The following is a 57,671-nucleotide window of genomic DNA, read 5'->3' as shown; positions in this document are numbered from 1 at the left end:
ATGGCAAGCAAAAATGACGAAACGAAAATTGAAATAAACTGCACTTTTTGTTGAAAAGAAATCAAACATGCAAAAACGAAAAATTAATTCTTCGAAAATAATACTGCAAGTTGAGGCTCCAAAAAGAAAAAGTGAATTTTTGAAATCATTGAGACTGACATTTTCTTATAATAATATACTTATTATAAGAATAGGAGGAATTGTGAAATGACGCAATTAACAAGTCAAAAAAGAAACTATTATTGCGTTTACACAAAAAATATAGATTCGACAAGACCTTTCATTCTAAAAATATTCGCACGAATCGGTAGGTAGATTCCACGTCTATGGATCTATCCCCCTAAATAAGTAAATTGGCCAGATTCAAAAGTAACAAATTCAGATTCATTATCATAGAAACTCACATGCACAATCACATCTTTTTCTCCTGAATAGTGTTTAAAAAGAGCTGTGATTGCCCTACTCAATTGATAGCTATTCATTAAATATATCATGTTACTAAACGACTTGCAGCTGTAAAACAGTTTTCAATTACTTCGAATGAAATTGCAGAATTAAAAATGGCTTAAGTTTCATCAAACGTTAAACAGATATTGCGCTTGGTCTCTTTATTCGTACAGACAAGATAGATGATATAAAACAGTAAATATTCATCACTTCATATCATCTACTTGATTTGCTGGAAGACATTTTGGTAATTTATTTCCCTCCTATTGTTGGTTCTATCCATTGATTCATTCCACCACGTACATTAATTACTTCATAACCCATTTTCTTTAGTATTTTGCTCGCTTGCTTACTACGCATACCTGACTGGCAAATTAAATACACGGGTTCCTCTTGCTTTCCTTTAAAGCTCATAATCTGTTGTAAAGGAATATTTTTTGCTTGTTTGATATGCCCCTGTTGGTATTCTGCGGGAGTTCTGACATCAATCAACTGAATTGAAGCGTGTAACTTTCCTTTTAATTCTGTTGTTGAAATTGATTTGATCGTTTGAAATAGAACCATTTTTATTTCCACCTTATTTTCAAATTATAAATACCTGTCGGGGTATATTCAACACAAATAAAGGTTAATTGTCAACTATTCAATTTAAAAAATAATTTATCTATTTACAAAATATACCTAGAAAGGGTATCATCTCAATAAAAAGTGAGGGAGGATTTCTTATGGAAATCAATGAAAAAAATATCATCAATCGTTTAAAACGTACAGAAGGACAAATTCGAGGAATTCAAAAAATGATTGAAGAAAATAAGGAATGTATGGCTATTATAACGCAATTAAGTGCCGTTCGTTCCAGCATTGATCGCGTAATGGGTATGATCGTGGCGGAAAATTTAAAAGATTGTTTCGAGCATCCAGAAAACAGTCCTGAAGAACAGGAAAAAAAAATGAAACAAGCGATCAACATGATCATCAAAAAATAACAAACTTAAGACAAACAGTATTCTATGAAGAAAATAGTTAAAATCAAAACAATATCAGTAGATAATTAAAATAGTTCTTAAAATAACACTTGCCATTTACCACAGCAAAAGAATCCCTGCTATCTTAAATACAGATTTTTTTGTACTTCTATATTGTAAGAAATCAAATCCAACCTTTTTGTTTAAAAAAGATTGTTGTACTAGCTAATTCTTATTGAATGCCGACAAAAAGTATCGGCTAAGTTACTCTATAAAAAAACTGACCTTTAAAAATCATCAGATGAAAAATCCAATCATTTGGAAGGTCAGTTCTGTTGTAATTTGATAAATAGACCTGTACTAATGACGAAATACTTTTTAGCTTACACTGCATTCAGATCTAGATAAGATGCACTTCTAATTCTTTTTTCTATCGTGAATCGGCTATTTTAATAATCTGCGATATTCCAAAAAATATAAAATCCATGTTTTTGATAACTGAGGAAATAACAATAAAGAAGCATATCGCTGCAAATAATTGTCGTGGCTACCTTACCACACTATTTTGAACCATCTTAACTTCACATTTTTTCTTCACCCGTTTATTCTTACAAACAGCATAAATCCCTTTTTCACTAAAAATAGTCAATAACCTCCAAATTGATGGAAATGCCATAAAAGTGATAAAATTAATACAAGTTGTTTCAGTTTATCTGTCACAGGATCAAGTATTTTTCCTAACTCAGTCATTTGATTAAATTTGTGCGTAATTAGCCCATGTAAATAATCAGTAACTCCTAAAATTACTATGAACATTACTGCAAGAAAAAAAGATTGTTTAAAAAAAGTAGTAATAAAATGGTAAGCGTACCATACGAAAGAGCAAAAAGAGATTCGGCATTGTTCTTATCTTTTTTTACCAATTCAAATTAACGTTATTTAACTTCCTTACTGTGCTTTTTCTTGTTCAACATTTAGCTTATTTTATTGCTGCAATGACTAGATGAATTAGCATGATTTATCGTCTACTTGTTTTCTCACTTTACGTTCACATGCTTCTTTTAACAATTGTTTGTGAGCTTTTTTTGAACCACGAGCAATATCTTTTTGCCATTTTCTAATATGAAAATCCGTGAATAAACTATCAAGATCGTAATCTTGCGGATATAATTTTTCTGCGCGCGTTTTTAGTACTACGCGCTTACGAGGTACGGTTAAAAATTCTTTTCCTAAATAGATTTTGACTGTTTCATCACCGGTATCTTCATAAATTAGACTTTCTTTTTGATGAATCGTCGAAAATACACGATCTCCTTTTGAAAATAACGACTGTACTGGATTCACACGATTTGTCTTTTCTTTTATTTTTGGAAACTCTTTTTTCTTTATTTGGTAGTCTTTATGATGAATATAATATTGTGCTTGTTGAATTAACATCGAAGACATCTTCATTTTCTTAGCAATCCAAAGTGCTTGACTTTCTCCTGTTGCTCCTACTTGAAGTAAATACTTCGGCTTAAGTGCTTCTCGATCAAATGCCATCGCAGCAGGCATAAAATCTTCATGATCGTTAGCATATTTTTTCACTTCACTATAGTGAGTAGTTGTCACTAAAAGCGCTCCTTGGCTATACATTGCTTCCATAATCGCAACAGCTAAAGCAGCTCCCTCATTGGGTTGTGTTCCACTTCCAATTTCATCAATCAGAACAAGCGTGTGTCTTTTTACTTTCCGCAATATTTCCGCAATATTCTTCATATGCCCGGAAAAAGTACTTAAAGCATTGGCAAGGTTTTGTTGATCGCCCATATCTACATAAACTTCATCAAAAACTGCTAATTCTGTGCCTTTTTCTGCTGGCACTTGCAAACCAAACATCGCCATTAATGTCAACAGTCCCACAGTTTTCAATACGACGGTCTTACCACCAGCATTGGCACCTGTAATCACTAACCCACGGTAATTTTCACCAAGCTCAAAATCTAATGGTACAACATTTTTAACCAATAAAGGATGCCTTCCTTGATTGATTTTAATGTATTCTGATTTGTTAATAGCAGGAGTCACACCTTGAAGATCTCGGCTATATTTTCCTCTAGCAAAAATGATATCCAAGCGTGTAACTGTCTCAACAATCAAATCAATTGCTTGCACCTCTTCTGCTAAAGCTCCTGTAAGAAACGCCAATATTTGGTATTCTTCGGCTATTTCTTCAGCTTTTAACAATTGATAGCTGGCACTTGCTTTTTCAACAGCTGTCGGTTCTATAAAAACGGTCATTCCTCGATTGGATTGTTCAATAATCGTTCCTGACACCCTGTTTTTATAACTTGCTTTAATTGGAATTGTATAATGATCACCTTTTTGAACAATCATTTCTTCTTGAATCATTTCTTTATTGTGCGGATGTCTTAAAAATTTCACTAAACGATCTTGAATTTCTTTTTCAGTTAGTTGCAACTGCTTGCGTATTTTACGCAGATTTCGCGAAGCATCATTACTGATTTTTTGATTTGTAATATGGTGATAAATCAACTCTTCCACTGTCAAAAGTTCAGGCATATTCTTACTATAAGAAAATAACAATGGTGTTTGATACTGATTTTTTTCAAAGAACTTGCGAATCATTCGACTACTTCTTAAAAAATCTGCATACTCAATTAACTCAGCAGGCGTCAACACCATTCCTTTTTTCATCTGTTCCGTCAAAAAATCAATTCGAGTCAATCCCATAAAAGGTACATGTTGATGGCTTTCTAAAATAAAACGTGCTTCTTTCGTTTCTTCCTGACGACTTTTTACTGTTTGCAAATTGGTTGAAAACGTCATTTCTTCGATTCGTCTTTTACTATACTGACCAATTGCACGAGCTTTAACTTCTTTTTTGATTTGATCAAATTGTAAATGATAAATTGTAGGGTTCATATTCTCTCCTTTTAATTGAAGAGATACCTGCCTTGAAATAAATAAGACCTAGTAAAAAATAAAAGAATGGGAGTACCTTAAATAAGACGTCTCCCATCCTTCTTAAAGATAATTTGATTTTGACAGGTATCATCTTATAAGCACGCCAAATAAGCTTCCAGCTTTATTGGCTATTCAACTTACTACATTAGATACCTGCTACACTCATCAAGCTACCTCATTCATCTAGGTCTTATTTATTTCTCACTTAACTATAGCAAGTTTATTTTTTTGTGTCAATACAGTTACTGTCTATAAAATTTGATGATTACTCAAAATTAGCGACCTTTTTTACTTACTAAATTTCTTATCTTAGATTTATGAAAAAATTAGTTGATTGTGTTTTAGAAATTCATTATTTATCTTAATAGAGAAATAGATAAAAACACCCCCTCCTGTTAGAAACATTTCTTTACTTATTCCACTTGTATAAATCAAAGAGCCAAACAAACACATGCTTTGTCGTTTGACTCTTCCCTTTTAAAATAGCTTTAAATAATCCTCTTTTTACGTATGATTTCTTTATCTAAATTATTAATAGCTAATCGTTTTTTTACGACAGAATTAGCTCACCTTTTAAACCATTAACATGTAGACACCCACCGCTATAACTGCTCCTACCATAGGTGCTGCAACGGGAATCCATGAATACCCCCAATCGGAATTTCCTTTTGTTGCAATAGGCAAGAAAGCATGAGCAATACGCGGACCAAGATCACGTGCTGGGTTAATGGCATAACCTGTGGGTCCTCCCAATGAAAGACCAATAGCTAAAATTAAACCGCCTACAGCAAAAATGTTCGTTCCTTGGGCAAATGTAGTTTTTCCAAAAGCTAGTAAACCTAAAATTAAAACAAATGTACCAATCAATTCAGTCATAAAGTTTGCTGGATAATTGCGAATAGCTGGTCCTGTCGCAAACGTTCCTAAAATTGCCGCTTGATCTTTTGTCACCCCCCAATGTGGTAAATAAGTTAACCATACGAGAATCGCCCCGACAATTGCACCGAACATTTGAGCAATTATAAATGGAACCACTAAGTGCCAGCTCATGCCACCTGTCATCGCCATGGCTAATGATACAGCAGGATTTAAATGCGCAGGTCCCATAAATCCAGAGATATATGCAGCCATTGTAACAGCTAGGCCCCAACCAAACGCAATAACGATCCATCCGGATGCTTGCGCTTTACTTTTATTTAAATTAACGGCTGCACATACTCCATCACCTAGTAAAACCAAAATCATGGTTCCAATGAATTCTCCCATAATCTGCGTCATTTCTGCATTCATTTATTTTCCCCCTTTAATTCACGCAAATCTGATTCCGCAATCAATTCTTCTAAATAATCCGCTTGATATTTTTTTTCCTCTGAAGACCACGCAAAGTAAATCGCCATTGCCTCAATAATCGGTTGTTTAATTGCATCCAGCCGGTCTCTTTCAAACAGCAAATGATTGGTTCGACGAATAATATAATCTCCCGGCGTTAATACCATTTCTTCTTCTAAACCATAGCGTAAACGAGCAGATTCAGCCAAACTTAATCCTTCGTAAGGCGTCATTTCTTTTGCTAACGCAAAAATCTTTCTTGCATTCGTTCCATAAAAATCAGCAATATAGCGAGCTTCTTCTTCTTCTAACCCTGCTACCACCCCTAATTTTGCCAATTCTTGAACCGTTTCTTCCAGTTTAGTTGGATCAAAGTCTCCACCAGATACTGGATAATGTTTAGAATCTATTTCCTCTATCGTCATTTGATGCTCTTCTTTTAGCAACTGGCGAATCAACTTTAATGCTCCTGCTGCCATTTTACGGTAATCAGTGATTTTCCCTCCGGATAATGTTAATAAACCATCTTCTTCTCTTTCTAAGGAACTACCGCGAGAAATCACAGATGGAGATTTTTCATCACGACTATTTTCTAAATGATTTAATACATCTTCCACATCTACTCGTGAGACTTTACTTTCCTTGTATTGTGTAACGGTATCAATAACCTTACTGAAACTTTTATCTGAAATTGATCCATTGTCTCCGCCATTATAATCTGAGCCTGAATTACCGATTAATAATGGTCGTAAGCCGACCCAACTCGATTCCACATCAGCCAGTGTAATGTGCGCATCTGGATAGCGATGGTTAATGACTTCTAATAAATAATCAACATCTTCTTGCGTAACTTTTGGATTTGTATAATCTCCTTGATAGTCGGTATCTGTCGTACCAAAATATGTTTTGTTTTCTCGAGGAATCGCAAAGACCATTCGACCATCTTGTTTGCCCGTATCAAAATAAGTAGGTTGCGGTACTGGTAGCTTTTTAGCATCTACTACTAAATGGACTCCTTTAGTTGGACGCATCTTCGGTGATACAGCACGTTTGAAATTTAAGCGACGTATCTTATCCACCCATGGACCACTAGTATTAATTACTAGCTTCGCTTTAATTTCCACTACTTCATTCGTTAGTAAATCTCGAGCTTTAACCCCGATGATTTTCTCTTCTTCGTACAAAAAACCGATCGCTTTCATTTTATTTACGAGATACGCCCCATCTTCTGCTGCTTTTTTGATGTTATCAATCACTAAACGTGAATCGTTGTTACGAAAGTCCAAATAAACACCAGCACCCTTTAATCCTTCTTTTTTCAAAAGTGGTTCTCGTGCGCATACTTCTTCTGGCGTTAACGTATAATTTTCATATTTTGTTCCGATAACGTTCGCTAATTTGTCATAAAGATCCATCGCAATTTTGACTGAAAACATATCAAATGTTGTTGCTCCTTCATCATCATAAATCGGTAACAACATAGGATCCGGTTTGGGAATATGAGGAGCAATCCCTTGCACAACAGCTCGTTCGCTCACCGTATCAGCGACAACTTCAACATCAAACGTCTTAAGGTAACGAATCCCACCATGAACTAACTTTGTCGAACGCGAAGAAGTCCCTTCGGCAAAATCCTGCATCTCAATCAACCCTGTTTTGATTCCTGACGCAGCGGCTTGCAGCGCCACACCAGCACCAGTAATTCCTCCACCAATAATCAACAAATCCAATGTTTCTTGTTCCATTTTTTTTATATTCTCTTGTCTTGTCTTTATTGAAAACATCTCATTTCCTCCCTTTACTCAAATGCTTGGGTAGCCGCTACAGCTTTTTTCCAACCACTGTATAATTTTTCTCTTCGTTCTTCTGACATTTCTGTTTCAAATATTTTACCGGCTTCATAAAATTCTCTAATTTCATCTATATCTTTCCAAAAACCAACCGCTAAACCTGCTAGAAAAGCAGCGCCTAATGCTGTTGTCTCTAAATTTTCTGCTCGTTGAATTGGAATGTTTAAGATATCTGTTTGAAATTGCATCAAATAGCTATTATTTGCTGCACCGCCATCTACTTTTAACACAGGAATACTGATGCCGGTATCGGCTTGCATCGTATCGATAATGTCTCTTACTTGATAAGCAATAGCTTGTAAGGTGGCCTTAATAATATCTTCTTTTGTTGTTCCTCGCGTTAATCCAAACATTGCACCTCTTGCTGCTTGATCCCAATAAGGAGCCCCTAATCCAACAAAAGCTGGTACCACGTAGACTTCGTCCACATTTTCAGAACGTTTTGCTGCTTCTTCTGAGTCACTTGCCTTTTGTAACATCTGCAAACCATCTCGCAGCCATTGAATGGAAGATCCTGCAACGAAGATGCTTCCTTCAAGAGCATAGTAAACCTTTCCATTTATTCCATAACCAATCGTCGTCAATAAATGATTCTTGGATAACTGTGCTTCTTCTCCAGTATTCATCACGATAAAAGAACCTGTGCCATAAGTATTTTTGACCATTCCCGGTTCAAAAGCCATTTGACCAAATAAAGCGGCTTGCTGGTCCCCAGCCATTCCTGAGATGGGTACTTCACTGCCATAAAAATGATAGCCTTGTGTATAACCATAAATTTCTGAGTTTGAAGATGGCTTTGGTAGCATCACTCGTGGAATATTCAATAACTCAAGAATTTCTTGATCCCAATCCAATTCATGAATGTTAAACAGCATCGTGCGGCTTGCATTTGAATAATCGGTTACATGTGCTTGTCCATCAGTTAATTTCCAAACTAACCATGAATCAATCGTACCGAAAAGCAACTCTCCTCTTTCCGCTCGTTCTTGTGCCCCTTTGACATGATCCAAAATCCAACGAATTTTTGTAGCTGAAAAATAAGCATCAATGACTAGACCGGTTTTTTTATGAAAAAAATCTTGATGCCCATCTTGTTTTAATTTGTCCGCAATTGGTGCAGATTGGCGAGATTGCCAGACTACTGCATGATAAATTGGGTGCCCCGTATCTTTTTCCCAAATGACTGTTGTTTCACGTTGGTTGGTGATGCCGATTCCAGCAATTTGATTGGGCTTAATTCCAGATTCAATAAAAGCTCCAGCAATCACGGATTGGACGGAATTCCACAATTCATTTGCATCGTGCTCTACCCAACCTTCTTTAGGAAAATATTGGGTAAATTCCTTTTGTGAACTGCCAATATGTCGCCCTTTTTTATCAAAAATAATTGCACGAGAACTAGTTGTTCCTTGGTCAATTGCCATGATATATTTTGTTTCTGCCATCCTACTCTCCTCCATTTTATGCAAGCGTTTTCTATAATTATATCTTACCTTGTTTTATTTTAAAAAAACTGCCAGAAAAACAGTGATTTTTCATTTTTTTTGACAGTTTTCAATTCTTTCTCTTTTTTTCTTGTTCAATTTTTTGTTTTAGCTTCACAATATCGTAGCTAGAAGCAAACTCTGATAAACAATAATAATTTTGTTCTGACTTTTCTTGGTTAAAAGTAATAACTAAATCATAGCTTTTTCCTTCTTGCTTCTTTTCAATCTCAATACCACTGATTCCCTTTAATTCTTTCAATAAAAATTGATGAAAAGAAATTCGATAAATTAAGATCAATGCCTATCTTCACTGATTTAGCAATATAAAAATCGATCATCAGGAGAATGTTTGCATATTGGAGCATCAAATAACTTAAAGTAGGATCTTGAGACTTTTTTGACGGTAATTGGGTAATGGCAGTTTTTCTTAATCGTTCCAATAATTGACTAAGAGACTGCCCTAACATCTTTTTTTGCTGGTGCAATAAGTGTTCTTGATCATAAATCATCATTGTTCCTTGGAAAAAATAAAATTCATTGTTGATTTGTGCTAGCTGGTAACCCACTGCTTTTTCTTCTTGAATGTTTAAACGTCTCGGACGATAATGCCACACAATTGTTTCACGAATATAAGTATCTAGAACCGCAGTTGGCAATTTCTTGCTTCGTGTTAAATCGTATTGATAAAAAGAAGCTTCATCCAATACCCCAAATGAGACAAAAAAACTATAAAACATCAGGGGTTCGTATTCACTTAACTCTGCTGCTGTACGACTCAAATAAAGAGAAAGGATAGGGGAAATCGCTTGATACAGCTGATCCTTTTGATATAGTAATTTCTTTTCTTTTAATGTATTGAAAGTCGTTTTTTCACTTAATAAACGTTTGTGCATAATGCCCAACCAACAAGTAACTTTCATCGACGAAATTGGCGAAAATGTTGTTTTTAATCCTCGTTCTAGCCCTAAAATAAATGGAGATTTGTCTGCTGTTTGTCTTAAGAAAAGCGGACGATGTGATTCAGGAATAAACTGGAACAATACAAAATAAAAATAGCGAACTTGCAGCTCTTCCCCGTAAAGTTGTCCGTTTTTAATTTGCAGAGAAAACTCTTGTAATAGCTGATTTAATTCTTTGATTTTACGAAAAACTGTGGACTCACTGATATGAAAAACTGTTGCTAAACGAATAATTGATGCTTGATGGTGTTCCAACAAGTGCACGAGTAACTTGAATTTCAAACTTTGCCGAACTAAAAAAAGAAGAATTTTTTCTAAACTGACGTCTTCGGTCAATTCAAGAATTACTTGAAATTCATTTCTTTTAATTACGACTCTTTTTCCCATTCTCACACCAATCATTGAGATTTCTTCCATGTATTGATCAAAGGATGATTTAGAAAGATGAATTTGTTTTCTTAATTGATTCACCGCTGCAACTCCTCCTTGTAAAACCAGTTCTCTAAGAATCATTACTTGTAATTGTTCTTTTTTTTCTAATAATTGTTCAATCTTCATGAATAGTATCAACCGCCTTTAGCATTTGTATCGGCATACGGTATTCTGGTTGAAAGAATAGCTCGTGTTCGAGTAATTTTTCTAACGTCCATTTCTCTTCTACTGCAAGCGTCAATTGATCGAGTAAATAAAACAGTTCTCCTTGACTATGGAGCTGTAACTCCAAGTAATTGTCCTTTTTCATTACAAATCACCTTAATCTTCGCTTCCTGACACTTTGTAGCAGATAATTGAGTGACTAAATACTTTTTAATGACGGGCTGTAGATAAAAAATACTCTCTTCTTCTGTCAATCCCACACTTCCTAGAAAATGACCAAACCAGTAATTTCCGATTGCCCGATAAGTGCCGGAATCTTTTTTAGGGGTTCCACTGATCGTTTGGGAAACCACTTGGGCTGTCCGTATCGCATTACTGACTAAAGAAACATACATCTTTTCTTTGGTCGGTTGAAAGGTAACTTGAATTGCATCGCCAATTGCATAAATATCTTTTACGGAAGTTTGCAAATACTCATCCACCCAAATTGTGCCGTCATCATTTAATTTTAATTGGTCTTGCCACATTCGATAATCTGGACGTGTATGGTTCGCTAAAAGCACTAAATCGTATTTTTCACTTCTTTTATCCGTTTCGACTATTGCTTTTTGTTCCTCAACCATAAGCGATTGAACTTGTTCATTTAACCACACAGGAATGTTCCTTTTTATCAATTCTTTTTTTAGAGGTTCGATCATTTCAGAATCAAAGTAACGAAACAATAACGTTTTGTGGCTTTCATATAAATGGATTTCTTTTTTTTGCTGATACAATCCCTCTGCCAATTCCAATCCTACTTGTCCTGCGCCAACAACAGCAATTTTATTCGCTTTTTTAAGACTTTGTTCCAATGATTCTTTTAAGTGTATTTCCTTAACTGAACAAATGTGAGTATTATTTATAACTTTTTTGAATTGTTGACTTGAGCCTGTAGCAATTACTAAAATGTCAAATGAAAGCTGTCGGCCATCTTTTATAAATAATTTCTTCGTTTTAATTCCTAGAGCAACCACTTCAGTATGCAGTTGAACGTCTATATTATATAGCGCTTCCAATTCTTCTGTTGACATCCAGTAAAGTTGACTTGTTTTAGTTAGTTTTTCCTTTAAAAATAAATTAATTCCACTTGGAATAAACCCAATATTGGCTTGTTTTTCAAGTAGCACGATTTCGCTATCTGGACAACTTTTTCGCAAAGAAATAGCCGCATAAATTCCCGCAAAAGAACCTCCAATTATTATGATTCTCATTCATGTTCCTCTCTTTCAATTGTTTAGTTGAAGCGTATCATGTAACCACAAATGTTTCAAAAAAAGTACTCAAAGCTAGTCACAGAAATTTTTTTCTCTCACCAGAAGAAAGTGATTAATTTTAACAGTAAAAAAAGCAAAAAATAATTTAAAAAACTTTTAAAAGTTTAAAAATTTTAACCCGCATTAAACTAAAAATTAGTTTTCTGCATATTTAAATACGCTGTTCATTTAGAAACTTTTTCATCCTTCAATCGCCTTTAAACAATATGTTTACTCAGTATTTTGTCGTTAAAGCATTATACTATACCTAACAGTTTTCATAAATGTCAAATGAATCTTTTTTAGTATACCTTTACCAGCATTAATTTTAGTTCTCCACTTAATTTGAAGATTTAATTATTAGCAAATTTTTTCTAATTCAGAACCTAAAGATATTTTTAAATCTATAAATAAATGATTCTCCCTTACCACAACTACGAATAGGATTTTACATAAAAAACTTCTGAAATGAACAATTTTGATCAATTCAGAAGTTTTTCATTTTATTTAAAGTTAAGGAGCTATGACAAGATTCCAAGTAACAGTAGCCGAATACGATCCCACTGCTACACTTTGTGAGTCCGGTAAAACTAAAGAAACATTTCCTAAATCAAAATCATATACACCATTCAACACTGTGGATCCATTATTATTGATAATGGTAATTGGTGTAGTAGTAATTTTGGTATTTGCTGTTCCTAATGGACCATTAACAGGTTTTAAGTCAGTATTTTGATTATAAGGGGACGTTCCATTGTTCGTATTCTTAGTAACTCTTATGGGATTACCTATTTGGATATATGCATTACTTGGAACATTTGGAGAACGCCAACTTAATTGTGCATCTACTTTCCAATTTTTAGTTGAATTTGATTGATCTCGCACGCCTATATTTAAAGAGGTATTTTTTCCAAATGGGATAGATTGTAACCCACTGTTATTCAATGTAACATTCGCTATATTGAAACTGGCAGGCAAATAAGAAAAACCTACTGCGCCACTACTATTAATCTTTTTATTATCTGAAGCTGTATTCGGTGTTTCCGCCCAAACAGCATTGTATTTAACTTTTTGTTTCGCTGCATCTAATAATGAGCTTACATTCGCACTAGGAATCCATCGTATAAAATTAGTCCCTGCTTTAGTAGGAATATTATTTTGTAAAAAACTATTCATATTATTAATTGACAGACTATCTGTATAATACGTACAGCGATTAAAATAACTTAATTGAGACGACTTATTAGCAAATATTCCTCCATTAGCATCTAACATAGGATATGGATAAGGAACTCGGTTATCATTTGCCGCTTGATTGTTATAGTTATAAAATGCCTCACCACTTGTTCCGGAAGCACTAGTCCAATTTTGTGCGACCAACAAAAGAGGAGTTTTCGTCGGACAAGCAAACATTCCAGTCGTATCAGCCTTAGGATCGGTTACTACATCCGATACGTCAACAATTTGTAAATTAGGACAATTTGCAAACATGTGGCGAAGATTCACTGCACAAGTTGTAAGAAATCTAATTTGAGTCGTATCAAAGTTGGTTAAAGAAGTACAATCTGAAAACATGTCTTCCATATCTATCACCCACTTAGTAGGTAATGACGGAACAGACGTTAAAGAACTACATCCATAAAACATTCCTGGAGTCCTATTTAAAGCATTTTGAGATGCCTCTACAGAAAGATCATCCATAAAAAATTTATCCATATTAATTAGTCCACTATTGTTAAGGGATGTACACGATTGAAACATATAGCTAGCATTCGTGATATTAGCACCTATTGCAGGAAATTCAACACGAGTTAAATTACGACATCCTTGGAACATATAGGAAGTATCTGTTATTTTATGCAGACTGCTCCCACCCGATGGAGTATTATTAAAAAAGTCTAGTCCTGTTAAAGAAACAGTTTCTAAATTAGTCGCATTTCTAAAAGCCAAGGCACACCCTTGTGTGGATAAACATCCAACTTTAAAGGTTTTATCATTCCATACGCCTGGCACAATGCGAACATTTCGAATCAATGATTTTGTATCAGCAAAAAGATAGTCATTGCTAGTATCAGTCAAACTATTAATTACTACCCTTTTGGTTCCATTATTAGTAGGTATAATACCTGGGATCACCACCGTGGAACTAGAACCTTTGTATCTTCTGAGCAATACACTTGAGTAGCCATTATAAGTACGAGTGTAGTATTCCCATTGACTTAACCATATATTTCCTTGCTGAGGTGTCAACCAACTTCCTTCAATAAGGACATTATTTGATGCCCGAGTAGTATCAGAATCGTCCCCTTGAAAATCACTTTCTTGTGGCAATAAATAAGGCGGCTCTTTCGTATCAGAAGTTGGCATTTTTTCTATCTTACTGATATCTGTAGATGAAGTTGTACTGTTTGAAGGAATCGGATTAACCGAGTTAGTTTCTGAAGTTTGCTCCTCTACATTCGAAATTCCTGAAAAACTACTTTGTGTCAATTGATTCAGCGGATTCATTGATTCAATCATTTCTTTGCTTTTTTGAATTTCTTCTTGTGTCAAACGAGGATCTTCATCTGCCAGAACAAATGAAGAAGATGAACAAACAGTCGCTACCAACAACATCCCTACTAGAAAAACACAAAGAAGTTTACGCTTGTTCATTATATGTGTCCTCTTTTCTATGTTTTAATATTCCCAATAAGCCAAATGTTAAGGCACTAGAACCTAGACTAGTCGCTAGATAATTCACAGCATCACCCGTTTTAGGTAATTCGCTTTGTTCTTTCTTAGGAATAATCGTTATATGTTTCGTATTTTCTTGGGGCATGCATTGATTATTTCCTCCTCCCGGTAAATGCTCTGAAGTAATTCGACGAATAAATGTAACCGTTATGGAAGTCGAAGCCTCTTGTGCAGTATCTGCTGCTGTCGACAATGGAATACAAATTAAACAAAATGCAATACTAGTTATACACAATTTGAAATGCATCCTATCTCTCCTTTCAAAAAATGATTCTATCAATAAAAACCTCCTTCATCCTACGTATTTTTCTATAGTATAAACACTATAAAATTTAAGTGGATTTTATTTTTTATTTCATAAAAAATAATTTTGTAAATGATTTAGCTTTAAATGATGCTCTTTCAAGAGAAGAGCTCCTTATAACTCCCCTCACGAAATATTTTATGTAAAAAATTACTTAAAATTCATGCTACAATAAGTCATTTATGATTTGAAGATAACTACCTTTTTAAGGCAGCAAATTTAAAATTACATAATTCAGCTTCTCTAAAGATATTTTTTAGATGCAAAGTCAAGATTTTTATTATCTGCATATGCTAATCAAATCGGATTTTCTCTACATATCCAGTCAATCCCCTATTACTTTTTTCTTTTAACTACCTTCTATTGATAGGATATTCAAGAAAGAAACTTCATCTTAACAGTTTAAAAACCTTCTTAAATTTCTTGTTGGAAACACAATTGAACGGCTTATCTTGTAGGCAATTTTCAAAACACAAAAAAATATTGATGCCTTTAGAAAAGACACCAATACTAACAATAGCTATAATTGTTTTTACATAAACATTATTTAGAATCAATCACTTTATTTTTATAAATACCCCCGTCTTCATCACTTGTTACTAACTGATTTATTTTGTATTCCTCATACTTGACCACTTATGCTCCTTGCTGTACTGCCAAACTTCTCACCTATACTTACCCTTTTCAGGAATGGTTTTGTATATCCTTTTGTTACCTTATTTTTTGCTGCACAAATCATTTTTATATATGCCTTAGAGAATTACCGACTAACAAACATTGTTAGTCGTTTAATACTTGACCTATAATTAACATAATTGATAAAACTTTCCTTACTATTTTTATAATCTATAATTAATAATAAAAACACAGTAATTTATACTTTCAATTAATCGAAAGAAACAATCTTTTATTCATTAAACTAAAAAACTATCTGCACTTTAACTTTTAGAATGATTAACTCACTTCATTTTAACAGGATATAAAAGAATATTTTCCGATAATAAAAAAATAAACGGACATATTCTACCTTTATCAATCATTGAGGGAAAAGAAATTCTCTTTATCATCCTTATATCTTGCATCACCTATAATTAAGTATTTTTCATAATCAGTCGTATGTTTTAATAGTTCGATATCATCAACTATTAATATATCTGCTTTTTGACCTCTTAAATTATAGTAAGGAACAATGTTGATAGCTTTTTTTATTTCTTCACAATATTGTGCTTCAAAAATCCCCCCTCTTATTGAGTAAACCCCTATATTGAAATTTGTATTTTCTACATAAGATTTTTGAAAAGAAAGAATCACATGAGCTAATAATTCATAAATCCATTCTTTTTTTAAATTACTTTTATCAAACATCGTTTCAAAATCCTGTTCCAAAAATCTTCTTATCTTAGCTAAATAATCAGAACGATGCAATTTAGGTGTAACTAATGATCTAGAAAAATAATAGTAAGGATATAAAAGATTAGAAAAATGAATACTTCCTTCAATTTTTACAGATAATACTTCAAGTGAGTTAGAAGAAATATTATAAGATTCTTTCATGAGTATAGTTAAAATAAAAGACTGGTATTGATAATCTTCAATTAATTCATTTGTAAAAAATGTTTTTTCAACTTCTTCATTTGCAAAATGAAGACTCGTCATATTAAATACCAAGAAAATAAGAACCAACAAACATCCATTTCCATCAAAATATTTTTCATTCAGTGGAGAAAAATATTTTCTAATGCGGTTAAGTAACGGGCTTTTTAAATTTATAAATTTGTCATATTCTAAACTTTTTTCAACAAGACAAATTTTTTCTAAATAATATCTGTCACTTACTGTCAACATCCACAAACATAAACTTTCTACTAAAAAGTGTTCAATTTTAAAATTATATGAATTTAAAAAATAAAGAACAGTATTTTTTAAGCTATTCATATTTAACTTAGAAAAAGATTTGTTAAAGGGAGATGTTTCCGTTTGTAGATATAAATTATAGAGAACCATAATCGATTCCAAACTTCCCTTCAATTTAATATAAGGTCTCTTATGAATAGATATGCCAATATGTCCTAGTTCTTTATCCATAAACTTTAAAATATTAAATAATTTTGAATGACTAATATATAATTCACCAGCTAGTCGTTCAAAGGTAACATTTGAATAAAAGAAACAGTACGTAAGTATATCTTTTACTACGCTTTGAGAAAAATAATACTTTTGTACATCGTACAAAGAGCTCTTTTTTACGTTAAAAATAAGGGTACTATCTGAAACAATTAATCTATCCTCCGGCAATTCACTACTTAATTCGCTTAAATATTTATTAATGGTTGCATTGGATATTCCTAATTCTTCGATAATATTATTTTTAACTGTGCAACCTCCTTTTTCAATAATTATTCTAATTATTTCTATTTTATAAAATGAAGCCTTTTCATAAATCAATGTTAACATTTTAACCTTCTCCTTTATTAATTTTGAAGATAACAAAAAATAGGATAAAATAATAAAATAAAATATGCGCTTACACTATTCATTTCTAAATTTTAAATAAATTTAGAAATGAATTAAATAAAAATAAAAATAAAAAGAAAGAAGGATTTTTATCCATAGAGATAAAAATCCCTCTTTCAATCATTCACGTCTTATTTTAGTTGACTATTAACCATAAAAATAGAACTAATTCCTAGAATGAATAAACCTAAGCTAAGTATAATCAATAGCCAATTATAACCTAAATAGGTAAATTTTCTGTTAGTTGTTAAAATCCATTTATAGTCTTGCATTAAAAAGTAAATATTAATACTTAAAAAGATAAATCCTAAGCCACTCGTAATGATACTCCACATATAATACATGCGTTATGACTTCCTCTCTCTATTTTTTTTATTTCTTCGCTTAGATAATCGAATATAAATATAGATTGTCCCTCCTGCAATAATACCGCTTAAACTAGCACTGCTATATTTAAACCATTGAGGTAAAAAAACTTTAAATACAGACGCTGTATTTATTTTTCTAGCTTCATCATTTTTTATTTCAAATTTCTTTTCAAATTTCCAAGTATTTTCTGCTGTTTTTACTGCACCTTTAAATACATAATTTCCCGACTTTAATTCTTTCTTTTGCCAATTTAATTGAAATGGAAAAGCCGAATAAGGCGCAATTGTTACATCTTTCATGGTATTATCTTTTATTTTTTTAGAACCACTTGCATCGTAAACCGCACCTGCTACTTCTGCCTTAAAAAAAACATAAGGATTGGGATTTAAAATATCTGCCTGTACTACTTTTTTACCATCAGCTAATACAGGGCCTACTTTTTCTAATTCTACTGAAACATTCTTAAACAACTCCACTTTTTCTTCATTAGTGAGGATAATTCCGATAGTATAACTGTAATCACTTGCGACAGTACCTTCTTTTAAAGTTTCATCATTTTTTTTATTAGATACCACGACCCCACCTAAAATATTTCCTGCAAATTTTTCCGCTGGCATTTTTATGGCTAACTTTGTTTGAACAGAACTATTTTTAGGAACTATTACTTCCTTTGCTTTAGGTTTTATAATTGAAGTTAAAGGCAATTTTAACGCTTTATTATTTTTTAAATTACCCGTATAATCTACAATACCGTTACTGTTAGTATTTGCATCAACAACTTTAATCGTTAAAGTCTTGTCTTGATTGGAACTATTATTCAATTTAATAGTAATTTCATCTGTCGTATTAGGATTTTCTTTAAGATAAAAATAACTAGAATTTTTATCAATTTGATTAGAATGGGGGATCCCTTCGATTGAAAAGCCTCCAAAATTTTCTCCCGTAACTTCATCTGCAAAAATAATTCTACTCGATAATAAAAATAGAAACAGCGTTAAAATGATGATTAATACAAGTGAGACATTCATCACATATCTGTTAATTTTATACATATTGAAAATTCTCCTTTTTTAAATGTTACAAGATTTGATTTGAAATGAAAAAACAGGAATATTATTCCTGTTTTTTCTTATATCGATTATGGTTGAGGCGTTTGTGCTAAGTTCCAATTAACAGTACCTGTAGCATTTCCAGCTTGCACTTTTGAAGCATCTGGAATATTTAATGAAACATCACCTAAATTCAGATCATACGTTCCTGAAAATACGTGATTTTTGTTACCAGTCATAATAGGCGTTGATTGTGAAGTGATTTTAACATTTTGCGGAACTGTGATCATCCCATTAGAAGGTAATGCATTTAATTGACCATTTCCATCATTCACCTTTGCAACACTCGTACTAGTTTGTAACTCTGCTCCGTATGTTGTTAATTGACCACTTAAAGATGCCGTTAAAATCCAACCACGCGTAGTGTGCGTTGTATCTTTTACCCCTACGTTAAAAGACTTTCCTTGTGGCAGAACTGCCGTAGTGTGAACAGAAGAGCTACCAGTAAGCGTCGTTGTTCCAAAATCAAATTGAAATGGAATATAAGCAAGTCCAAAAGTACCTGTCGGATTTAATGGTTTGTTACCCGGATTCGGTTGAGTGCCTGGATTACTAGGATCTACGGGTGCTGGAGGATTAGGATTATTATTATCTATATTGGAAACTGTAAAATTAGCCGTTACCGGTGTTGAATCAGCAGTAGTTGATGCAGCCGATACGCCAGTTCCTAACATTACTGGAGATATTAAAGCAGCAGCTAGTAAAATTTGTTTTCTCATTTCGTTCATTCCTTTAAATAATTTTTTAGAAATTAAAAATCGTGATTTAAATACTTTTAATTTCACTTAAAGAATAATATTAATATGCACATGCTGCCCTTTTTTTTTTAATAAATAAAAAAAATATTTCAACAACAGAATTGAAATTCATCAATTTAATTATTTAGAGTTACCAATTATTTCACTCAAAAATAGCTTTCGTTCACAAAATAATTTTTTACTGTCACAAACGCTCAAAAGAAAAATATTTTTTTCTTACATTTTATTTTTTTAACTGATATTTTCAGAATTCTTCATTCTTTCAAACAATTAATAGATTCTTTTGAGTTCTCTCCTAAATTTTTGATAAAATACCTAGTATCTCAACTTTCTCTTTAACAATTTTAAAGTATTTTATACCTTGCTAGAAGCGACCCTAAACTGCCTACCATATAGTTGAAAACAGACAAAAAAGATCGGGACAGAAGTGTTTAACTCCGAGAAACAAGCCGAGATTCACGAAAATTACTTTTCAAATTTTTGTGAATCTCGGCTTATTCCCAAAGAATTTGCTCCCGCTCCCGCCGTTTATCTATGTTTAGAACGTGAAGGAAAAGTATTCTTTACTTTTATCCCACGCTCTCTAAAAATACGCCAAACTATTTTATTGTTCTAATCACTTCCCCTTTATAATAGTCAATTACAGCAAGAGATAAGTCATTATTCAATACAAATGCTTGTCCTAAAATATGACTAAAAACAATAGCTTGTCTAGGACTTTGCAAACCTGTGATGGTTCGAATCACTTCATTACGATTCGTATCAATTACAGAAACTTGATTACTTTCTTTTTCACCAGTTAAAAGAATATTTTCTTCTTTAGATAATTTACATCCGTAAGGTTCTTGGCCAACAGGAATTTTTTTGATTAATTCTCCTGTTTGAGTATCTACTAAATTAATTGAATTTTCACTACTTGAAGCCCCATAAAGCGTATTATTTTTCTCATTAAGAGAAATCGCTCTAACCGAAGGAATATTTTTTAAAGTCTTAATAATTTTTTGTGTTTTTAATTCTAAAACTTTAACATCGTCTGATTTAAAATTAGTCACGTACGCCAACTGATCCACAGAATCAATCAAAATCCCTTGTCTAGGACCATCAAATCCTTCAATGATTGTTTGATTACCTGAACTTAAATCTAAAATAGTAACCGTATTTTCATATTGATTATTTGCCAAAAGTTTCTTCCCATCATTCGTTAGGGTGAAACCAAATACGCCTTTTTTCAACTTATAAATTTTTTTTGTCTTAAATGTTTCTATATCGATTTCTTGAATGTTTCCTAGTGAACTATCAGATACAAAAAATGATTTTCCATCTTTTGAAAATGCAATATTTCTTGGAGTAACAAATTGGTCAAGTTCTTTTATTTTTTTATTCAACTGTAAGTCAAAAACAGAAAGTTTATTACTTTCACTTTTTCCAACTACTGCCATACTTTGAGTTGAATTAATCGCTAAAGCATTATTTTTTATTTCTCCATCAAAGACCTCTTTGGAAATACTCGTGTTATCGGATTTCCCACAAGCCGTCAATCCTATTGTTACTAATACAACACTTAAAATAAGAATAATTTTTTTCATATGAATACCTCTTCGTATTAAAATTCACCTTAAACTTAAATGCTACCCATTCTTCGATCATATATATCTCTCACTAGACTTGTAGCAATTCAAATCGAAGCTTAGATTATTTAAATTTGTTACCTTATAACAATAACTTTTAATAATACATTCAAAAACGTAATATTTGTAAATTCAATTGATTAAGATAATAGCTTGAATTTTCTAAAAAAAAATTGACAATACACTTCGTTTTTGATCTGTGTAAATAATTTATTTCTTATGAGTCATAAAACAAATGCCCCCATTTAAATTAAAAATGCTTAGTCTACGATAGCATTCTCCTTCTTCACTTATTTTATAGTATACCTACATTTCTATATTAAATTATAGAAATTTTTATATACTTATTTTTTTTTATATCTAACAATAAATAAAAAAATGTCATTCTATCATTTTTTTAAAGATCGATTACAACAAATAAATAGCTACTATCTCTATTTACAAATTTCTAGGAATTTTTATAGTGACAGGGGAACAGTAAAAGAAATGTGTATTTTTTATCAAGAGATCCATGCCTAAATTTTCTTTTTATGCAAAGTAGATACCTACCTTCTCCTATTTATAGAAACAATCATACAAACAAAATAATTTTAATAATCTAAAATAGACCCTATGCGGATAATTTAGCCGAACTTTCCTTTCGCTTTACTTATTTATTGGATAGACGAAATAAAAAACGTGATTAAATAATCACTAGCGGTTTAAACATTCCATCTTTACACTTGTCTCTTTTGCGTTATTTGCTTTTTTCTGATCACTCCTTTAACAATTTATCTAAAAAGAAGTACAAAAAATACCCACGAGACCTCTTCGTGGGTATTTGTTACAGCTTCATATTTTTCATTATCGATTGAATATTTATGCAAATAAGCAATTGAAGAAATCTTTTAACTGTTAGGATCGACAAACAACTAATTTACGTTTAATGTCTACATAAATTTAGTAAAGACAAAAAAGAACAGATCGTAATTTATAATTTTTCTTCCTTAATTGATGTAAAGAATGTGCATCATACACCAAGCATGATCAATGCCGGAACTATCTTCGGAAAAAAAGAGGTGCAAAAATGATCTTACCCAATAAAATCCTATAGTAATTGCAGTAGGTTTAGAGCGTCCACTTTTTTATTCTATATTTAGTTAAAATAGATTATTTATTGAATAGTTATTTCTGAGTAATTTTTAGTTAAAGTACCCCTTATGCTCGTTACGTTGAAAATTTGATCAATATTGTTTTTCAATTCCATAATTGCTTGGCCACCACGTATGGCTTGTTCTTGATTGACCGACTCAATGACTAAAACTGCTTGTGTGGTGTTTTCAGTTAGCATCGTTCGCTGTGCTTCCCGCCAATTAAAACTACGACAAATAGCACCTTCATCATCATAATAGATAATCTCCTCTGGTAAAGCAGGTGCATCATCTGCCGCCCCTAAAGGGAAAAAACTTTCCCCGCCTTGCGCTTTTCCTAAATATAAATTTCCTTTGATTTTTTCTATATCTTCCCCACCACAAGGAACACCATACTTTAATGAAATACTATTATAGATGTCCACTAACGGATTAATAGGAAAAAATTCACGTCTTTGATTTACACGTTTTAATAAAGCTTCAATTGAAGAACGTGCTCCTTTTTTGGTTTTAAAGCGTGAAAAGGCTTGCCGCCATTGAACAATGATCTCATTTTGACTAAAGGTTTCTTCTGTTAAATATGTTCTTGCTTTATTGGCTGCATCATTTAGTAATTGTTGAAATTGCTTTTTCTTCTCTTTATTTGCATGATTATCAATTCCTTTAACGACTAAGACTTCAATGACCGCTTCAGGAAAAATTTCCCAAAAACTTTGATTTACAATAATTTTATTCATTTTATGCTCCTTCTTTAGTTAAATTTGTTTGACAAACATATAATCAATTTGCGGATCCTCTCCCACGTAAAAAACATGTTGACCGTAATGGCTAAACTCATGTTTTTTATAAAAGTTTAACGCCGAAAAATTTTGTGCCCAAACGCCTAGCCAAATCTTCTGTTTTTGTTTCTCTCGGGCTTTTTGAACAGCGAATTCGATCAATTTAGAACCAATCCCCATGTTTTGAAAAAAAGAGCGGATATAAATTCGTTCAATCTCTAAAAATTTCTCTCCCATTGCTTCAGTTTGTGCTTGTCCTACATTTAATTTCAAATAACCAACCACTTGATCAGCCAGCAACGCCCAATAAAATTCTGTGTTTTTATTTTGAAGTTCTTGAATTAGCTTGTTGATTTCATAGGCTTCTTTTAAATAAGCAGTCATTATTTCTTCACTATTGTACTGCTCAAAGGTGTCTTTAAAAATTTCGATGCTGATAGCTTGTAGCTTTTTTGCTTCTGAAATAGCAATACGCGTTATTTCAACGTTCTTCATAATTTTAGTCCTTTCAATAAATTCTTTTATGACCTTTTTTTACAAAGTTCCAGTCCTCACTGACATTTTTCCGCACTTTTTTTAACAATTTTTGCAATTGATTGATTTCTTGAACGGATAATCCTTTAACAGCCACTTGGTTAGAATAATGGTGTTCTCGAAGAATAAACGGATAAACCTTTTTTCCTTGTTCTGTCGCATATAGTTTTTTAATTTTTTTATTATGGTTATCTACGGTACTTTTTATTAATCCTTTTTTTTCAAGCTGTTTTACTCCTCGTGCCGTTGTCGTACGGTCAACGTTGATCATCTCTGATAGCTTCTCTTGAATAATCCCCGGATGTTCACAAATCCTCACTAAATAAAGATATTGTCCTCTTGTCAAATATACTTCTTTAAACTCAATATTACTAATCGAATCCAAAGCTCGAGAAATCGCACCAATATCTCTTACAATTTCGTCCATTTCACCCTCCTTTGTATAAGTCTTAGAATTATTTTACACTTTTTTGTTGCATTTGCAACAAAAAAGAGATAAGAAAGTCCTAATAAAAATATCCCACCTGTAAATAAAATACCGACAAGCTTGATCCCGAGAATAATGATTCTAATTTACCAAACCAACGCACAGCAATCGATTAATAAAGCCTAAAATACTAAAAGCAAGTATATTACTAATCATGGAAGAAAAATCTGTTAGTTAAAAATGAATATACAATCCAATAGCCGTTAATTCAATCAATTTTGTACTCATCTAGCATAACCAATACATCTAATTTACCAAAAAAGCCCAGTGCCACCCAAATAGCAATAAACGAAATTACCAATTGATTGAAATAGTTCACCTATTACACGCATTAGTCTACAGATGGCTAAGCTAAGCAGGCCGCTGCCAACTTAATGGCTTTAGCAGAATCTAAGTATAATTAGGTTCCAATTGCCCCACCTAATGCAATTATTTGAATATTATGATTCATTAAACTTTTCTTCACTGGGTTCTTTCATTTTATTCACCTTTACCATTTGTTCAATTATGATTCGCTTTCTTTTTCCTCCAAACCTTTTTTTATTTATCAATCAAGTAAGCACTATCTCCCTAACTATTTGCTCGGTTAAACGATGAAAATCTATTGTAAGAAAAACTTTTCATCGCTGAATTAAATAAAAAAAGGAATGTCCCTTTCCTCTCTTCTTTGGCTAACCTTTTCTCTTTATATTTGTCTTAGATTACTGACTATAAAATAAAAAATGAGATAATTTTTTTTATAACACCTCTAAAAAACGGTTTTTTTTTGAAAAAAATAGTCAAAATCTAATTATTCAGAATATTCATATTTTAACAACGAATATTTCAATCAAATATGAGATAAAAAATAGTTGTTTTTTTGTATTTTTTAAAAATAAAAACGTATATTTTAAAAAATATTATTTTATTTATCCGTATACTCATTTCATTTTCATTTTCATTTTTCTCTTCATTTTTTTAGAATTCCAACTTTTATAACATAAATCCATACTAATATGCGTATTTAGTGCCATTTCAAAAAAAATAAAGATGCTTTTATTCTTAAACCATGGCATAATTAACGCAATATTGTTTAACAATAAATAAAGTGGGGGAGTTCTAATGTTTGAAGACTATTTGGAAAAAAATATTTTACGTCAATTATTTCTTTGTGACCAATTCTACAACAAAAAAGAAATTGACATAGATGTATTATCAAAATTATTACAAGTCTGCAAAACTACTTTGCTAAACGATATTAAAGATCTTAAAAAAGAACTGGAACCTGAAATCATCTATACACAAAGAGAAAAAAATCGCTATTTTTTGTATTTTGCACCTGATATCCCACGTTTTCTTTTGATGCAAAAATTAACACGCTCTTCATTATTTCTTAAAACTTGTCAGTTATACCTTGAAAAAGAGCCTAACTATATTCAATTGACAGAAACCGAATATATTTCTGTTAGCAAAGCTTATTCTTTAAAGAAACAAGTATTCGCTTATTTTGAGGATTGCGGTATCAAAATTCAAAATGGTTCTCCAAAATTTACTGAAATTGAACGACGCTTATTATTATTAAATATTACGTATCGAACGGGTACGCTCGCAACGCCTATTCTTCCCAAAGGCTATTTAGCTGCTATCAATGATTTTATTAACAAGATTACCTATAAAAGTGGTCGCATTTATGACAAAGAAAATCAAGAAATCTTACGCATGGGATTTTTGATCGGTTACTTGTATCAAGCTAAGTTTCCGTTGATGATTAACATTGATTTCATGACAGAACTTAAAAAACGGCCGAGCTATCACTATGTAACAGAAGTGTGGAAACAATCAAAGTTAAAAGATTATTATCAAGAAAACGAAGTTTATTTTATCTTAATTCTATTTAACCTATGTGACTATGGATTTAACTCTTACCAAGCCGTTGAAGAAGATTTTTATCGACTACATCAAGTTTTTATTGACAATAATCACGAAATCAAGGAATTGATTACTCAATTTGAAGTCTATTTCAATCGAACATTTGTCGGAAATAAAGCATTGAGCGAGCGTTATTTCGTTTAATGCGTTCCGCATGGGACAATTATCAGCTTTTCATGCCTGAAAAATTTTCTATTTTAACACCAAAACAGCAGGCCTTATTGAATGAAATACAGCCTTTATTTAAGCATTGGCTTGATCAATTGCCTTATTCGTTACGCATTAATAGCAATTGCATGAACACATTTGTCGTTAAGTTAAGTGCGATTTTACGTATTGACAAAACTCAACTTCATATTTGTATTGTCACAAATTCAGACATAAAATATTTAATTTATCGTGAAGCATTAGAAGCAGTTGCCACCTTAGACATTAAAATAGAGCCTACCATTCATAGTCAACTAAACGATGAATTAAAAGATTTTGCAAAAAAAGAAAACCATCGAATTTTATGTGAAAGAACCCTTTACACACCAGAAGCAGATGAAATTCCAACGATTATTCCTGTGTCAGTAGATAATCTTGAAAAATCAATTATATGGGCACTTAAATAAAGTATCTAGCAAAAAATATTTAACTTATAATAAAATTCATTTACTGTAGGTATTTTGGTAAAAAGAAAACAAGTATTAGACGTCTTTTCAGTAATTCAAATAGTATTCAAAAACTTTCCTTAACATAAAGCTAAAGATAGACCAAAAGGAAAAGCTAAAATTAGTTTTTCTTTTTGGTTTAAAAAATGCTTCCTTTAACTCCCCTTACCTAGATATTACTTATTTTTTTCCTGTTCATCTATCCTTTTTTGATATCCGAACCAATTTCTTTATTTAAGAAGTAAGAAATAATCGTACGAATAACTACTAACGCAGCCAGTTGAAAAACGTCTTGCAATGTCGGTTTAGTGATTGATTCAATGATTCCTGCTGAAACCAGTATTTCAAGGCTTAACAAAATATAACCACCTAACATTTTTTTGATGGCATTATTTTGACTGATTCGTCCTTCTTTCCGTTTACTTTTTGTAAAGGAATACCAAAGAAAATCTTTTACAGCTAACCATGCTCCCCATAAAAGAAGAAAAAGAGCAAATATATCAAGTAATAACACAAGTTTTTCTAAGTATGGTGCTAATCGTTCCATCAAGTTAATTTCCATTAAATCTTCCTACTTTCGCCTGCTGTTTATCTTGCGTCTCTAAATTTAAAAAATAAGAAATAACTGTACGAATAATAATAATTACCGCTAACTTTAGAATATCCGTCCACGTTGGCTTAATTACCGATTCAATAATATCTGCTACTACCAGTACTTCTAAGCTTAACAAAATATAGCTAGCTAATAATTTACGAACTTCTGCATTTCGGAAATTGCGCTCACCATAGTCTTTTTTTAGTCGTGTCCAATCAAAAAAATTTTTTAAAACTAAACTAGCGCCTATCATTAAAATGATGATTGAAGCAATGTTTAAAATAGCAATAAACCATTCTGAATAAAAAACAAGCTTTGAATCAAACATGTAATTTACCTCCTCTTTCATTTTATGGTACTAGCAGTCTATGCAATCGTCCAACGATATGAAAAAAATGGGAATGGAAAAAAAGGTTTTTTATAAGAAAACAGCTTTTCTCATAATTAAAAATAGGCAAAAGCTTTTCCTACTCTATTTATTAGATTTGTCTTTTTGGCATGATTCTTGACTTTTGAACGCATACATAATTTAAGACATTTTAAATCAAAAAAGAACAATAGTCAGCTTTTCACTAACTATTGTTCTCCATACACTCTCTATTTTTCATTGCTCTAAAACAATTCAATCATAACAGAACCTCCTCATTCAAAATAATATAGCTACAAATCAATCATACACTGGGAAACTACATTTTTCAAGATTTGGAAGTATTAAAAATAACATAACTCTAAAACACATAGCGAACGTATATCAAACGTTTAATCGTTTTGGAAGCATTCAAAACAACATAGCTCTAAAACTTTTCCTGTTCAATAAAAAGCGTAGAATCTGTTTTGGAAGCATTCAAAACAACATAGCTCTAAAACACACTTTTAACATCTCCTATCATTTGCTATGTTTTGGAAGCATTCAAAACAACATAGCTCTAAAACCTCGCAGAAAATTTTTCTGCGCTATTTTAGCTTCACGCTATTCGTCCATAGCAAAACTTTCGTCTTGAATGCTTAGTAATAATTACTTCTACTAGTTGTTTTTAAATATATTTTACCATAATTATTAGACTAAAAAATAGTCTTTATCTAAAATTGTTTGTGTTATTCCTTGAATCTTACGAGGCTCTAAAAATAGAACATCCATATTATATAAAGAAATGTAATTTTGTATTTCAGATAGTTCTTCTAACTTTAGGTAGGCGCAAACATTAATAAACACTAATAATTTCTTTTTTGAGAGATATTTATAAATTTGTAAAATCTCCAGCAACTTCTCAAAGAGAGTATCACTTCGTGTCTCAATTTTCACTCCTAACGCTTTGAATAATTCTAAAATAGTAATCTCATCACTCTCCAAATCTAATTCATGATCCAACAGCTCATAGCCGATCAATTCACTGATCGTAGCGGTCAATTTATCAATCATTGACTTTACTTCTACTTTTTCATTTAACTGTTGTTCCAAATCTGCATAAATCAATTTTAAAACTGCTGAAGAGTTTATATCAAATCCTAAAATATCCGTCACGATCATTATTTCTGTAGGTTTCATTAATTTGTAGTGATGATCAAATAACTTTAGTTCCCCTTTTTCCTCATATTGGTAGAACCACTTAATAACATTTGCAAATACCGCAACATCTTCAATAACAAAGAATGTTCCTTTTTCAATTTTTACTGGTTGGTCGAGCAAAGAAAAATTAAGATTCATCATATACGTCCTCCCCTAAAAACACCACGCGCTGATCAGAATTGGCTATACGTATGTCCTTTGCTCCATTCAAATAAACCATTCGTGAAAATTGTTTTTCCGTCACTGTTAGCAATGTAATTAATCCTTTTTTAGGATTATTCGTCTTCAATCTTCCTAGCATTGCTTGACTCGCTGTATTATTTAATAACAACTTACTATAGACAGAAAATTGATGCATAATAAAACCTTCACTTAATAAAAATTTTCTAAACTTTCGATAAGCTTTACGATCCTCACTTGTATCTGTTGGCATGTCAAACATCAATATCATTCTCATATAGCGATAGCTCATATCCTAAATTGAGGAACTCCTTTCCACTCATTATTTAATCCCTTGATGACTTTATTTGTATAATCGGCCACAATATTTGTTAAAAACATTTCTTTTTTGCCATAAGTATATTTCACCAAAAATAAATCAAATAGTCTTCTTTTAATGACGGGAAATTCTTTTTCCCGATACGCAAACACAATTTGATCAACTAGTGGGCGAAAAGGTTCCATTAAATCGCTTGCTCGATTAAAGTCATTAAATTGATTGGCATGTTTTAAACCAAATTGTGTCATACATCCATTTTTAACAATTTCTCTGGCAAATAAACTCATTAGTAGCGTATAACCATAATCCAAGCTTGCATTAATTGCGGTAGAAGACTCCCGGGTAAATTTATTTCCGAATAATGTTTGAAAATAGATTCTTGCTGCATGTCCTTCTCGATTTGTCGGATCGAATACTTCCAGTTCGTCGTATAAATTCAAAAGTGCTTTGGCTTTTTCATGGAAATTTTGGGTCTGCAAAAAACAACTTTGATTTTGAATTTTTTGTGCAATGATTTCTGTCCAAACACTTCCCTTTGCTTGTTTTGTCCATTGAAGTTGCTTGGTTAGTTGCAAACTACTGTCATGACGACCATAAAACGGTAATAGTTTGGCTGTTGGTAACCGTTTGTCATCACAAAAGATGACTAAAATTTTTTCATCCATCAAGCGTTTAACCAGCATCGTCGTAAGCGTGATATCTGTTGTCTCTAAAAGCAGAACATCAATTTCTGAAAGATGAATCTTTTCGACCGTTTGCGCACTTTTAAAAACTAGATGATTGTTTGTATAGGTTAGTTTTGAATGTGTGTTAATAATTACTGTACGCCAGCCCATAGATCTGCCATCCTTCTCCTAGTTTCATACAGCCCGGTAATGGATTGGTAAATAATCGTTGCTTCCCAAATTTCAGTTACACTGTTATACCGTTTTCTTGGAATAGATGCATCAAAAAATTTAAAATCTGCAGGTGCTCCTATTGCATTCAACTGCATCAAATTTACAAATGATTGCGCCATTTTTTGAACATCTCCTGCTTGATTTTTATCATATAATTCTTTAATTTTGTCTGTATTTTTAGTAGCCAACGTATATTTATCTGAAAAATGGATTACCTGATTTAATAGCTCATTAAATTCATGACGATGTTCATTTACGTAATTATAACTTTCTTTATGGGAAACTTCATCATAATGTTTCGCATGGTAAAGCAATGTCACAAGCCTTTCTGGTAGAATAAACGAATTGGCTTTTTGTAGCTCTTGGTGACTAGCAAGCATCCTGCGCCGGCCACTTTCTAATTCAAACAACGTATATTTAGGTAATTTGATCCATCGTATCACATTAGGGTATCCTTTTTCTCTTAAGAAAGAAATTGGATCTTTTTCAAATGATGCTTGATCCATCATCATGATTCCTTCAATGGCTTTTGTTTTCTTGCGGTTCTTTCCTTTTTCATAAATAAATGCAACTGCGTAAGCTGCCACTGGACTGCCAAATCCACCATACTTTGTAACATCCCAATTATTTTTTCGTTTAATCAACTTATCTGGCTTTTCTTTGGAGTTTACTGTTTCTTTATAGAACGCCCCTGTTTGTACTTCTACTTTTTTCACTATGTTTACTTGATGTGAATGAATCACCTTTTTAATTTGAGGAAGATGTCTTGCCTTATCCCAAAAGATTTCACCATTGTCATCATGCCAGTACTTCTCTTTTTCAAAGAATCTTAAAATATTGGAATAAAGTTCTTTTTTAGCCGTTGCTTTATTTTCCTTTGCTGAATTAAATTTGGGGTAACGACCGTACACAAATTCAGGCGCTAATTTAGGATACTTTTTTAACAAGGCAATAGCGACTACTCCATTTAAATACGCATCATGTGCGTGATGATGATGATTGATTTCTCTGACTTTATAGATACCAAACGTTTTCCTGAATTGGCTAACTAAGGCAGATTTCAAGGTGATGATCCGTGTTCCTTCATTTTTTTCGATTTCTTCTTGTGTATTGAATCGTTGATTCAAGATCGCCGCCACTTGTTTGGTGATTTGTCTTGTTTCAACTATTTGTCGCTGAATAAATCTTGCCTTGTCTTCCGGTGTTAGCTTTAGTTTGGTTAAATAAGAAAATTTTTTCTCACTAATCAACTTTGCTTTTAACAGTTTTTCCCAATAAGCTCTCATTCGTTGAACAACCGCTTCACCCGGGACGTCATCTTTTTTTATTCGATTTTCTTTAGACGCCACCAGTACTTTATTGTCAATTGAGTTATCCACGATAAAATTTCGAGGAATGATATGATCAATATCATATTCAGAGAGTCGGTGGATATCTAATGGTTTTTCGGTATACATGTCTTTACCATTTTGCAAATAATAAAGATACAACCGATCTTTTTGAAGGGCTTGATTATCCACAGGATGTTCTTTCAATAATTGGCTATCGAAGTTTTTCAATGCCTCTTCCAGTGATTTTAATCGTGGGTGTGAACGAGAAATTCCCTTTGCAGTGGTTTGATTTTCACGAGCCATCTCAATGACGATATTTTTAGGTTTATCTCCCATAATTGTGATTAATTCTTCAACGATTTTAAGTGTCTGCCAGATTCCTTTTTTGATGGCAGGACTTCCGGGAATGGCTTCAACAATCTCCTTCATTGACTGACCATTTGTTAAAGTAAGCTCTTTAGCAATTTCTGATTTGAAAGATAAATTCTCATCATTAATCAACTGCATAAAATTGCGGTTGCGATGCTGTGGAAAGTCATCGTCATCTATCAAGTAATCAAGAATTGTTTTTTGTGTTTTCCGATCTTTGATGCCATTGATCAATCGTTGTGATAAACGTCCCCAGCCGGTATAATGCTTTTTCATCAATTTTTTGAAAACGGCAGGTTCGAAAATATCCTGATATTTTTTCAACTGTGTTTTAATCATTTCTCGATCTTCAAAAATCGTCAGAATTTTTACAATTTCTTCGAACATTTCTGCCATTTCAGGATCTTCTAACAATTTTTTCATTTTTTCTTCCTGAGGCTTAGCTATATTCAAAAAATCATGATAGGTCGCATATGACGCATTAAATGCCTTATCAATTCCTAGAATTTCTACGTCTTCTAAATTATAGTTGGCAAAAAGGAAATTTTGTAATTTTTTGACTGTTACTTTTGAATGTTTCTGAAATAGTTCTTTAAAAATTGTCTTTTTTTCTTCACTTGAAAATTTATGCTTTATTCCTCGCTCGTCCTTATAGACTACTTTCGTTAATTCGTTAAAAATCATATATTTTTGATAAAGCAAGCTATGTTTAGGTAGGACTTTTTCTGATGGAAGATAGGTATCACAATTAATCATTCGTTGAATAAATTTGATCGCCGAAGCGCTATAATCAATCACTTTTGAAGCATTCCAAGGCTTTATTTTCTCCGCTGTTTTTCTTTCCAACCATGCAAATGAACTTGTTTTTTCTGTCTGCGCTAACGGTCCTACATAATAAGGAATCCGAAAGGTCAATAAAGAAATAATTTTTTCTCGCTCTTGTTCTAAAAATGGATAATAGTGTTTTTGCCGTTCAATAATTGCCTTTAGTTCTGTTAAGTGAATTTGATGAGGAATTACTCCATTTGCAAAAGTGCGTTGCTTCAACAAAAAATTTTCTTGCTCAATTTTTTCAAGAAATCTCTCACTTTCCGGTACACCGTTCAACTTTTTTTTAACAAATTTATAAAAATCGGCCTGCGTCGTTTTTCCATCAATATAACCAGCATATCCATTTTTAGAAATATCTTTGAAAAAAACTGCATATGTATCTGGACATTTTGCTTTTACAAATCGTTTGAATTCTTCTAAATCTTTTTTATGGTCTTCATAACGTTCAATCATTCCTAAAGATAATTTAGCTTTCGTGTTCTTTTTCTTTGTTGAAAGAATATCTGAAAGTAAAATAGCATCATACACTTTTTTTGCTTGTAGAAAAACATCAGCTACCTCATCGAGGCTTTTCTCAACTATATTTTCAAGCTCTTCTTCATACGTTTCTTTGGAAAATTGAATTTTTGCCTCTTCTTCTAAAGCAAATACTTGCTTAAAATTCCCTTGATTCCCAACTATTAATTTTAAAAATTGCGCCAAACAGCCATTCATTTTTTCTGCCGGATAGTACGTAAGGATTTTCTCAACCTTCTTTGTTTTAGACAATTTATCCGTCAAGATCGTTAGAACCGGTTCATGAAAATCAACAGCTTGCTCAAATTGTTGATTATAAATTGCTAGAAACTCTTTAAATGTTTCCTCTATAGAAGTATTTTCCGTATTTAATTCTCCTTCAAATAAAAAATGACCTCGGTACTTGATAATATGTGCAAGTGCAAGATAAATCAGACGGATATCTGCTTTTTCCGTTGAATCTGCTAACTTTTGACGTAAATGATAAATGGTAGGATAGCTTTGATAATAACTTTTTTCTTCTAATGTTGGAAAAATAGGCGAACGAGCATAATTCTTATCCTCTGGTACCAAAAAGCTTTCATCTAATCTTGCAAAAAAGTTCGCGTCTTTTTTTAGGAGTTCTTCTGCAAAAATCTTTTGCAATTCCGTTATACGGAATCTTCTACGTGTCAATCTCCGACGTGATGTGCGCTTATTTCTTCTTACTTGAGCCGTTTGTCCTTCATCAAATAAGCGCGCGCCCCAAAAATTCTTTTTTATTTTCTTTCTTTCCGTCATTCCGTGGACACTCATTTTTTTTGACATTAAGCGATAGTCATCCGTTACGATGGCCCAGCCAACTGAATTAGTACCGATGTCCAAACCTATTGTATATTCTTTTGTCATTTTCTTTTCATCCTTTCCTTTACTGCAGAAATCCCTAGTGATTGCTTTTTACTCGAAGCGTTTGCACTTTTATTTTTTTCTTGGATGATTTTTATTCTATCTCTTGCAACCTTTTTAATTTCTGCTATAATAAAAGTGTTGGTAGCATTCAAATCAACATAGCAAGTTAAAATAAGGGATTATCCGTCCTCAGCTTTTTAAGCAAGCACTGTCTCGGTGCTTTTTTATTTTGCCTCTTAACAACACAAAATATAAATTCTACAGTTATACTATAACACAGAGTTTTTTTATAAATATCGTTTTTTTATTTTACTTTAAAAATAACTCCTCTTATGCTAAAAATTGCTTATTATATATTTGATGAATTTATGAAATCCTCTGAATATTTTGAAATTATTTACTCTTTTCTCCTCTATTTATTTTCCGTCATTTGCTTTAAATCACAAAATTATTTCAGGTAGCAATGTAGTTGTCATATTATTTTTAAATACACATCCCCCCTCTTTACTGTTAATTCATCATGTCTCTCACCTTCTTTTAAGTTTTTCGTCATGTTTCAACTTGATTTTAGACACAATTAATAATTTGTCAAAAAAACTCTTTTTTGCTTATCCTATCATTTGGCATTTAGCGTGAAAGGTTTTATGCTTTTAATAGAAAGGCGTAAAACGTAAAAATAAAGGAGGAATTTCTTATGGGAAAAAAATGGCTAAAAGCAAGTATTGGGTTAGGCTTATTCACCTTGGGAATTATTTATCTTGGAAAAAAAACAGGATTACTAGAAGATGACAGCCATTTATACGACGAATACGAATCAATTTAAACATTTCCTTAAACTGTTCACTTGTAAATACTGGAGGGATCACAATGAGAAAAAGTAAAGCAATTATGATTGGCGCTGGAATCGCCAATATGGCCGCTGCTGTCTATTTGATTCAAGAAGGAAAATGGCGCGGTGATCAGATTACGTTTTATTCTTTAGATGATCATGGCTCAAATGATGGCGCACCAACGGATACTGTCGTAGATGAATATTGGAATAAAAATCATCCCATGGAAAATCAAAAAGGGTACATCGCACGTGGCGGTCGCATGCTCAACTACCGGACATATGTCGATTTAATGGATTTACTAAGCCGTATTCCCTCTGTTACTGAGCCAGGAATGAGCGCAGCCGAAGACACCAGAGATTTTGATGCCAAGCACCGAACGTTTGATAAAGCGCGCTTGATGGAAGGCGGCAAGGGAATTATTGATGGCGGCAAATTGGGCTTTAATAATAAAGATCGCTTATTACTAACTAAGCTTATTGCTATGCCTGATTCAGAAGAGGAAAAATTAGATAACGTCACAATTGAAAAATATTTTAAAGATGATCCGCATTTCTTTGAAACAAACTTTTGGTTTATGTGGGAAACGACTTTTGCTTTTCGTACCCGTAGCTCCGCTCAAGAACTTCGTCGTTATATGCATCAAATGATTTATGAATTTACACAAATCGAACATTTAGTTGGCGTCAATCGTACACGCTACAATCAATATGAAAGTATTATGCTGCCGCTAATTAATTACTTAAAACAACAAGGATGCCAAATCATCTTGAATCGGCGTGTAGTAGATTGGGAATTTAAAGAAACAGCCATGCAAGATGAAATTACTGTTACTGGCTTAAAAATGATTAATACAAGAACAAATGAAGAAGAACACGTTGATGTAGATAATGACACAGCCGTAATTTTCACAAATGGGTCAATTACTGATTCAGCCACATTAGGTGATTATGACACGCCGGCTCCTGAGAACATGGATTACGGTGCTGCTTCAGGATTATGGAAGAAAGCCAGTGAACGTTTTTATAATTTAGGAAATCCTGACAAATTTTTTGCCGACCGTGACGCCAGTGAATGGGTAAGCTTTACTTTAACAACCAAAAATCATCTACTTTTAAACGAAATCACTCGAATCACTACCCAAGTACCCGGAAATGCGTTAAATTCATTTATTTCAACGACGCCTATTACACCTTTAGGACAAAAAGACGTCACGATGTCGATCGTTGTTCACCATCAACCACATTTTACTTCACAAAAGCCAAATGAAACTGTAATTTGGGGATATTTCTTATATCCTAGACGCCGTGGAGAATTTGTGGATAAGCAATATATAAAAATGAACGGTAAAGAAATGTTAGAAGAATTAATTAGACAACTTTCTAAAGTTGATCCGGGACCTGAAAATATTCGAACAAAAGAAACAGAAATCTTTGAAAGTGTTGTGAATAATATTCCCGTATACATGCCGTATGCTTCAGCCTTATTTAACAATCGTGCAAAAAGCGATCGACCCAAAGTCATTCCCCAACATTCTACAAATTTAGCTTTTACTGGAGAATTTGTGGAACAGCCTTATCAAATGATTTTTACAGAACAAAGTGCCGTACGTTCCGGAGAAATTGCTGCATTTCATTTTGCTGGTATTCCTATGTCTCGTTTGGTTAAAACACCACGCTATGATAAAGATATCCCTACGTTAATGCGTGCTGCCAAGAAAATGTTTGAATGATTTTTTACATTTATGATCCTCTAACAACAAATAAAAAGAATCAATCCTCAATTTTTTTTTAAACATTGCCATTGATTATTTTTTTAATACTGAACACCTTTACGAATGAATTTTAAGTATTTCTATTTTATTCACTTCTTTTCGAATAACTTCACCTATCACTCCAAATACTCCCGCACTAATTAAAAGTATCACACCTACTAAGACAAGATGGGTAAGAAACTCTTGTACATAACTCTGCATTAACTTTGAAATGGCTTGTGAGGGAAAAGCAATTTTCTCTAAAAAGTTCCTCATATTTAGTAGCCCTGCTAAAAGTAAAAACATACTTCCTGAAATTCCTAAAATAAACGCTCCATAGCGCAACAAAAGGTATCCAAGCTTTCTTACCAACAAAAACAAATAAAACAATAACAAAGCAAATAAAAATGTTCCTATGTAAAAAGCAAAGCGAACTCTTTTTTTAGCAGACTGAATATTTCCTATAAAAATGTCTAAGTATCGATCTCCTGTAGCATCTTGAAGTTGATGTAAGAAGTTGAACTTCATCGTTTCAATTTCTTTTTGTTCTTCATTACTGATGGTTAATTGATGCTTTTGAGCGTATTTATCAATGGCCTCTGTTATCTCTTTATTTATCTCTTTACTTTTATCAATCGGATACTCTCTTTTATTATATGTATGACGAATATACGCTTGAAGTATCTGCTTCATCAACTTGGGAGAAATCGCCGTTGCAATGACTTCAGTAAATTTATTTTTTTCTCTATTTTCTTCTCTAAAATTTTTACTTGCCTCTTTTATCACTAATTCACTATATCTTGTTTTTTCAATCTGATTCAGTAAAAAATTTTCTCTTAAAAAGGTGCCTTTTACTACTGCAGCTGAAATAGCTACAAATAACATAACTGAGCAAGCGGTTATTACCAACACGTTCTTCACTTTAGAGGCTTTTTTTTCCTTCTCCACAAACTTCCTCCTTTTTTGAATTTTTTATATACATATAGTTATTTATTTTTTAGATATAATTTTATTATACGCCTAAAAAAATACGAATCAATAAAAAGTAAAAAATATGCTTGTTATTTTAAATAAATACTTTCTTCTACTTATAAGCGTTTTACTATTAAAAAAACTATTCTCCCCTTAGAATAAAAAGAGAAGTTTATAACTGATAAAAAAGGAGATTACAGGAATTAAAGAAGGGAGATTTTCCATGAAGGCAGTTACTTGGCAAGGAAAACAAAAAATGGAGATTCGAAATGTAGATGACCCTACAATATTAGAACCGACCGATGCGATTATCCGCATCACAGCTACCGCCATTTGCGGCTCTGATCTTCACCTTTACCATCATGGTGAAGCGGTATTAGAAAAAGGGTACGTTGTAGGACATGAACCGATGGGGATCGTTGAAGAAGTAGGTTCAGCAGTCAAACGCTTAAAAAAAGGACAACGGGTAGTCATACCATTTAACATAAGTTGCGGGCATTGTCATTTTTGTACGCATGATATGGAAAGTCAGTGCGACCGTTCCAATCCGAATGAATTATATGGTGGTCTATTCGGATTTGGACGACTAAATGGCAATCATTGGGGTGGTCAAGCCGAATACCTTAGAGTGCCATTTGCAGACACTACTTCATTTGTTGTACCAGACAATGAGTTGGCAGATGAAAAGGTCCTTTTCTTATCTGATATTCTTCCTACCGCTTATTGGAGTGTCAAAAATGCCAATGTAAAAAAAGGAGATACCGTAGTTGTATTGGGATCTGGGCCGGTAGGATTATTTACACAAAAATTTGCAGTTATGGCTGGTGCCAAACGAGTAATTGCCGTTGACCCTGTCCAACATCGAATTGATAAAGCGGCTAGATACAATAATGTCGAAACTTATCTATTACAAGATACACAGACGGCTGGTGCCGACCTTTATGAACGAACAAAAGGTGGTGCAGATGTCATCATTGATTGTGTAGGAATGGATGGCTTAGAACCAGTAAAAGAAAAAGCAAAGAACTTAATCAGTTTACAAAGTGGCACCATTTCATCACTTCAAATGGCTTCACAAGCCATCAGAAAATTTGGAACGGTGCAAATCACTGGAGTGTATATGACTCCGGCTTCTTCTTATCCTTTGCAAGAATTTTTCATGAGAGACATCACGGTCAAACATGGACAAGCGCCGATCGTCCATCTAATGCCAAAAATTTATGAAATGATTGCAAATGGTCTATTCGATCCAACACAAATCATCACACACGCAATACCTTTAACAGATGCCGCTAAAGCATATGAAATATTCGATAAAAAAGAAGATAAAAACATCAAAGTCGTTTTAAAACCCTAATTTTTTACTTTAAATAGCTATATAATAAATGAACATTAAAACTGAAAAAGAAAGTTCAAACAAGAAAAAAATACAGACAAGAGCGTTTTACAACGTTTGTGTCTGTATTTTTATAACCGTTTTTCTCGATTAACTTTTATAATTGATTCAGTATAAACAACTTTTTATAATTTAGCAGGTAAACAACATGATTCTTTCATTCAATCAATATATTTTTTTAAGACCTCTCTTTATTAATGCTAAACATTATCTAGCTAGATGTGGAATACATTTAACGTAAAACTAGCGCTTTGGAAAATGAATTCAGTCTACGATTTTATAACCTTCTTATTTCTTATTAATCCTATCTATTTGATATAAATAAACAGGTATTCCCTCATTGTCTTGAGCCATCGTTAAAAATTTCCAGTCATGTCTTTCATAAAACCTACTATGATCAGTTACTAAATATAGTCGTGAAATACCTAATTTTCTCATATCCCTTTTGATAAATGTTAAGATTTCTTTAGCGATCCTCGATTGCGATACTCTTTTTCCACAAATAAAGCACATACATTAAGTGTTAAATCATGGCGATCATGAAAATCATTTTCAATCACTCCTGCTCCAGCTACAATTTTTTGTTCTTGCGTTACTAAGATATACCATTGCAGAACAACCTGACGCGGTAACAACGATTCCCGCATGCTATCTTGATAAAACGAAAGTGGTAGATGCCACTTTGAAGTAAACCACCGCGTTGCTTGTTCAATCCATTTGGGCTATTTTCTTAATATAATCAACTCGTACCCCTTCATGCATTTCTTCACTCCTCTAATATTTGCACCATTATATCACATTCGTTATTAAAATGAATTTTCAATAACTCTCAAAAAAAATTATCCTATTATTTGCTCCCTTTAAAAAATTTTTTTAAAGGGAGCAGACTCTACCTAAAAAACCAGTTGCTAATACACACGCCTAGCAACTGGTTCTTTAATTGTTATAAAATTATTCATTAAAAACTATTTTTCTTCCCTGTTCTTTTGTTGCACGTAATTCTAGCCATTCAATACTTCTTTTCTTCTTTCATGAATTGTTGCCACCTTAACAAATGGAAGATAAATCAAAATAGATGAAACTAAGTTTACAGCAGCTAGTACCCCGCCAGCAATACTTTTTGTTGCTAATACCCCGCCAATAACAGGAGGTGTTACCCATGGTGGCATTACTGTTGCAGCTGGAACTAAACCAGTTGAAGTAGCAAAATATGCGACAGATACTAAGACCATGGGAGTTAAAATAAATGGAATAAACATAATTGGATTCAATACGATTGGTAGCCCAAACATCGTTGGTTCGTTGATATTAAAGACTCCCGGCGCAATAGATAAGTTTGTTACGACCATGTAAGGCTTATTTTTACGGCCAACTAAGTAAATCGCTAATAATAACCCTAAAGTTGCTCCTGTACCACCTAAGTTAACAAAACTATCAAAAAACGGTTTGTTTACGATGAAAGGTGCGTGCTGCCCAGCAGCGATTGCGTTTACATTTGCTTCGATTGCAGGTGCATTGATTGTTTGCATTAAGGGATCGACCATGTTTGCTCCGTGTAAGCCAAAGAACCACAAGAAAGGCGTAATGAACGCTAATAATAATGCAGATGGATATGAATTTGCCAAACCCATAAATGGTTCTTGAACTGCTGTGTAAAAAGCGCCAACGATATCGTCTATGCCAAATGCTGCAAAAATTGCTGCAACCAAGGCAAATAATGAAATCGTAATCATTGCAGGTAGTAAGGAAGCAAAGGCTTTTGCTACTGCCGGTGGTACGCCATCAGGCATTTTAATGATTAATCTTTCATTTCCACTTAAACGAACAAAAATTTCTGTTGAAATAATTCCTACAATAATAGCAATAAATAAACCATTAGAGCTCATGCCTAAAGCTCCGCCTAATGCGAAGAATGAACCTAAAGAAATAACACCGGCGGATACACCGTCTTTACGGTAGCCGTTGGCTAGATGATAAGCAAGTAAAAAAGCAATTAATACTGAAAGAATCGCAAACGTACCATTCCAAGCTGATGCACCAAATCCTTTCCAAGCTTCACCGCCAAAAATCGAGTTCATTAATTCTTGGAATCCAGGGATAGGCAGATTATTAATCATGACAGCTAAAGCCCCTAAAATCATTAACGGCATGCTGACCATAAAGGAATCACGTATTGCTACTAAATGCCGTTGGGCACCAATTTTTGATGCCACAGGTATAAAGTGTTTCTCCATAAACGCAACAAATTTATCCATGTTTCTTACCTCTTTTCCATTTTATCTTCTTAAGTTAAACATCTACTCTACGATACAAGTCGATAATTTCTTTTGCTAGATCAGTGAAAGCGATCGAAGTCATTAAGTGATCTTGGCTGTGAACAGTTAATAATGTCACTTCCATATGGTTTCCTTGGGCTTCTTGCGTTAACATTTCTGTTTGGGAATGATGCGCTTGCACTAAAGATTCTTCTGCATCCTTAATTTTTGCATCTGCTAACTCAAAATCACCTTTTTTAGCAGCAGCAATCGCTTCCATTGCATCGCTTTTAGCATTTCCGCCAAACATAATCAATCCCATGATGGCTTCTAGATTTTTTTGATCTTGCATATTGTTTTCTTCCTCCTTTATTGATTGATTAATGATTCTGCTTGTTCTAATACTTTTGCGCCATTCATCATGCCATAGTCTTGCATATTGATAACAGCCAGTGGAATTCCTTTAGGGGCAAGCTTTTCAGCAAATTGATTTTGCATGAACCGCACTTGTGGTCCTAGTAGTAAAACATCTACGTTTTTTGTTTCTAATTGATTATCTGCGTCAGAAGCTGATACAGCAAAGATGTCTGCTTCAATTCCTTTTTCTTCCGCTGCCTTTTGCATTTTTGTTACAAGTAAACTTGTACTCATTCCGGCTGAACATACAAGCATAATTGTTTTCTTTTCCATTTAAAACACTTCCCTTTCTTTATTCTTACACTTTTATATAAAGCAACTATCGTGCCAATTTTTAAAGCGTTTTACATCTTGGTTTGCTAGCGTTTTCAAGATGTTTTTCTTTACATACACACATTTTTTTTATTTACACACTATAATTAGTGTGTAAATCACTCGCTTTTTGAGTCGCTAAAATACGCATAAAAAACATACTAAGCTATTGTAGATTACTATTACAAATTAAAAACGCAACCTTTACCCAAAAAGGATAAGGTTGCGACCGTAGCCTGTATGAACAAACTACTAAAGTGTCACTATTCTATGGTTGAGAACAAAACAAATTACGACTATGCGTACACGGTCTCTAAGGACCAATAAGGCAATGACCTGATAAAAAAAGTAAGCCCCCTGATAAAAAAATTGAAACGAGTATCAGGGGGATTTGGTATGGAATTCAATAATTAATTTTCATTATTTACCTCTTGACTAATGGTAGGAAAGAGGCTGGAGCAGAAGTGTTTAACTCCGAGAAATAAGAAGGAATACACGAAAATTGCTTTTCAAATTTTTTCGAATTTAGGCTTATTTTCGAAGGAATTGCTTCTGCTCCTGTCATTTATCTGTGTTTAGAGCGTGAAGTAAAAGTATTCTTTACTTTTGTTTCACACTCTAAAAATCCAGCTCTTTAAGATATTTTGCCTGTTCGATAGCCTTTTTATTTTAAGATTTTATTTGTACAATACTTAACCAAACAATGGGTAAGTAATTAAAGAAAAAACTGACTCGCTGGCATAATCCTAACTTATTTAAAACTGGTAAATGATTTAGTCCGGGAATCCGAGCTATTCCATAAACGCCGGCAAAAAAAAGACTTATAAGCATCATGATTAAAAACTGTTGCCTTAATTGCGCAGATCCAAGCTTATCGTACAAAAGAAAAGCAAATAAAGGAAAGAGGATAAATCCGCTATAGCCAATTCCTGATCCCACATTATGAATCCACGTAGAAAAATTCCAAGCAGTTTCATTCGTATTAAGACTAAATAAACCAGTAAATATACAATCAGTCACACCATATAACCCAATAGAAACGGTTAGCAAGAGGGAAATTGGCTTTGAAGTCGTAACAAAAGTTTGATACAACGCCGGCATTGATAAAACATAAAGTCCTCCTGAAACAACGGACCACACCAAAAATGCACTTCTTACAGGACTGCCAATATCCCCAAACAGACTCATTACTGCTGTCATTTGATTTAATTGAGGATAAAACATGCCTAAAATATAAGGCGTGAGAAAATCACTTAGTACGCCTAATAATAAAAAATAAAAACCAAACTTACGTAAAAAATCCATTTTATTTCCTCGTTTCTTTAATAAAAAAGCAGAGAAGCAATCCAACGCTTACTTCTTCACTTTTTATCATTTAAAGAAATTGTACCGAAATCTCACAAATTAGACAAGCTTACAAAACGATTAGCCACCTTTTTTTAATGAATTTATGATTCACCTTACCCTTCCTCTATTCCATTAGATTCACGATATTCTTTTGGGGATTTGCCAACAATTTTTTTAAAAAGTTTAGAAAAATAAGTAGTGTTATTGTATCCGATTTCACGGGAAATTTCATTAATATTTCGATTACTATGCAATAACAACCACTTAGCTTGATCGATTCTTAAATGATTTAAATAAACAGAAAAACTTTTTTTCGTCTCTTTTTTAAAAAGTTGCCCTAAATACATCACATTCAAATGTAAACTTTCAGATACTTCTTTCAACGTCAATGGTTCGGTATAATGCTCATGTAAAATCTCAATCACTCGCTCAACATTTTTGCTGTACCTTACATGCCTTTGCTGTGCCTTTACTAAGGACAAAAGCAGATGATGCAATTCTTGAACAGTTTTTGCTTGATTGATCCTTTGAATTCCTTTTAAGTACTCATCATCTTCTAAATGGATCAACTCTCTTTGAATATCCATAAACAATAAAAAACTAAAATGGCGAATATCTTCGGGTGCCATCACCGCTGTTTGAAATTGATCAAAAAAATGAGTGAGCATTTGCTGTGCTTTTTCTAATTGCCCACTTTTTAAAATACGAGTGAAAGAAGAAAAGTCAATTGCTTGCTCTTTGGCAGCTTCTTGTTCTGAAAAAAAAATTTTCTGATCTTTGTCTTCGTAAAATTGATGCAACTGTAAATTGTCTTTGGCATGCTGATAGCTTTCAGGAATTTTATCTAAATCAGTCGTTTCATCGCCAATACTGATTAACCACTCCTTATTTGCACTAGTCTTTTGAATGAAACGGCAAAATGTTGAAACGGATTGTTCTTCTAATAGCAAAGTAAATAAGATCATATCACTAAAGTTCCGTTGATAATAAAAAAGTTCCTGCTGTTTTTTCAACCATTGATTCACTGATTTACCTATCGATCGTGAAACTTGAGCAAGTAAAATTCGTCGCTGGTGTTTACCTATTCTTTCTAACAGTTCTTCTTCACTTGATTCGTCTAATTCTTCATTGAGCCACTGGCTAAAAAGTATTTCTTGATAAATTTCTTGTTGATTCTTTTGTTCATTTTTATGATCTAAATGTTGTTTCACTTTTTCCAAGCTTTCAACTAATTCAGTTTTATTTACCGGTTTCATTAGATAATTAACTGCTCCTAATTGCATGCCACTTTTTAAATAATCAAATTCTTGATAACCCGAAAGAATCATAAATTCAAATGTATGGTGTTCTCTTTGTGCCGCTTCAATAAATTCTAATCCATTCATTTCCGGCATCGTTACGTCAGTTATAACCAAATCAATCGATTGGTCTTCTAACACTGAAAGTCCCTGCATGGCATTTTCAGCCGTTGCAACTACCTTAAAACCTAAACTTTTCCAATCAATAATTTTTTGTAATCCGGTCAAAATCATATATTCATCATCTACTAATAACACTCGATACATTTTTTACTCCTTTCTCTTAAATGTAATAGTGACAGTCAATCCTCCTTCTTTATTTTCACATAGCTGCATCTGATAACTTTTGCCAAAACTTGCACGCAACCGTTCATTCACATTTTGCAATCCAATTGATTGCGATAACTCTACTTTAGGTTTTGCTAATCTCAATTTAATTTCTTCTAATCGCTCAGGTATCATCCCCTTGCCATTATCTTTAACGATAATCATCACTTGTTGTCTTTCATGAAAAACTTTGACACTTAACGCATTATCAAAACGTGTAAAATCAACTCCATGTTTAAAATAGTTTTCAATTAGCGGTTGAATGATAAACTTAGGAACTTCAATTTTTTCTAACATCGGTTCAATTGAAAAATGATAAGCAAGGCGATTGGGATAACGCATTTGATATAAATAAACATATTTTTCACAAAAATCCAGTTCTTCCTTTAAACTAATCGTCTTTTCTTGATTAGTATTGTTTCTCAGTAAGGCAGAAAACGCATAAACCACATCAGCGAGTTCTTCACTGCCTTCACTTAGCGCATACATTCGAATGTATTCTAAGGTGTTATATAAAAAATGTGGGTTTATTTGCGCTTGAAGAGCGCGCATATGTGCTTCTTGCTGCTTGATTTTCAGTTTATAAATATTTTCAACCAGTTGATTGATACTATCTAGCATTTCATTAATCCCAATTGAAAGGTCTTTTAACTCGTATTCTGTCATAGCCGTATTAATTCGTGTATCTAGATTTCCTTTAGCTGCTTCATCCATCACATTTCTTACAACATCTACTTGCTGTGAGTATCTCTTAAATGTCTGATACAAAAAGAAAAGTAAAACACTATCTAATAAAACTACACCAAGAATTAGAGGAGTTAAATCTTTTTCAATCGCTTTTCTTACCATTTGTTTATCTAAAGTAGCTAATATACGATAATCATCAATAAGCCGTTGGTATTGGACAAAATTGCCTTTTTCAAGCATTGCGATTGGCAATGTTGAGTTTTGTTGAAGACTAGTGGCAATTAATAATTCCTGTTTCTCTAAAGTTTTTTTCGGCATTTCTTTATCATGAAAGGTATACAACCGATTAGCCGTACCTGATATCATATACAAAGAAAGTCCACTGAAACTGTTTAAACTTTCTAACGTCGCATCTAATTTTTCTTTTTCAAATCCAATAAATATACTTCCTACTTCGTTTCCCCCTTGAGTAATGGACATTTTAATATAAAACGCATTCGCAAGTTTTGGCGTTCCCTTTTTAATCGTTCCTGCTTTGTTTTCTCTGGTAGATTCAAAGTATTCAGATAATTGACTAAATACAACGTAAAGTGTCCTTACTTCTTCATAGTTCACATAAATATCTCTTACTTGATAAGGAAATGATAAAAAATCAGATGTTTTTTGCTGTTGATCATAAACATACATTAAATACTGGTCAATTGGTTTAGTTAAATAAGTCGTTGTATTTTCAATCTTTTCTGAACTTCCCAACAATTGATCTTTGATAATTTTACTAAGAGTCGTTTTATCATTTAACGTTCGATTTGTGCTTTGTAATGCTTCATGAGTCAATTGTTCTGCTTGATTTTCTGTTTGCATCCACGTATGAACACTAATAATTATTGTTGCTCCCATTGTTAATAAGACCATCACCCACGCATATTTTCGTAAAAGACGATTAAGTAATGTCCCTTGCAAAAATAAAATACGCCATCTACTCATAGCTTTCTAACTGATAGTCCAGTTGTTCCCGCCATTGTTTAGTTATCATCCCATTGTATACAGTCAACAGACCGACTATACCAAAAAGAAGCAGCCCCTTATAATTCCACGTCACCCATAAAATAATTGCTTCTCCAATTAATAATTTCAAAAAAGAAAAAAAACTAACAAAAACAGATATAAAACTTAACTTAAGTAAATTAGGAATAGAAATAAAGTAACTACTGTCTAAAATTAAACTATATTGGTAAGCTGCATACACAACCAACAAACTAAAAATAAGAATAAAATCAATCAGTAAGAAAAAGAGGCCTTGAATCTGAACAGATAAATATAAATTATAGCCCAATAAACATATAGTTGCTAAAAATGTTCCAAATAAAAGATTCCCTCTACCAAAAGATTGCTTAAATATTTTTACCCCATGTTTAAATGTTATCTTTTTATATGTAAATCCATACATATAAAATAATTCATTCACTGTTTTATATGCTGGGCCGACACCTAAAACAACGCCCCCTAACAAAGTATAAAACCAAAAATAAAAAGTTAATTTCATCACAACCCATACTCTTATAAATAATGTTTCTAAAGCCTTACCTAACATACAAATTTCTCCTCGCAAACGACCACTTAGAAAGATAAATTTTTTTCTAAGGAATTAAACTACTATTTTTTAATAAAAATCTTTATAAAACAGATTACAGTTTCACTATCTTTCTTAGATACGATAAATCATGAGAAAGAAGATAAGAAAGTGATAGGAATGTTCCTGCTTCCTACAGTCCACATTAAACGATTTATCCCCAAGCATTCCTACCATTACCAACATCTGGTAAAAATGTAGTCATTTCAGGATCTTCCAAAAAATAAGAAAGATCAAAAATAAGTGATTATTGATTCTCAAGCAAATAAATTTTGAAAAAATAAGCAGAACTGACCAAAAATTTGAAATGCAAATTTTGGAAAATAGTTCTGCTCATTCTCATTATAAAAGCTTAGCACTTTTGTCTTAGTTTCTTGAATTATTTACTTTCATTTCTAAACGCATCGTATTGTTTTTGCATTTCTGTTAATACTTTATCATAACCAGCTTTATCTAATGCCTCCATTAATTTTGGTAAAGTTTGATCAGGATCGACGGTTCCCGTATTGACACCATCCAAGTATTGATTCATGACATTTGAAATATTACTTAGTTCTGTTTTTACTTTATCCGTATTGAAGCTAAAGCCTAAAATTGGTGATGTATTAGCTTTTGCGATAGATGCATCTCTTTCTTTAATCATATCATCTGTAATTGTATCTTGCGTATACAAAATTTTATTGTTTCCAGTATTCCATGCTGGCAAATGCATGTTTGGTTGGTAGCCATCTAATAATTTAATTTTACCTTGACCATCTTTTTCCCACGCTTTTCCTTCAATCCCCCATACTAAGCCATTTAACAATTCTGGATCACTGTTCAATAATCCTAAAAATTCAACTGATTTTTCTTTATTCTTGGACGTATTTGAAACCACAAAATTGGCCATTTGAGCTTGAGCTGTAGATTTCAATGGAATTGTAATTGCTTTGGAAACTAATTCTTGGTTAGCCGTATTCGATAAAACTGTATCACCATAATCGTATGGGCCTTGTGTTTCGCCACGCATCAACCAAGTGTTCCCTTCTAAAGGATAATCTTTAGTGCTTGTTGCAGCATCACTAGGAATCAACCCTTGCTTGTACCAGCTATGCATGGTACGTAATAAGCTAATATAGTTTTCATCATTGTATTGATTAATAATTTTTGTATCGTCGCCATTTAAATCGATAGCAAATGGTAAGGTGTTTCCTAATGGATAATCAAAGTTTCCTTGTACTTTAAAGCCTTGACCGATAGCAAAAGCAGCCGTATTAGGCTCTTTTTTATGAAATTCTTGCAAAACTGTTTCCGCATCTTGATAAGATTTAATTCCATCAATGGATAAATTGTATTTGTCTAACAACGTTTTATTAAATGTTAAAACTTGTTGAGCAAAAACATTCCCATTTACTGGAAAAGCATACAATTTACCATTGACTAGATTTCCTTTGATATAGGCTTCGTCTAGATCATCATAAGCTTTTTTAGCATATTTTGGTGCTAAATCCGTCAAATCTGCAAATGCACCTTTTTGAGCATTGGAAACATAGTTATTGGCAAATGCAATATCATAGTTTTCACCTGATGAAATAATCACGTTCATTTTTTTCTCATAATCGCCCCACCCGATATAATTGATATTTACTTTTACACCAATTTTTTCTTTAATTCGTTTATTGGCAATATCCATTAACTGATCAAAATTTTTAGGTTTGTCGCCAATTTGATACATCTGTAACGTTGTTTCATCGCTAGCATCTGCGTTTTCTTTTTTGCCCGAATCACAAGCTGCTAAGGCTCCAACCATCAATAAAGAAATTCCTGTAAACGCTATTTTTTTCCATAACTTCATTTTTCTTCCTCCTAAATTATTTTTTGTTTGACTTTCTATTTATTCTTTGACTCCGCCGATCGTTAATCCTTTAACAAAATGTTTTTGAAAAAATGGATAACTAACGGCAATCGGCAAAGTTGAAATCACAACAATAGCCATTCGAGCGGACTCTCCCGGAACGGCGGCAAGTCCACCGGCCAATTGACTGCCGGCTCCTGAATTTTGTGTCAAATATTGGATATTGCTTTGGATCTTCATCAATAAATATTGTAAAGGAACTAATTGATCATCTTGGATGTATAATAAAGCGTTGAACCAATCATTCCAGTAGCCTAAAGCAGCAAATAAACTAATTGTTGCAATCCCCGGTACAGCTAAAGGCAAAACGATTTGGATGAAGATGCGCAGTTCACTTGCCCCATCAATTCTTGCCGATTCAATGATAGAATCTGATACGGAGCGTTTAAAAAATGTACGCATGACAATAATATTAAATGGGCTAACGGCCATAGGTAAAATTAAAGCCCAAATTGTATCTTTTAACTGCAAAAGATTCGTCATTACTAAATAATTGGCAACCATTCCCGGTGAAAACAGCATTGTAATCAAACAAAAAATTGTAAAAAAGCGCCGGAATGGAAAATTAGAGCGTGAAATCGCATAAGCGTATAAAGAAGTCGCTGTGCTGTTGATTAACGTTCCTAAAATTGTAACAAGAATCGTTACAAACAATGCTTGAAAAATCTTATCTTGCATTTGTCCAAAAAGATATGTATAGCCAAATGTGCTGAATTTTTCAGGCCAAAAACTATATCCGTGTACTGACAAAGCTGATTCTTCTGTAACAGAAATCGCTATGACAAATAAAAACGGCAGGATGCAAGAAAAAGCGAATAATGCAATCAAAATATTGGAGAAAAAATTGACGGTTTTATTAAATGAACGAACTTGAACTCGTTCGACTTTCTTTTTCTTCATTTTCTTTTTCCTCCTTAAAATAATGCAGATTCACTGTCAAAACGACGCGCAATTGTATTTGTAATCATTAATAAAACAAATCCTACCACTGATTGATATAAGCCAGCGGCAGCCGTCATTCCGAAATCCCCTGTAGAAGCCAAACCATTATAAATGTAAGTATCTAATACTTGGGTTACGTCATAAAGTGCTCCTGAATTTCTAGGAATATTATAAAATAATCCAAAATCTGCTCGGAAAATATTTCCTACAGCTAAAATCGTGAGAATTGTCATTAACGGAACTAATTGTGGGATCGTGACGTGTTTGATCTGCTGCCATTTGCTGGCCCCATCCACCATCGCTGCTTCATAATAGGTTGGATCAATCCCCATAACCGAAGCAAAATAAATGATGCTGTTGTAACCGATTCCTTTCCATGTACCGATGAAAACCAAAATAAACGGCCAATACTTCGGTTCGTTATACCAGTTGATTGCTTCACCGCCATGATCTGTAATCCATTGATTGAATATTCCTTTATCTGGGCTTAAAAAAGCATAAACAAAATAACTGATGATTACCCATGATAAAAAATAAGGCAGTAAAGACATGGTTTGATAAACTTTTACTAGTCGCTTGTTTCTCAATTCACTCATAAGAATAGCAAATATTACCGAAATCAATAAATTTAAAAGAATAAAAGTGAGGTTGTATAAAACGGTGTTTTTAGTAATCAAGAATGCTTGATCGGAAGAAAATAAGAATTTAAAATTTTCCCAGCCGACCCAAGGACTTTCTTTTAAGCTAGCTAAAAAACCATCGGCGGAAATATGGAAGTTTTTAAATGCTACGACATTTGCTAATACGGGGATATAAAAGAAAAAAATCATCCAAAGCATGCCCGGTATTGCCATGAGTACTAAGGCTTTGTATCGCCATAAATTATAAAAAAAATGATTTAGCCCCTTTCTTTTTTTCATCACAAAACTCCTTTCGTGTCATTCACAAAAAGATTATAGCGCTTACAAATGAAAGAATAAATAAACAAATTATAGGGAATTTGAAACAAAATATAGGAATATTAAAAAAATAGCTAAAACAAGAACCGAAAGACAAAAGTAAAACGGCTTTTATTAAATAAAAGCACAACACAAACAACAATCTTTTCAAAAATAAGTCGCAATTCACAAAAATGGGGTGAACCATTTTTGTGAATTGCGACTTATCTTGTGTAGCTGAATCCTTCCAGTCTTTTGGTAATTGCAGCAATTATTAAAGCTACATGTGAGGACTTTTAAGTTGTAGCACTTCCTTTTCAGTCATCTGACGATAACTTCCAAGTGTTAAATCTTTCGGAAGTAAAAAGTTCCCCATCCGAACTCTCTTAAGATAACTCACTTCTTTTCCCACTGCTTTTACCATCCGCTTGACTTGGTGAAATTTACCTTCGTGCAAGATCAAACGAACGATGGAAACATCATTTACAAGATCAACGGACTCTACCAATAGCTGCGCGGGTCGTGTTTTTTCCTCTCCGTCAATCATTATTCCTTTACTAAAAGCTAAAACGTCTTCTTGCGTCATGATTCCTTTGACTTTGGCGAAGTATTCTTTTTCTACATGATTTTTAGGAGATAATAACTGATGCGCTAATTTTCCATCATTCGTTATTACTAGCAGACCTTCTGTATCTTTGTCTAAACGTCCTACTGGAAAAAGATCTCTTCGGAAAACTTTCTCATCGAATAAATCAAGAACCGTTTGTTGATGATTGTCTTGTGTTGCAGAAACTACACCAGCCGGTTTATTAAGAACATAATAAAAATCTTTTTGATAAACTAAACGTTCGTTCTCATATATCACTTCATCCGTCCATTCTCTTACTTGAAATTTATCACTTTTAATTGATTGATTATTTACTTTAATTTTGCCGCTTTTGATAAGTTTTTTCACTTCTTTACGGCTTCCTATTCCAACATCGGCTAAAAATTTATCTAATCGCATCTTTAGACTCCCTTTTAATTGAAAAAAAGAAGTTAAGGCAAAATAATCATTATTCCTAACTTCTTTTTATTATTTTTTACTTGATCCTTAAACGATGACGAAGGCGTATCATGCTGGGTCCTAAAAGTCGTTCGGCTAAACGTATTTTCAATGCTAAATACACATATACTACACTACCTACACCTGCAACGAGTACAATTAATAATAGGGATTGAAATTTACTGTCTTGATTTAAAAAAATACCAAAAATTGACTTCGTGATCCAAGACGTTCCTAACATAATAAGCGTTAAGATAAAAATCAAAAGAGTTCTACGCCAAACAAAACTCGGCTTGAAACGTGCAACTTTACGTATTTTTTTCAAAATCAATACACAAGAAACAACAAAGCCTATCAAGGTAGCAAATAACGGACCATATACTTCAAACAAACGTATCGCTGGATATTGCAAAAACAGCTTCACCACAAAACCAATCGCTAAATAACGTATGGCAGCTGCATTTTCAAACATTCCCTGAAGCATGTTTGAAACCAACATGTACAATCCTAAGAAAAGTCCGACAAAACTTGCCTGAATTAACACATGACTGCCCAATTTATCTGGAGCATAAAACAGTGTATTCAATGGATAAGCGAGCAGTATCACACCAAAAGTTGCAGGAAACATAAAAAATGAAAAAAGTTGTAAATTTCCACTCGTTAGTTTGGCCAAACCACGATGGTCTTTTAGCGTGACTGCTTCTGTGATCAAAGGTAACCCTGTTGAGGCGATTGATGTTGCAAGAGCAATTACTACCATCGTCAATTTATCTGGATTCGCACTAAAAATCGAAAATAGGTCTAATAATTGATCTTTTGAGTATTCAGTCGTCGCTGACATGATTTTAATGAATGTAAACTGATCGACAAGTTTAAAAATCGTTACACCTGAACCAACAATAATAAATGGAATAGCTTCTTTGATCGTATCCAATAGCAATTCTTTTGTTGCGACATTTACTTGATTGTGACTATACTTTATACGTATCGCTGTATACATTTGTTGTTTTTTTAAAAAGTACAAAAGGATTAAAATACTGGCCAGCATGCCGACAAATGCTGCAAAAGTAGATTGCGTGACAGCTGTGACATAATCACCTTTTATGACTTTCATAATAATAAACGTGGCAAGCAACATATAAAAAATCCGGGCAACTTGCTCGGCAATTTGAGAAAGGGCATACGGCATCATTTCCTGATTCCCTTGAAAATAGCCGCGTATCACACTCATACAAGGAAAAACCAACACGGCGATGCTTAGTGAACGCATCGTTGGAATCAATTCTTCTCCGCCCCCAGAAGCATGAGCCAGCCAAGGAGAAGCGACATACATCAATACAGCAAACAAGATTCCCAATACTCCCATCATTTGTAAGGCACGAATAAATAAACGCCGAGAGACCCCATATTCATTCAGTGAATTATAACGCGCTGTCTGCTTCGCAATAGCCGCCGGAATCCCAGCTGTTGAAATTAAGAGAAACAATGCGTAAATGTTATAACCCATATTAAATAATCCATTCGCAGCTTTGGCGTGTTCATCCATCCAAGCATACCAAGGAATAATATAAACAGCACCAAGTAAACGTGAGAAAATGTTACTAGCCGTCATCCAAGCAGAACCTCTTGCCATTTTTTCTTGTGGTGTTAAATTTTCTGTTGTTCGTTTTCGTTGATTATTCATCGATCAGATTCCAACTTTCTACAAAACATTACTAACATTTTAATTGCAAAATAAAAAACTGGCAATCTTTTTTGTATGATTTTTCTGTAAATTCAGTCTGCTAAACAAATGATTTTTCTCTATCAGAGTTGCTATATTGGCTGGTCGGTAATTGTTCATTTCTATTACTTGATTCACTGATAGCTTTAGCTTTTAAGTCTATAAACATATTCTTAAGGTTTGAACGTTCTGCTTCGGCTAAAATTTCTTGTTTTTGCTCACGTATATCTTTATATTTATAGATAAAGCTTTGTCTTGAATGCTTGTATTGCTCCCATAATTGTGGATCAGATTTCCAGGGGGCTTCACATTTTTCACCTTTTAAAAAAAAGTAATTTTATTTTCTAAGGAAAATCGATGGCGATAAACGTATCTTAACTCTCGATTGGTTATACTTCTTCCATGAAAATCATTTTTATGTACAACGTCTCTCATATTTATTTCATCTAAGACAAAAAACAACTCAACGTTCGGGTCTAATCTAGCTACGTCAATTCCGATTTTACAACCTCTTTTTGCATGCAAAATTGGTTTAATAACTTCGCCATTTTTTTCAAAAAAATAGTTTTCTCCTGACTTTAATATATGTACGTCTCTATAGATATTTTCTAGTCTATTTTTCTCCTTTTTTTGTAAACACTGCAAGTAATTTTTCCAAAGAGGAAAATTACTTACAGGTGAAGAGAGATAGTTTAATAAATTATTGGTAAAGTCCTTCCATTTTTCTGCAGTGGACAAATTTTTAGCTGCACAATCAATCGCCTTTTTTATTTCATTGTTATAACAGTCAATATAATTATTTGATGTTAACTTTTCTTCTGAGTAAGAAAGAATAAACTTATCTCTTGATGATTTTAACCCGTAAATTAAAATCTGTTTTTTTACTCCTGCTAACATTTTCTACCTCCTTTAATTTTTATAATGATTGTTTTTAACTTTTTTACTAGACTATTGTACTACAATTACTAAAGTGATTTATTCTAAACAAAAATTCATTGCCAATTTTTCTTATTCTAAAGCCCTTCATAAGCTGCTTCTCCAAAGAACACAGACATCAGTTTTATAGCATTGATACTCTCACATCTTGTTTCACAAAATTTATTATTTGTATTTTAAATAAATTCGTTTTTATCTTTAAGAAAGTATTTAATCTCCTATACTTAATTGAAAAGAGGGATGGCTGATACCTTTTTATTCCTAATAACAAGCGCATGTAAATCATTTACTAGAGTTTTTTTAGGAATAGCCAAGTATCGAATTTATTCACAAGTTCTACTTGTCTGTGGCTAATTATAAACTAAATATTTCTTTCAATTTATCTCTTCATTCGTGAAATGTACTTGGTTCGACTCCTCTTCTTCAAGTAACTTCTTCAAATATGCTATAATAAGCAAGAATCAAATGAAAACAAAGTGAGGGACTAGTCAATGAGCTTCTCTTTAAAAGAAATCCGTAATTTATTAATCAAAGAAAATTTATTAAAAGAATTTGTTTCCGTTAAAGGTTGGCATTTAAGTGCCCCTGAAGAGTTTGTTTTTTATAAGCTAAGTTATGATTCACGACAAACAGATGCCGAGACCCTCTTTTTTTGTAAAGGGCTTAATTTCAAAGAAGAATATTTAAGACAAGCAATTTTAAATGGGCTAAACTACTATGTCGCCGAAGAGCCTTATGAAAATTCAGCCACTGGAATTATCGTGACGGATATTCGTAAAGCGATGGCTGTTCTTTCCATGGCTTTTTATCATTACCCACAAAAGCGATTATCAGTCATTGGCTACACGGGAACGAAAGGAAAAACCACCGCTGCCTATTTTACTAAAGCGATTTTAGAGTACACTACAAAAAACAAAACAGCATTGCTTTCAACCATGAATACGACATTAGACGGTAAAACGTATTTTAAATCTCATTTGACGACACCTGAATCTTTAGACCTGTATCAAATGATGGCAGAAGCAGTAAAAAATGGAATGACGCATTTAGTTATGGAAGTTTCCTCCCAAGCGTACAAAACACAACGAGTCTATGGATTAACTTTAGATGTTGGTATTTTCTTAAATATTTCTCCTGATCATATTAGTCCCATTGAACACCCCACATTTGATGATTATTTCTATTGTAAACGTCAATTGATTTTAAATTCTAAAACAGTAATTTTGAATCATGAGAGTGATTACTTTGATTTATTACAAGAAACAGCTCAATTAGCCAACATTCCAACGATTACCTATGGGCGTTCTTTAGAAACAGATTATGAAGTAAAAAATCTGTCTTCTGGTAATCACAGCTTTTGCTTAATTAACCATCATGGGCAACTATCAATAGAAGCGGATTATGACATTCAACTGGCTGGCGACTTCAATCAAGAAAATGCCGCAAGTGCAATTATTGCCGCAGCATTAACAGGCGCAAGCGTGGAAGATGCACAACAGGGCTTAAAAGAGGCTCGCGTGCCGGGACGAATGGATCAATTGATCAAAAAAAATGGTACACATGTTTACGTTGACTATGCGCATAACTATCTAAGTTTGAAAACCTTATTGGCGTTTGCTAAGAAAGAACATCCAACTGGCCGTGTCATTGTCGTTTTGGGAAGTCCGGGAAATAAAGCCGTTTCTCGCCGGCAAGACTTTGGAAAAGTGCTATCTGAAACTTGCGATATCGTCTTCTTGACTGCTGATGATCCAGCATTTGAAGATCCTCAAAAAATTGCCGAAGAAATTAAAGCTGCAATCACCAATCCCGCTTTAGAAGTTCATTATGAAATGGATCGCCCTAAAGCTATAAAAAAAGCGCTGGCTAAAAGCAGACCTGAAGATTCAGTTGTCGTCGCAGGAAAAGGAGTAGATCCTTATCAAAAAATCAATGGCGTAGATGTTCCTTATGAAGGAGACTATACAGTCGTTAAACGGTTAATAGAAGAAGAGCGCACCTAATTTCAACGCACAATAAACACCATAAGTCGAAATTCAAGGAAACAGTTAAAAAAGTACATTTATTTTTAGTCGTTTATCGAAAAAGCTCTTATCAAAATCTAGCATTTCTCAAATTATTTCAATTCGTGAGCAACGTCTTGTCGCTTTAAATTAATGAATTCAAAATAAAAAGTTATACCAATAGTTGGTATAACTTTTTATTTTTGTTTATTCTTCTTTATTTACTTCAAAGCGTAAATTCATCATATAAGTAGGTTTAATGGGAACTAGTAAATCTTCCAGAGAAATATTATTTCCCGCTGAACCAAAGAACGAAAATTCATATATGCCAGTTTCGTTTGATAAAGTAGTTAACGGAGTTGACTCTGATAGAGTTTGCCCATGTGAAACTAATAAAATTGACTGATCTTGTTGTGTATTTTTCATTCCCAATGTAAGATCAGTCAAACTTTCTGTATGTTCGCCATTTGTTACAGAATCAATAAAAACTGAAATCGAACGTTCTGAATGATTTTGAATTTTGTAGATAGGAGAAACAATTCCATCGCTACTTTTATTTTGTGCAAATTCAGTCTTTACAGGAACAGTAACATCAATATATTGACTCCTAGAAAAGATAGTAAGTGTTCCTTGTAACGTTCCTTCATTTCCTGCTTCATCAGTCAACGT

42 protein-coding genes and 5 pseudogenes are annotated in these 57,671 nt (G+C 33.0%); 7 read left to right on the top strand and 40 right to left on the bottom strand.

Annotated elements, in window-relative coordinates; all coding sequences use genetic code 11:
* Positions 1 to 699: 699 nt before the first annotated feature.
* Positions 700 to 1,011, bottom strand: coding sequence for a rhodanese-like domain-containing protein (locus tag RV14_RS02705; RefSeq protein WP_071854784.1), 312 nt, complete (start codon positions 1,009 to 1,011; stop codon positions 700 to 702).
* A gap of 161 nt (positions 1,012 to 1,172) precedes the next feature.
* Here RV14_RS02705 and RV14_RS02700 point away from each other — a divergent pair, with 161 nt between their 5' ends.
* Positions 1,173 to 1,433, top strand: coding sequence for a metal-sensitive transcriptional regulator (locus RV14_RS02700; protein WP_071854783.1), 261 nt, complete (start codon positions 1,173 to 1,175; stop codon positions 1,431 to 1,433).
* Between the two features lie 624 nt (positions 1,434 to 2,057).
* Here RV14_RS02700 and RV14_RS12565 read toward each other — a convergent pair.
* The 17 genes and pseudogenes from RV14_RS12565 to RV14_RS02615 form a co-directional block, all read right to left on the bottom strand.
* Positions 2,058 to 2,267 carry a CDP-alcohol phosphatidyltransferase family protein gene (locus RV14_RS12565; protein ID WP_245785452.1) on the bottom strand — a complete coding sequence of 70 codons (210 nt, stop codon included), beginning with the start codon at positions 2,265 to 2,267 and terminating at the stop codon, positions 2,058 to 2,060.
* A 153-nt stretch (positions 2,268 to 2,420) separates the two neighbouring features.
* The gene (locus tag RV14_RS02690) at positions 2,421 to 4,337 is read right to left on the bottom strand and encodes an endonuclease MutS2 (protein ID WP_071854782.1); all 1,917 of its coding nucleotides are present in this window, start codon (positions 4,335 to 4,337) and stop codon (positions 2,421 to 2,423) included.
* A gap of 615 nt (positions 4,338 to 4,952) precedes the next feature.
* The gene (locus RV14_RS02685; protein WP_071854781.1) at positions 4,953 to 5,669 is read right to left on the bottom strand and encodes an MIP/aquaporin family protein; all 717 of its coding nucleotides are present in this window, start codon (positions 5,667 to 5,669) and stop codon (positions 4,953 to 4,955) included.
* Complete coding sequence (gene glpO, locus RV14_RS02680) at positions 5,666 to 7,492, bottom strand: type 1 glycerol-3-phosphate oxidase (RefSeq protein WP_071854780.1); 1,827 nt, start codon at positions 7,490 to 7,492, stop codon at positions 5,666 to 5,668. Before glpO ends, RV14_RS02685 begins: the two co-directional genes overlap by 4 nt.
* 14 nt (positions 7,493 to 7,506) lie before the next feature.
* Positions 7,507 to 9,003 (bottom strand): glycerol kinase GlpK, encoded by a 1,497-nt coding sequence (glpK, locus tag RV14_RS02675; protein WP_071854779.1) that lies wholly within the window; start codon positions 9,001 to 9,003, stop codon positions 7,507 to 7,509.
* Positions 9,004 to 9,112: 109 nt separating this feature from the next.
* Positions 9,113 to 10,562: pseudogene (locus RV14_RS02670) on the bottom strand (AcpB/EbpR/MafR family transcriptional regulator).
* A pseudogene (locus RV14_RS02665) lies at positions 10,552 to 11,851 on the bottom strand (FAD-dependent oxidoreductase). The pseudogenes RV14_RS02670 and RV14_RS02665 overlap by 11 nt, the downstream one beginning before the upstream one ends.
* Before the next feature lie 555 nt (positions 11,852 to 12,406).
* On the bottom strand, positions 12,407 to 14,548 hold the full coding sequence (locus RV14_RS02660; RefSeq protein ID WP_071854778.1) for a BspA family leucine-rich repeat surface protein: 2,142 nt from the start codon (positions 14,546 to 14,548) through the stop codon (positions 12,407 to 12,409).
* Positions 14,535 to 14,876 (bottom strand): LPXTG cell wall anchor domain-containing protein, encoded by a 342-nt coding sequence (locus tag RV14_RS02655; RefSeq protein ID WP_071854777.1) that lies wholly within the window; start codon positions 14,874 to 14,876, stop codon positions 14,535 to 14,537. Before RV14_RS02655 ends, RV14_RS02660 begins: the two co-directional genes overlap by 14 nt.
* A 1,089-nt stretch (positions 14,877 to 15,965) precedes the next feature.
* Positions 15,966 to 17,387 (bottom strand): helix-turn-helix domain-containing protein, encoded by a 1,422-nt coding sequence (locus RV14_RS02650; RefSeq protein ID WP_071854776.1) that lies wholly within the window; start codon positions 17,385 to 17,387, stop codon positions 15,966 to 15,968.
* A 191-nt stretch (positions 17,388 to 17,578) separates the two neighbouring features.
* Positions 17,579 to 17,791 (bottom strand): hypothetical protein, encoded by a 213-nt coding sequence (locus RV14_RS02645; RefSeq protein WP_071854775.1) that lies wholly within the window; start codon positions 17,789 to 17,791, stop codon positions 17,579 to 17,581.
* Positions 17,792 to 17,794: 3 nt separating this feature from the next.
* Positions 17,795 to 18,868 carry a DUF916 domain-containing protein gene (locus tag RV14_RS02640; protein WP_245785445.1) on the bottom strand — a complete coding sequence of 358 codons (1,074 nt, stop codon included), beginning with the start codon at positions 18,866 to 18,868 and terminating at the stop codon, positions 17,795 to 17,797.
* A gap of 86 nt (positions 18,869 to 18,954) precedes the next feature.
* The gene (locus RV14_RS02635) at positions 18,955 to 19,644 is read right to left on the bottom strand and encodes a WxL domain-containing protein (protein ID WP_071854774.1); all 690 of its coding nucleotides are present in this window, start codon (positions 19,642 to 19,644) and stop codon (positions 18,955 to 18,957) included.
* 638 nt (positions 19,645 to 20,282) lie between these two features.
* Positions 20,283 to 21,269, bottom strand: coding sequence for a hypothetical protein (locus tag RV14_RS02630; protein ID WP_071854773.1), 987 nt, complete (start codon positions 21,267 to 21,269; stop codon positions 20,283 to 20,285).
* 1,195 nt (positions 21,270 to 22,464) lie between these two features.
* The gene (locus RV14_RS02625; RefSeq protein WP_071854772.1) at positions 22,465 to 23,178 is read right to left on the bottom strand and encodes a B3/B4 domain-containing protein; all 714 of its coding nucleotides are present in this window, start codon (positions 23,176 to 23,178) and stop codon (positions 22,465 to 22,467) included.
* A gap of 18 nt (positions 23,179 to 23,196) precedes the next feature.
* Positions 23,197 to 23,715: a GNAT family N-acetyltransferase gene (locus RV14_RS02620; protein WP_071854771.1), complete on the bottom strand. Its 519-nt coding sequence runs from the start codon at positions 23,713 to 23,715 to the stop codon at positions 23,197 to 23,199.
* Between the two features lie 13 nt (positions 23,716 to 23,728).
* On the bottom strand, positions 23,729 to 24,181 hold the full coding sequence (locus RV14_RS02615; protein ID WP_071854770.1) for a MarR family winged helix-turn-helix transcriptional regulator: 453 nt from the start codon (positions 24,179 to 24,181) through the stop codon (positions 23,729 to 23,731).
* A gap of 1,161 nt (positions 24,182 to 25,342) precedes the next feature.
* On the opposite strand from RV14_RS02615, the pseudogene RV14_RS02610 reads away from it, so the two are divergent.
* Positions 25,343 to 26,763, top strand: a pseudogene (locus RV14_RS02610) (BglG family transcription antiterminator).
* Between the two features lie 238 nt (positions 26,764 to 27,001).
* On the opposite strand, the gene RV14_RS02605 reads toward RV14_RS02610, so the two are convergent.
* From RV14_RS02605 to cas9, 6 genes are all read right to left on the bottom strand, one after another.
* The gene (locus tag RV14_RS02605) at positions 27,002 to 27,364 is read right to left on the bottom strand and encodes a DUF1622 domain-containing protein (RefSeq protein ID WP_071854769.1); all 363 of its coding nucleotides are present in this window, start codon (positions 27,362 to 27,364) and stop codon (positions 27,002 to 27,004) included.
* Complete coding sequence (locus RV14_RS02600; RefSeq protein WP_071854768.1) at positions 27,354 to 27,725, bottom strand: DUF1622 domain-containing protein; 372 nt, start codon at positions 27,723 to 27,725, stop codon at positions 27,354 to 27,356. The genes RV14_RS02605 and RV14_RS02600 overlap by 11 nt, the downstream gene beginning before the upstream one ends.
* A gap of 729 nt (positions 27,726 to 28,454) precedes the next feature.
* The gene (gene csn2, locus RV14_RS02590; RefSeq protein WP_071854851.1) at positions 28,455 to 29,102 is read right to left on the bottom strand and encodes a type II-A CRISPR-associated protein Csn2; all 648 of its coding nucleotides are present in this window, start codon (positions 29,100 to 29,102) and stop codon (positions 28,455 to 28,457) included.
* Positions 29,092 to 29,436 (bottom strand): CRISPR-associated endonuclease Cas2, encoded by a 345-nt coding sequence (cas2, locus tag RV14_RS02585; RefSeq protein WP_071854766.1) that lies wholly within the window; start codon positions 29,434 to 29,436, stop codon positions 29,092 to 29,094. Before cas2 ends, csn2 begins: the two co-directional genes overlap by 11 nt.
* Complete coding sequence (gene cas1 / locus RV14_RS02580; RefSeq protein ID WP_071854765.1) at positions 29,433 to 30,299, bottom strand: type II CRISPR-associated endonuclease Cas1; 867 nt, start codon at positions 30,297 to 30,299, stop codon at positions 29,433 to 29,435. The genes cas2 and cas1 overlap by 4 nt, the downstream gene beginning before the upstream one ends.
* Positions 30,281 to 34,297, bottom strand: coding sequence for a type II CRISPR RNA-guided endonuclease Cas9 (gene cas9, locus RV14_RS02575; RefSeq protein WP_071854764.1), 4,017 nt, complete (start codon positions 34,295 to 34,297; stop codon positions 30,281 to 30,283). The genes cas1 and cas9 overlap by 19 nt, the downstream gene beginning before the upstream one ends.
* Before the next feature lie 694 nt (positions 34,298 to 34,991).
* On the opposite strand from cas9, the gene RV14_RS02570 reads away from it, so the two are divergent.
* Positions 34,992 to 35,120 carry a methanol dehydrogenase gene (locus RV14_RS02570; RefSeq protein WP_071854763.1) on the top strand — a complete coding sequence of 43 codons (129 nt, stop codon included), beginning with the start codon at positions 34,992 to 34,994 and terminating at the stop codon, positions 35,118 to 35,120.
* A 44-nt stretch (positions 35,121 to 35,164) separates the two neighbouring features.
* The gene (locus tag RV14_RS02565; protein ID WP_071854762.1) at positions 35,165 to 36,859 is read left to right on the top strand and encodes an oleate hydratase; all 1,695 of its coding nucleotides are present in this window, start codon (positions 35,165 to 35,167) and stop codon (positions 36,857 to 36,859) included.
* A 99-nt stretch (positions 36,860 to 36,958) separates the two neighbouring features.
* Here the strand turns inward: RV14_RS02565 and RV14_RS02560 are convergent, their stop codons facing one another.
* Positions 36,959 to 37,828 carry a hypothetical protein gene (locus RV14_RS02560; protein ID WP_084650262.1) on the bottom strand — a complete coding sequence of 290 codons (870 nt, stop codon included), beginning with the start codon at positions 37,826 to 37,828 and terminating at the stop codon, positions 36,959 to 36,961.
* 247 nt (positions 37,829 to 38,075) lie between these two features.
* Between RV14_RS02560 and RV14_RS02555 the strand changes: the two genes are divergently transcribed.
* Positions 38,076 to 39,209, top strand: a complete 1,134-nt coding sequence (locus RV14_RS02555; RefSeq protein WP_071854761.1) for an alcohol dehydrogenase catalytic domain-containing protein — start codon at positions 38,076 to 38,078, stop codon at positions 39,207 to 39,209.
* Between the two features lie 494 nt (positions 39,210 to 39,703).
* Here RV14_RS02555 and RV14_RS12555 read toward each other — a convergent pair whose 3' ends face one another.
* The 4 genes from RV14_RS12555 to RV14_RS02535 all read right to left on the bottom strand — a co-directional run bounded on the left by RV14_RS12555 (position 39,704) and on the right by RV14_RS02535 (position 42,193).
* The gene (locus tag RV14_RS12555; protein ID WP_245785444.1) at positions 39,704 to 39,883 is read right to left on the bottom strand and encodes a hypothetical protein; all 180 of its coding nucleotides are present in this window, start codon (positions 39,881 to 39,883) and stop codon (positions 39,704 to 39,706) included.
* A 366-nt stretch (positions 39,884 to 40,249) separates the two neighbouring features.
* Positions 40,250 to 41,503, bottom strand: a complete 1,254-nt coding sequence (locus RV14_RS02545) for a PTS sugar transporter subunit IIC (protein ID WP_071854760.1) — start codon at positions 41,501 to 41,503, stop codon at positions 40,250 to 40,252.
* A gap of 34 nt (positions 41,504 to 41,537) precedes the next feature.
* The gene (locus tag RV14_RS02540) at positions 41,538 to 41,855 is read right to left on the bottom strand and encodes a PTS lactose/cellobiose transporter subunit IIA (protein ID WP_071854759.1); all 318 of its coding nucleotides are present in this window, start codon (positions 41,853 to 41,855) and stop codon (positions 41,538 to 41,540) included.
* Between the two features lie 17 nt (positions 41,856 to 41,872).
* Complete coding sequence (locus RV14_RS02535; RefSeq protein WP_071854758.1) at positions 41,873 to 42,193, bottom strand: PTS sugar transporter subunit IIB; 321 nt, start codon at positions 42,191 to 42,193, stop codon at positions 41,873 to 41,875.
* 207 nt (positions 42,194 to 42,400) lie between these two features.
* Between RV14_RS02535 and RV14_RS12550 the strand changes: the two are divergent.
* Positions 42,401 to 42,559 (top strand): annotated as a pseudogene (locus tag RV14_RS12550) (IS110 family RNA-guided transposase); the annotation flags it as partial.
* A gap of 342 nt (positions 42,560 to 42,901) precedes the next feature.
* Here RV14_RS12550 and RV14_RS02525 read toward each other — a convergent pair.
* From RV14_RS02525 to RV14_RS02480, 10 genes are all read right to left on the bottom strand, one after another.
* Positions 42,902 to 43,537 carry a DUF998 domain-containing protein gene (locus tag RV14_RS02525; RefSeq protein ID WP_071854756.1) on the bottom strand — a complete coding sequence of 212 codons (636 nt, stop codon included), beginning with the start codon at positions 43,535 to 43,537 and terminating at the stop codon, positions 42,902 to 42,904.
* Between the two features lie 155 nt (positions 43,538 to 43,692).
* The gene (locus RV14_RS02520) at positions 43,693 to 45,144 is read right to left on the bottom strand and encodes a response regulator transcription factor (RefSeq protein ID WP_071854755.1); all 1,452 of its coding nucleotides are present in this window, start codon (positions 45,142 to 45,144) and stop codon (positions 43,693 to 43,695) included.
* Positions 45,145 to 45,147: 3 nt separating this feature from the next.
* Positions 45,148 to 46,875 carry a sensor histidine kinase gene (locus RV14_RS02515; RefSeq protein WP_071854754.1) on the bottom strand — a complete coding sequence of 576 codons (1,728 nt, stop codon included), beginning with the start codon at positions 46,873 to 46,875 and terminating at the stop codon, positions 45,148 to 45,150.
* Complete coding sequence (locus RV14_RS02510; protein WP_071854753.1) at positions 46,868 to 47,482, bottom strand: DUF624 domain-containing protein; 615 nt, start codon at positions 47,480 to 47,482, stop codon at positions 46,868 to 46,870. Before RV14_RS02510 ends, RV14_RS02515 begins: the two co-directional genes overlap by 8 nt.
* A 418-nt stretch (positions 47,483 to 47,900) precedes the next feature.
* Positions 47,901 to 49,355 (bottom strand): ABC transporter substrate-binding protein, encoded by a 1,455-nt coding sequence (locus RV14_RS02505; protein WP_071854752.1) that lies wholly within the window; start codon positions 49,353 to 49,355, stop codon positions 47,901 to 47,903.
* 39 nt (positions 49,356 to 49,394) lie between these two features.
* Positions 49,395 to 50,315 carry a carbohydrate ABC transporter permease gene (locus RV14_RS02500; RefSeq protein WP_071854751.1) on the bottom strand — a complete coding sequence of 307 codons (921 nt, stop codon included), beginning with the start codon at positions 50,313 to 50,315 and terminating at the stop codon, positions 49,395 to 49,397.
* A gap of 14 nt (positions 50,316 to 50,329) precedes the next feature.
* Positions 50,330 to 51,277 carry an ABC transporter permease gene (locus RV14_RS02495; RefSeq protein WP_071854750.1) on the bottom strand — a complete coding sequence of 316 codons (948 nt, stop codon included), beginning with the start codon at positions 51,275 to 51,277 and terminating at the stop codon, positions 50,330 to 50,332.
* Positions 51,278 to 51,575: 298 nt separating this feature from the next.
* Positions 51,576 to 52,301 (bottom strand): pseudouridine synthase, encoded by a 726-nt coding sequence (locus tag RV14_RS02490; protein WP_071854749.1) that lies wholly within the window; start codon positions 52,299 to 52,301, stop codon positions 51,576 to 51,578.
* A 76-nt stretch (positions 52,302 to 52,377) separates the two neighbouring features.
* Positions 52,378 to 54,024 carry a putative polysaccharide biosynthesis protein gene (locus tag RV14_RS02485; protein ID WP_071854748.1) on the bottom strand — a complete coding sequence of 549 codons (1,647 nt, stop codon included), beginning with the start codon at positions 54,022 to 54,024 and terminating at the stop codon, positions 52,378 to 52,380.
* 360 nt (positions 54,025 to 54,384) lie between these two features.
* Positions 54,385 to 54,960, bottom strand: a complete 576-nt coding sequence (locus tag RV14_RS02480) for a hypothetical protein (protein WP_071854747.1) — start codon at positions 54,958 to 54,960, stop codon at positions 54,385 to 54,387.
* A 530-nt stretch (positions 54,961 to 55,490) separates the two neighbouring features.
* Here RV14_RS02480 and RV14_RS02475 point away from each other — a divergent pair.
* On the top strand, positions 55,491 to 57,002 hold the full coding sequence (locus RV14_RS02475; protein ID WP_071854746.1) for a UDP-N-acetylmuramoyl-L-alanyl-D-glutamate--L-lysine ligase: 1,512 nt from the start codon (positions 55,491 to 55,493) through the stop codon (positions 57,000 to 57,002).
* Between the two features lie 207 nt (positions 57,003 to 57,209).
* On the opposite strand, the pseudogene RV14_RS12180 reads toward RV14_RS02475, so the two are convergent.
* Positions 57,210 to 57,671 (bottom strand): annotated as a pseudogene (locus RV14_RS12180) (hypothetical protein); the annotation flags it as partial.

Origin of the sequence: Enterococcus ratti, assembly GCF_001886195.1 — a bacterium.
Taxonomy (GTDB): Bacteria; Bacillota; Bacilli; order Lactobacillales; family Enterococcaceae; genus Enterococcus_B; species Enterococcus_B ratti.
Note: the sequence above shows the minus strand (reverse complement) of the source record. Positions and strands in the feature narration are given on the sequence as shown.

Coding starts and splice junctions, on each gene's coding strand:
- RV14_RS02705 (WP_071854784.1), bottom strand. CDS start 1,011: ATGGTTCTATTTCAAACGATCAAATCAATTTCAACAACAGAATTAAAA.
- RV14_RS02700 (WP_071854783.1), top strand. CDS start 1,173: ATGGAAATCAATGAAAAAAATATCATCAATCGTTTAAAACGTACAGAA.
- RV14_RS02690 (WP_071854782.1), bottom strand. CDS start 4,337: ATGAACCCTACAATTTATCATTTACAATTTGATCAAATCAAAAAAGAA.
- RV14_RS02685 (WP_071854781.1), bottom strand. CDS start 5,669: ATGAATGCAGAAATGACGCAGATTATGGGAGAATTCATTGGAACCATG.
- glpO (WP_071854780.1), bottom strand. CDS start 7,492: ATGTTTTCAATAAAGACAAGACAAGAGAATATAAAAAAAATGGAACAA.
- glpK (WP_071854779.1), bottom strand. CDS start 9,003: ATGGCAGAAACAAAATATATCATGGCAATTGACCAAGGAACAACTAGT.
- RV14_RS02660 (WP_071854778.1), bottom strand. CDS start 14,548: ATGAACAAGCGTAAACTTCTTTGTGTTTTTCTAGTAGGGATGTTGTTG.
- RV14_RS02655 (WP_071854777.1), bottom strand. CDS start 14,876: ATGCATTTCAAATTGTGTATAACTAGTATTGCATTTTGTTTAATTTGT.
- RV14_RS02650 (WP_071854776.1), bottom strand. CDS start 17,387: ATGTTAACATTGATTTATGAAAAGGCTTCATTTTATAAAATAGAAATA.
- RV14_RS02645 (WP_071854775.1), bottom strand. CDS start 17,791: ATGTATTATATGTGGAGTATCATTACGAGTGGCTTAGGATTTATCTTT.
- RV14_RS02640 (WP_245785445.1), bottom strand. CDS start 18,868: ATGTATAAAATTAACAGATATGTGATGAATGTCTCACTTGTATTAATC.
- RV14_RS02635 (WP_071854774.1), bottom strand. CDS start 19,644: ATGAGAAAACAAATTTTACTAGCTGCTGCTTTAATATCTCCAGTAATG.
- RV14_RS02630 (WP_071854773.1), bottom strand. CDS start 21,269: ATGAAAAAAATTATTCTTATTTTAAGTGTTGTATTAGTAACAATAGGA.
- RV14_RS02625 (WP_071854772.1), bottom strand. CDS start 23,178: ATGAATAAAATTATTGTAAATCAAAGTTTTTGGGAAATTTTTCCTGAA.
- RV14_RS02620 (WP_071854771.1), bottom strand. CDS start 23,715: ATGAAGAACGTTGAAATAACGCGTATTGCTATTTCAGAAGCAAAAAAG.
- RV14_RS02615 (WP_071854770.1), bottom strand. CDS start 24,181: ATGGACGAAATTGTAAGAGATATTGGTGCGATTTCTCGAGCTTTGGAT.
- RV14_RS02605 (WP_071854769.1), bottom strand. CDS start 27,364: ATGGAAATTAACTTGATGGAACGATTAGCACCATACTTAGAAAAACTT.
- RV14_RS02600 (WP_071854768.1), bottom strand. CDS start 27,725: ATGTTTGATTCAAAGCTTGTTTTTTATTCAGAATGGTTTATTGCTATT.
- csn2 (WP_071854851.1), bottom strand. CDS start 29,102: ATGAATCTTAATTTTTCTTTGCTCGACCAACCAGTAAAAATTGAAAAA.
- cas2 (WP_071854766.1), bottom strand. CDS start 29,436: ATGAGCTATCGCTATATGAGAATGATATTGATGTTTGACATGCCAACA.
- cas1 (WP_071854765.1), bottom strand. CDS start 30,299: ATGGGCTGGCGTACAGTAATTATTAACACACATTCAAAACTAACCTAT.
- cas9 (WP_071854764.1), bottom strand. CDS start 34,297: ATGACAAAAGAATATACAATAGGTTTGGACATCGGTACTAATTCAGTT.
- RV14_RS02570 (WP_071854763.1), top strand. CDS start 34,992: ATGGGAAAAAAATGGCTAAAAGCAAGTATTGGGTTAGGCTTATTCACC.
- RV14_RS02565 (WP_071854762.1), top strand. CDS start 35,165: ATGAGAAAAAGTAAAGCAATTATGATTGGCGCTGGAATCGCCAATATG.
- RV14_RS02555 (WP_071854761.1), top strand. CDS start 38,076: ATGAAGGCAGTTACTTGGCAAGGAAAACAAAAAATGGAGATTCGAAAT.
- RV14_RS02545 (WP_071854760.1), bottom strand. CDS start 41,503: ATGGATAAATTTGTTGCGTTTATGGAGAAACACTTTATACCTGTGGCA.
- RV14_RS02540 (WP_071854759.1), bottom strand. CDS start 41,855: ATGCAAGATCAAAAAAATCTAGAAGCCATCATGGGATTGATTATGTTT.
- RV14_RS02535 (WP_071854758.1), bottom strand. CDS start 42,193: ATGGAAAAGAAAACAATTATGCTTGTATGTTCAGCCGGAATGAGTACA.
- RV14_RS02525 (WP_071854756.1), bottom strand. CDS start 43,537: ATGGATTTTTTACGTAAGTTTGGTTTTTATTTTTTATTATTAGGCGTA.
- RV14_RS02520 (WP_071854755.1), bottom strand. CDS start 45,144: ATGTATCGAGTGTTATTAGTAGATGATGAATATATGATTTTGACCGGA.
- RV14_RS02515 (WP_071854754.1), bottom strand. CDS start 46,875: ATGAGTAGATGGCGTATTTTATTTTTGCAAGGGACATTACTTAATCGT.
- RV14_RS02510 (WP_071854753.1), bottom strand. CDS start 47,482: ATGTTAGGTAAGGCTTTAGAAACATTATTTATAAGAGTATGGGTTGTG.
- RV14_RS02505 (WP_071854752.1), bottom strand. CDS start 49,355: ATGAAGTTATGGAAAAAAATAGCGTTTACAGGAATTTCTTTATTGATG.
- RV14_RS02500 (WP_071854751.1), bottom strand. CDS start 50,315: ATGAAGAAAAAGAAAGTCGAACGAGTTCAAGTTCGTTCATTTAATAAA.
- RV14_RS02495 (WP_071854750.1), bottom strand. CDS start 51,277: ATGAAAAAAAGAAAGGGGCTAAATCATTTTTTTTATAATTTATGGCGA.
- RV14_RS02490 (WP_071854749.1), bottom strand. CDS start 52,301: ATGCGATTAGATAAATTTTTAGCCGATGTTGGAATAGGAAGCCGTAAA.
- RV14_RS02485 (WP_071854748.1), bottom strand. CDS start 54,024: ATGAATAATCAACGAAAACGAACAACAGAAAATTTAACACCACAAGAA.
- RV14_RS02480 (WP_071854747.1), bottom strand. CDS start 54,960: ATGTTAGCAGGAGTAAAAAAACAGATTTTAATTTACGGGTTAAAATCA.
- RV14_RS02475 (WP_071854746.1), top strand. CDS start 55,491: ATGAGCTTCTCTTTAAAAGAAATCCGTAATTTATTAATCAAAGAAAAT.